This is a genomic window from Sphingomonas sp. J344 (assembly GCF_024700005.1).
In the GTDB taxonomy this organism is placed as follows: Bacteria; Pseudomonadota; Alphaproteobacteria; order Sphingomonadales; family Sphingomonadaceae; genus Sphingomonas.
Map to the genome: position 1 here is coordinate 1752955 of NZ_JAJONB010000001.1, position 55385 is coordinate 1808339.

General features: G+C 66.6%; 54 protein-coding genes and 3 pseudogenes (2 of these 57 only partly in view). 24 read left to right on the forward strand and 33 right to left on the reverse strand.

The window, feature by feature from the left end; all coding sequences use genetic code 11:
* Positions 1-519, forward strand: the 3' portion of a protein-coding gene (locus LRS12_RS08920) for a fumarylacetoacetate hydrolase family protein (protein WP_257844276.1). Its footprint begins 486 nt before the window's first position; the window shows 519 of its 1005 coding nt (coding positions 487-1005); its start codon lies beyond the left edge, outside the window; its stop codon occupies positions 517-519.
* Positions 520-532: 13 nt separating this feature from the next.
* Here LRS12_RS08920 and LRS12_RS08925 read toward each other — a convergent pair whose 3' ends face one another.
* The 4 genes from LRS12_RS08925 to LRS12_RS08940 form a co-directional block, all read right to left on the reverse strand.
* The gene (locus LRS12_RS08925) at positions 533-3910 is read right to left on the reverse strand and encodes an error-prone DNA polymerase (RefSeq protein ID WP_257844277.1); all 3378 of its coding nucleotides are present in this window, start codon (positions 3908-3910) and stop codon (positions 533-535) included.
* Positions 3894-5315 (reverse strand): DNA polymerase Y family protein, encoded by a 1422-nt coding sequence (locus LRS12_RS08930; RefSeq protein ID WP_257844278.1) that lies wholly within the window; start codon positions 5313-5315, stop codon positions 3894-3896. The genes LRS12_RS08925 and LRS12_RS08930 overlap by 17 nt, the downstream gene beginning before the upstream one ends.
* Before the next feature lie 203 nt (positions 5316-5518).
* Complete coding sequence (locus LRS12_RS08935; protein ID WP_257844279.1) at positions 5519-5878, reverse strand: hypothetical protein; 360 nt, start codon at positions 5876-5878, stop codon at positions 5519-5521.
* Positions 5790-6542 carry an ImuA family protein gene (locus LRS12_RS08940; RefSeq protein ID WP_257844280.1) on the reverse strand — a complete coding sequence of 251 codons (753 nt, stop codon included), beginning with the start codon at positions 6540-6542 and terminating at the stop codon, positions 5790-5792. The genes LRS12_RS08935 and LRS12_RS08940 overlap by 89 nt, the downstream gene beginning before the upstream one ends.
* Before the next feature lie 128 nt (positions 6543-6670).
* Here LRS12_RS08940 and LRS12_RS08945 point away from each other — a divergent pair, with 128 nt between their 5' ends.
* On the forward strand, positions 6671-8830 hold the full coding sequence (locus tag LRS12_RS08945; protein ID WP_257844281.1) for a M3 family metallopeptidase: 2160 nt from the start codon (positions 6671-6673) through the stop codon (positions 8828-8830).
* Positions 8831-8848: 18 nt separating this feature from the next.
* Here the strand turns inward: LRS12_RS08945 and LRS12_RS08950 are convergent, their stop codons facing one another.
* From LRS12_RS08950 to LRS12_RS08960, 3 genes are all read right to left on the reverse strand, one after another.
* A complete protein-coding gene (locus LRS12_RS08950; RefSeq protein WP_257844282.1) occupies positions 8849-9439 on the reverse strand; it encodes an urea carboxylase-associated family protein in 591 nt (196 codons plus the stop codon).
* Entirely contained in the window at positions 9429-10124 is a 696-nt protein-coding gene (gene gntA, locus LRS12_RS08955; RefSeq protein WP_257844283.1) for a guanitoxin biosynthesis heme-dependent pre-guanitoxin N-hydroxylase GntA, read from the reverse strand. The genes LRS12_RS08950 and gntA overlap by 11 nt, the downstream gene beginning before the upstream one ends.
* 93 nt (positions 10125-10217) lie before the next feature.
* Complete coding sequence (locus LRS12_RS08960) at positions 10218-10580, reverse strand: glycine zipper 2TM domain-containing protein (RefSeq protein WP_257844284.1); 363 nt, start codon at positions 10578-10580, stop codon at positions 10218-10220.
* 405 nt (positions 10581-10985) lie between these two features.
* Between LRS12_RS08960 and LRS12_RS08965 the strand changes: the two genes are divergently transcribed.
* The gene (locus LRS12_RS08965) at positions 10986-11960 is read left to right on the forward strand and encodes an esterase-like activity of phytase family protein (RefSeq protein ID WP_257844285.1); all 975 of its coding nucleotides are present in this window, start codon (positions 10986-10988) and stop codon (positions 11958-11960) included.
* Positions 11961-12048: 88 nt separating this feature from the next.
* Here the strand turns inward: LRS12_RS08965 and rpmB are convergent, their stop codons facing one another.
* A complete protein-coding gene (rpmB, locus tag LRS12_RS08970; protein WP_257844286.1) occupies positions 12049-12339 on the reverse strand; it encodes a 50S ribosomal protein L28 in 291 nt (96 codons plus the stop codon).
* Between the two features lie 171 nt (positions 12340-12510).
* On the opposite strand from rpmB, the gene LRS12_RS08975 reads away from it, so the two are divergent.
* The 3 genes and pseudogenes from LRS12_RS08975 (at position 12511) to LRS12_RS08985 (ending at position 13726) form a co-directional block, all read left to right on the forward strand.
* On the forward strand, positions 12511-12792 hold the full coding sequence (locus LRS12_RS08975) for a hypothetical protein (RefSeq protein ID WP_257844287.1): 282 nt from the start codon (positions 12511-12513) through the stop codon (positions 12790-12792).
* Positions 12793-12879: 87 nt separating this feature from the next.
* Positions 12880-13309 (forward strand): annotated as a pseudogene (locus tag LRS12_RS08980) (nucleoside deaminase).
* A 105-nt stretch (positions 13310-13414) separates the two neighbouring features.
* A complete protein-coding gene (locus LRS12_RS08985) occupies positions 13415-13726 on the forward strand; it encodes a hypothetical protein (protein WP_257844288.1) in 312 nt (103 codons plus the stop codon).
* Here the strand turns inward: LRS12_RS08985 and LRS12_RS08990 are convergent.
* Positions 13723-14403, reverse strand: coding sequence for an OmpA family protein (locus LRS12_RS08990; RefSeq protein WP_257844289.1), 681 nt, complete (start codon positions 14401-14403; stop codon positions 13723-13725). The genes LRS12_RS08985 and LRS12_RS08990 overlap by 4 nt on opposite strands.
* Before the next feature lie 102 nt (positions 14404-14505).
* Between LRS12_RS08990 and LRS12_RS08995 the strand changes: the two are divergent.
* Positions 14506-15838, forward strand: a pseudogene (locus LRS12_RS08995) (hemolysin family protein).
* On the opposite strand, the gene LRS12_RS09000 reads toward LRS12_RS08995, so the two are convergent.
* The 4 genes from LRS12_RS09000 to purD all read right to left on the reverse strand — a co-directional run bounded on the left by LRS12_RS09000 (position 15835) and on the right by purD (position 19239).
* Complete coding sequence (locus LRS12_RS09000) at positions 15835-16035, reverse strand: hypothetical protein (RefSeq protein ID WP_257844290.1); 201 nt, start codon at positions 16033-16035, stop codon at positions 15835-15837. The pseudogene LRS12_RS08995 and the gene LRS12_RS09000 overlap by 4 nt on opposite strands.
* Before the next feature lie 59 nt (positions 16036-16094).
* Positions 16095-16280, reverse strand: coding sequence for a YfbK domain-containing protein (locus LRS12_RS09005; protein ID WP_257844291.1), 186 nt, complete (start codon positions 16278-16280; stop codon positions 16095-16097).
* Position 16281: 1 nt separating this feature from the next.
* Complete coding sequence (locus tag LRS12_RS09010) at positions 16282-17592, reverse strand: VWA domain-containing protein (RefSeq protein ID WP_257844292.1); 1311 nt, start codon at positions 17590-17592, stop codon at positions 16282-16284.
* Positions 17593-17970: 378 nt separating this feature from the next.
* Positions 17971-19239 (reverse strand): phosphoribosylamine--glycine ligase, encoded by a 1269-nt coding sequence (gene purD, locus LRS12_RS09015; protein ID WP_257844293.1) that lies wholly within the window; start codon positions 19237-19239, stop codon positions 17971-17973.
* Between purD and xseA the strand changes: the two genes are divergently transcribed.
* From xseA to LRS12_RS09030, 3 genes and pseudogenes are all read left to right on the forward strand, one after another.
* Positions 19238-20617 (forward strand): exodeoxyribonuclease VII large subunit, encoded by a 1380-nt coding sequence (gene xseA, locus LRS12_RS09020; RefSeq protein ID WP_257844294.1) that lies wholly within the window; start codon positions 19238-19240, stop codon positions 20615-20617. The two genes, purD and xseA, sit on opposite strands and share 2 nt — an antisense overlap.
* 31 nt (positions 20618-20648) lie before the next feature.
* Positions 20649-20852: a DUF2093 domain-containing protein gene (locus LRS12_RS09025; protein ID WP_374580654.1), complete on the forward strand. Its 204-nt coding sequence runs from the start codon at positions 20649-20651 to the stop codon at positions 20850-20852.
* Between the two features lie 44 nt (positions 20853-20896).
* A pseudogene (locus LRS12_RS09030) lies at positions 20897-21767 on the forward strand (M23 family metallopeptidase).
* A 14-nt stretch (positions 21768-21781) separates the two neighbouring features.
* Here LRS12_RS09030 and LRS12_RS09035 read toward each other — a convergent pair.
* Complete coding sequence (locus LRS12_RS09035) at positions 21782-22312, reverse strand: hypothetical protein (RefSeq protein ID WP_257844295.1); 531 nt, start codon at positions 22310-22312, stop codon at positions 21782-21784.
* 242 nt (positions 22313-22554) lie between these two features.
* Between LRS12_RS09035 and LRS12_RS09040 the strand changes: the two genes are divergently transcribed.
* The gene (locus tag LRS12_RS09040) at positions 22555-25560 is read left to right on the forward strand and encodes a TonB-dependent receptor domain-containing protein (RefSeq protein WP_257844296.1); all 3006 of its coding nucleotides are present in this window, start codon (positions 22555-22557) and stop codon (positions 25558-25560) included.
* Between the two features lie 125 nt (positions 25561-25685).
* Here LRS12_RS09040 and LRS12_RS09045 read toward each other — a convergent pair whose 3' ends face one another.
* The 3 genes from LRS12_RS09045 to LRS12_RS09055 are packed head-to-tail and all read right to left on the reverse strand — an operon-like array spanning position 25686 to position 26710.
* Entirely contained in the window at positions 25686-26213 is a 528-nt protein-coding gene (locus LRS12_RS09045) for a hypothetical protein (protein ID WP_257844297.1), read from the reverse strand.
* On the reverse strand, positions 26125-26427 hold the full coding sequence (locus LRS12_RS09050; protein ID WP_257844298.1) for a hypothetical protein: 303 nt from the start codon (positions 26425-26427) through the stop codon (positions 26125-26127). Before LRS12_RS09050 ends, LRS12_RS09045 begins: the two co-directional genes overlap by 89 nt.
* Positions 26428-26443: 16 nt before the next feature.
* A complete protein-coding gene (locus LRS12_RS09055) occupies positions 26444-26710 on the reverse strand; it encodes a hypothetical protein (RefSeq protein WP_257844299.1) in 267 nt (88 codons plus the stop codon).
* Between the two features lie 817 nt (positions 26711-27527).
* Between LRS12_RS09055 and LRS12_RS09060 the strand changes: the two genes are divergently transcribed.
* A complete protein-coding gene (locus LRS12_RS09060; RefSeq protein ID WP_257844300.1) occupies positions 27528-27950 on the forward strand; it encodes an aspartyl/asparaginyl beta-hydroxylase domain-containing protein in 423 nt (140 codons plus the stop codon).
* 70 nt (positions 27951-28020) lie between these two features.
* Positions 28021-28263: a hypothetical protein gene (locus tag LRS12_RS09065; protein WP_257844301.1), complete on the forward strand. Its 243-nt coding sequence runs from the start codon at positions 28021-28023 to the stop codon at positions 28261-28263.
* A 111-nt stretch (positions 28264-28374) separates the two neighbouring features.
* Here LRS12_RS09065 and clpB read toward each other — a convergent pair whose 3' ends face one another.
* A complete protein-coding gene (gene clpB, locus LRS12_RS09070; protein ID WP_257844302.1) occupies positions 28375-30954 on the reverse strand; it encodes an ATP-dependent chaperone ClpB in 2580 nt (859 codons plus the stop codon).
* A gap of 206 nt (positions 30955-31160) precedes the next feature.
* On the opposite strand from clpB, the gene LRS12_RS09075 reads away from it, so the two are divergent.
* The 3 genes from LRS12_RS09075 (at position 31161) to LRS12_RS09085 (ending at position 34618) form a co-directional block, all read left to right on the forward strand.
* Positions 31161-33995: a pitrilysin family protein gene (locus LRS12_RS09075; protein WP_257844303.1), complete on the forward strand. Its 2835-nt coding sequence runs from the start codon at positions 31161-31163 to the stop codon at positions 33993-33995.
* Positions 33996-34024: 29 nt separating this feature from the next.
* Positions 34025-34324: a hypothetical protein gene (locus LRS12_RS09080; RefSeq protein ID WP_257844304.1), complete on the forward strand. Its 300-nt coding sequence runs from the start codon at positions 34025-34027 to the stop codon at positions 34322-34324.
* A gap of 120 nt (positions 34325-34444) precedes the next feature.
* On the forward strand, positions 34445-34618 hold the full coding sequence (locus tag LRS12_RS09085; protein ID WP_257844305.1) for a DUF1328 domain-containing protein: 174 nt from the start codon (positions 34445-34447) through the stop codon (positions 34616-34618).
* Positions 34619-34620: 2 nt separating this feature from the next.
* Here the strand turns inward: LRS12_RS09085 and LRS12_RS09090 are convergent, their stop codons facing one another.
* Positions 34621-35688, reverse strand: a complete 1068-nt coding sequence (locus LRS12_RS09090) for a 5-(carboxyamino)imidazole ribonucleotide synthase (protein ID WP_257844306.1) — start codon at positions 35686-35688, stop codon at positions 34621-34623.
* Positions 35685-36170: a 5-(carboxyamino)imidazole ribonucleotide mutase gene (gene purE, locus LRS12_RS09095; RefSeq protein ID WP_257844307.1), complete on the reverse strand. Its 486-nt coding sequence runs from the start codon at positions 36168-36170 to the stop codon at positions 35685-35687. The genes LRS12_RS09090 and purE overlap by 4 nt, the downstream gene beginning before the upstream one ends.
* 103 nt (positions 36171-36273) lie before the next feature.
* Between purE and ada the strand changes: the two genes are divergently transcribed.
* The gene (ada, locus tag LRS12_RS09100) at positions 36274-37311 is read left to right on the forward strand and encodes a bifunctional DNA-binding transcriptional regulator/O6-methylguanine-DNA methyltransferase Ada (protein ID WP_257844308.1); all 1038 of its coding nucleotides are present in this window, start codon (positions 36274-36276) and stop codon (positions 37309-37311) included.
* Positions 37308-37775 (forward strand): DUF1203 domain-containing protein, encoded by a 468-nt coding sequence (locus LRS12_RS09105; RefSeq protein ID WP_257844309.1) that lies wholly within the window; start codon positions 37308-37310, stop codon positions 37773-37775. The genes ada and LRS12_RS09105 overlap by 4 nt, the downstream gene beginning before the upstream one ends.
* On the opposite strand, the gene LRS12_RS09110 is transcribed toward LRS12_RS09105, so the two are convergent.
* The 4 genes from LRS12_RS09110 to LRS12_RS09125 all read right to left on the reverse strand — a co-directional run bounded on the left by LRS12_RS09110 (position 37772) and on the right by LRS12_RS09125 (position 43924).
* Entirely contained in the window at positions 37772-39289 is a 1518-nt protein-coding gene (locus LRS12_RS09110; protein ID WP_308222996.1) for a trypsin-like peptidase domain-containing protein, read from the reverse strand. The two genes, LRS12_RS09105 and LRS12_RS09110, sit on opposite strands and share 4 nt — an antisense overlap.
* 73 nt (positions 39290-39362) lie before the next feature.
* Positions 39363-40376: a hypothetical protein gene (locus LRS12_RS09115; protein WP_257844311.1), complete on the reverse strand. Its 1014-nt coding sequence runs from the start codon at positions 40374-40376 to the stop codon at positions 39363-39365.
* A 671-nt stretch (positions 40377-41047) separates the two neighbouring features.
* Entirely contained in the window at positions 41048-43213 is a 2166-nt protein-coding gene (locus LRS12_RS09120; RefSeq protein ID WP_257844312.1) for a primosomal protein N', read from the reverse strand.
* A gap of 45 nt (positions 43214-43258) precedes the next feature.
* Complete coding sequence (locus LRS12_RS09125) at positions 43259-43924, reverse strand: DUF2490 domain-containing protein (RefSeq protein WP_257844313.1); 666 nt, start codon at positions 43922-43924, stop codon at positions 43259-43261.
* A gap of 90 nt (positions 43925-44014) precedes the next feature.
* Between LRS12_RS09125 and fsa the strand changes: the two genes are divergently transcribed.
* Positions 44015-44668, forward strand: coding sequence for a fructose-6-phosphate aldolase (fsa, locus tag LRS12_RS09130; protein WP_257844314.1), 654 nt, complete (start codon positions 44015-44017; stop codon positions 44666-44668).
* A gap of 66 nt (positions 44669-44734) precedes the next feature.
* Here fsa and LRS12_RS09135 read toward each other — a convergent pair whose 3' ends face one another.
* The 4 genes from LRS12_RS09135 to LRS12_RS09150 all read right to left on the reverse strand — a co-directional run bounded on the left by LRS12_RS09135 (position 44735) and on the right by LRS12_RS09150 (position 47735).
* Complete coding sequence (locus LRS12_RS09135) at positions 44735-45637, reverse strand: alpha/beta fold hydrolase (RefSeq protein WP_257844315.1); 903 nt, start codon at positions 45635-45637, stop codon at positions 44735-44737.
* 3 nt (positions 45638-45640) lie between these two features.
* Positions 45641-45844, reverse strand: coding sequence for a helix-turn-helix transcriptional regulator (locus LRS12_RS09140; RefSeq protein ID WP_257844316.1), 204 nt, complete (start codon positions 45842-45844; stop codon positions 45641-45643).
* On the reverse strand, positions 45841-46257 hold the full coding sequence (locus tag LRS12_RS09145; RefSeq protein WP_257844317.1) for a hypothetical protein: 417 nt from the start codon (positions 46255-46257) through the stop codon (positions 45841-45843). Before LRS12_RS09145 ends, LRS12_RS09140 begins: the two co-directional genes overlap by 4 nt.
* A gap of 83 nt (positions 46258-46340) precedes the next feature.
* Positions 46341-47735 carry a glutamate ligase domain-containing protein gene (locus LRS12_RS09150; protein ID WP_257844318.1) on the reverse strand — a complete coding sequence of 465 codons (1395 nt, stop codon included), beginning with the start codon at positions 47733-47735 and terminating at the stop codon, positions 46341-46343.
* Positions 47736-47890: 155 nt separating this feature from the next.
* On the opposite strand from LRS12_RS09150, the gene LRS12_RS09155 reads away from it, so the two are divergent.
* The gene (locus LRS12_RS09155) at positions 47891-48706 is read left to right on the forward strand and encodes an LD-carboxypeptidase (RefSeq protein ID WP_257844319.1); all 816 of its coding nucleotides are present in this window, start codon (positions 47891-47893) and stop codon (positions 48704-48706) included.
* Positions 48707-49222: 516 nt separating this feature from the next.
* Here LRS12_RS09155 and LRS12_RS09160 read toward each other — a convergent pair.
* Both LRS12_RS09160 and LRS12_RS09165 read right to left on the reverse strand, forming a co-directional pair.
* The gene (locus LRS12_RS09160) at positions 49223-49582 is read right to left on the reverse strand and encodes a hypothetical protein (RefSeq protein WP_257844320.1); all 360 of its coding nucleotides are present in this window, start codon (positions 49580-49582) and stop codon (positions 49223-49225) included.
* A 168-nt stretch (positions 49583-49750) separates the two neighbouring features.
* Entirely contained in the window at positions 49751-50104 is a 354-nt protein-coding gene (locus tag LRS12_RS09165) for a VOC family protein (protein WP_257844321.1), read from the reverse strand.
* Positions 50105-50338: 234 nt separating this feature from the next.
* Here LRS12_RS09165 and thrS point away from each other — a divergent pair, with 234 nt between their 5' ends.
* From thrS to LRS12_RS09185, 4 genes are all read left to right on the forward strand, one after another.
* Positions 50339-52339 (forward strand): threonine--tRNA ligase, encoded by a 2001-nt coding sequence (gene thrS / locus LRS12_RS09170; RefSeq protein ID WP_257844322.1) that lies wholly within the window; start codon positions 50339-50341, stop codon positions 52337-52339.
* Between the two features lie 122 nt (positions 52340-52461).
* Entirely contained in the window at positions 52462-52995 is a 534-nt protein-coding gene (gene infC / locus LRS12_RS09175; RefSeq protein ID WP_257844323.1) for a translation initiation factor IF-3, read from the forward strand.
* Complete coding sequence (locus LRS12_RS09180; RefSeq protein WP_257844324.1) at positions 52992-53849, forward strand: glycoside hydrolase family 16 protein; 858 nt, start codon at positions 52992-52994, stop codon at positions 53847-53849. The genes infC and LRS12_RS09180 overlap by 4 nt, the downstream gene beginning before the upstream one ends.
* A 13-nt stretch (positions 53850-53862) precedes the next feature.
* Positions 53863-54327, forward strand: a complete 465-nt coding sequence (locus tag LRS12_RS09185; protein ID WP_257844325.1) for a hypothetical protein — start codon at positions 53863-53865, stop codon at positions 54325-54327.
* A 261-nt stretch (positions 54328-54588) separates the two neighbouring features.
* On the opposite strand, the gene LRS12_RS09190 is transcribed toward LRS12_RS09185, so the two are convergent.
* The 3 genes from LRS12_RS09190 to LRS12_RS09200 form a co-directional block, all read right to left on the reverse strand.
* The gene (locus tag LRS12_RS09190) at positions 54589-54789 is read right to left on the reverse strand and encodes a hypothetical protein (RefSeq protein WP_257844326.1); all 201 of its coding nucleotides are present in this window, start codon (positions 54787-54789) and stop codon (positions 54589-54591) included.
* The gene (locus LRS12_RS09195; protein ID WP_257844327.1) at positions 54786-55169 is read right to left on the reverse strand and encodes a VOC family protein; all 384 of its coding nucleotides are present in this window, start codon (positions 55167-55169) and stop codon (positions 54786-54788) included. Before LRS12_RS09195 ends, LRS12_RS09190 begins: the two co-directional genes overlap by 4 nt.
* Positions 55170-55260: 91 nt before the next feature.
* Positions 55261-55385: the end of a [protein-PII] uridylyltransferase gene (locus tag LRS12_RS09200; protein WP_257844328.1), read on the reverse strand. The gene runs 2614 nt beyond the window's last position; 125 of the gene's 2739 nt are visible here — the last part of the coding sequence; the start codon falls outside the window, past its right edge — the gene reads right to left on this strand; the stop codon is at positions 55261-55263.

A 55385-nucleotide genomic window follows, 5' to 3' on the forward strand; every position in this document is an offset into this window, starting at 1 on the left:
CTTGTTGGCCTGACCAACGACGTGTCGCTCCGCAACCTGATCCCGGGCGAACTCGCCAAGGGCTTTGGCTTCTTCCAGTCCAAGCCGGCCAGCGCCTTCTCGCCGGTATTCGTCACCCCCGATGCGCTTGGCGACTGGTGGCAGGACGGGAAGCTGCACCGCAAGCTGATGGTCGATCTCAACGGCCAGCCCTTTGGCCGCGCCGAGGCGGGCGAGGACATGACCTTCGATTTCGGCACGCTGATCGCCCATGCGGCGAAGACACGCGCGCTGGGGGCGGGGACGATCATCGGATCGGGCACCGTCTCCAACCGCGACGCCGATGGCGGGCCGGGCAAGCCGATCGCAGAGGGCGGCGTCGGCTATTCGTGCCTCGCCGAAGTCCGCACGGTCGAAACGATCCGCGACGGCAAGGCAGCGACCCCGTTCCTGAAGGCCGGCGACACCGTCCGCATCTGGGCCGAGGACGACAGGCACCACCCGATCTTCGGCGTGATCGAACAGACCGTCGGGGGCTGACCCCGCGCGGCGGTCAGTGAAAATCTCTTGATTTGACCGGGATCGCTTCGCCGCCGCGCCAGTGGCTGCTGTCATAGGGCGGGGGCCAGCGCGGCCCGGCCTCGCGCGGGTCGGGGCCGCCGCCATGGGTCGCGCCGTCGCCGGGCATGGTCATGCGCGGCAGGTCGATCTCGCCGATCTCGCGCAGCATCGCGGTGAGGTCGGTGATCGCATCGGCGACGACATGGATCACGATCCCCTCGCGCTGCACCTTGCCACGGATCGCCAGCATCGTCGCGGTCATCACGGTGCGGCGATATTGCTCGAACCGGTCGGACCACAGCACCGCGTTGGCGATGCCGCTCTCGTCCTCCAGCGTGACGAAGACGACGCCCCTGGCGCTGCCCGGCCGCTGGCGGACCAGCACCAGCCCCGCCACCTCGACCCGCGCACCGTCCTTCATGCCGGTCAGGTCGCCGCACGGCCGGATACCGCGCGCCACCAGCTTCGCGCGCAGGAAGGTCAGCGGGTGCGCGCGCAGCGACAATTGGGTCGCGCGATAATCCTCCACCACCTCGCGCCCGGCGGTCAGGGGGAGCAGCGCGACCGGCACCTCGACGCTTTCGGGTCGCGTCCGCCCCGCGCGCAGGTCGGCGGCGGCGAACAGGTCGAGTGGCCGGTTCGCCAGCCCCTTGATCGCCCACAAAGCCTGACGCCGGTTGAGCTCCAGCGCCTGAAACGCATCGGCCCGTGCCAGCCGTTCCAGTGCGGCGGGCTTCACCCCGGAGCGCCGCCACGCCTCCTCGACCGAGGTGAAGGGACCGCCGGCAGCGCGCGCCGCAAGGATCGCCGCACCATCCTCTTGCGCCAGCCCATGCACCACCCGCATGCCCAGTCGCAGCGGCATCAGCCCGGCCCAGCCATCGTCGCTGCCCCAATAGGCGGCATGACGCGGGCGGCGATTGGGCAGGCCGGGCAGTGCCCCCGTGTCCCAGTCGCTTGCGTTGATGCAGACCGGATGCACTTCCACCCCATGCGCGCGCGCGTCGCGCACCAACTGTGCCGGGGCATAGAATCCCATCGGCTGCGCATTGAGCAGCGCCGCGCAGAACAGATCGGGGTGGTGGCACTTCATCCAGCACGAGGCGATAGCGATCTTGGCGAAACTCGCCGCATGGCTCTCGGGAAAGCCGTAATTGCTGAACCCCTTGATCTGCTCGACCAGCCGTTCTGCAAAGCTGCTGGCAATGCCGTTCGCCAGCATCCCGTCGATCAGCTTCGCCTCGAACGGCCCGATCCCCCCGGTCGATTTGAACGTCGCCATGGCGCGGCGCAGCCGGTCGGCCTCGCTCGGCGAAAAACCCGCTCCCTCGATCGCCACCTGCATCGCCTGTTCCTGGAACAGCGGTACGCCCAGCGTTTTCTCGAGAACTTTCTTCAGCTTTGGGGAGGGATATTCGACCTGGTCCGGATTCTGCCGCCGCTTGAGATAGGGGTGGACCATATTCCCCTGGATCGGCCCCGGGCGCACGATCGCCACCTGGATCGCGATGTCGTAGAAATTCTCCGGCTTCATCCGCGGCAGCATCGACATCTGCGCGCGGCTTTCGATCTGGAACACGCCCAGCGTATCGGCCTGGCGGATCATCCTGAACGTCGCCGGGTCGTCTTCCTGCATCACCGGCGACGCCATGGTCAGTGTCACCCCCTTATGCTGTGCCAGCAGGTCGAAGCAGCGGCGCATGCACCCCAGCATCCCCAGCCCCAATATGTCGACCTTCATGAAGCCGAGATATTCAAGGTCCACCTTCTCCCATTCGATCACCTGCCGGTCGATCATCGCTGCGGGCTCGACCGGGACCAGGTCATGCAGCTTGTCGCGGGTCAGCACGAAGCCGCCGGGATGCTGCGACAGATGCCGCGGCGTCCCGATCAGCTCGCGCGCAAGGCTGAGGGTCAGCGCCAGCCGATGGTCGCCGGGGTCGAGGCCCAGTGCCGCGACATGTTCCTCCGGCACCCCGTCGCTCGACCAGCCCCAGACCTGGCTCGACAAAGCGCCGGTCAGATCCTCGGGCAGCCCCAGCGCCTTGCCTACCTCGCGTACCGCACCGCGCGTGCGGAACCGGCTGACCACCGCGGTCAGCGCCGAATGGTCGCGGCCATAGCTGTCATAGATCCACTGGATCACTTCCTCGCGCCGCTCATGCTCGAAATCGACATCGATGTCGGGCGGCTCGCGGCGCTCGGTGCTGATGAACCGCTCGAACAGCAATTGATGCTTTACCGGGTCGATCGAGGTGATGCCGAGCGCGAAGCAGATCACCGAATTGGCCGCGCTCCCGCGCCCCTGGCACAGGATCTGCTGGCTGATCGCGGACTGGACGATCGAATTGACGGTTAGGAAATAGGGCGCATAGCCCATCTGCTCGACCAGCCCCAGCTCATGCTCCAGCAAATCGAGATGCGCCTGTGACGGCTTGCCGCCGAACCGCTGGCGCAGTCCATTGGTGGCCAGGATGCGCAGCGCCTCTTGCGGCGACTTGCCCGGCAGCACCTCTTCTTCAGGATATTGGTGGCGCAGCCCACGCAGGGAAAAACTGCAACGCTCGGCGATCGCGGCGCTGGCGTGGATCGCATCGGGCCAGCGCGCGAAGCGGCGCGCCATCGCCTCGGGCGACTTGAGGTGCCGCTCGACGCTCCGCTCGCGCCGCAGCCCGAGCGCGTCGATCGTGCATCCCTCGCGGATTGCCGTCACCACATCCTGCAGCATCCGCCGGTCGGGATGGTGGTACAGCACGTCCCCGGTCGCGAGTGGGGTCAGCCCGAAGCGGCGGGCATCGTCATACACCGCGTTGAGCCGTACCGCCTCGTTCGGGCGGCGCATCGGCGTCATGCAGACATGGCCGGACGTGCCGAACAAATCGGCCATCCAGGCCAGGTCACCGTCCGCCCCGCGCGGCACCAGCGCGCCGACCAGTCCCGTGCAATGCTCCGCAACATCCTCCCAATGCAGGATGCACTGGCCCTTTTCGCCGCGCTGGGCATCGACTCGCGACTTGCCCAGCGTGAGCAGGCGGGTGAGGCGGCTCCACCCCGCTCGGTCCTCTGGCCACACCAGTAATGATGCGCCATCGGCCAGGTCGAGGCGGCAGCCATTGATCGGGCGGATATCGACGCCCTGTTGCGCCAGCTGGTCACACGCGAACAGCGCCTGTACCACCCCGCCCAGCGAATTGCGGTCGGTCACCCCCAGCGCCGCATGACCCATCAGCGCGGCGGCAGAGAACAGCTCGAGCGGAGACGACGCGCCACGCAGGAACGAGAAATGGGTGGTGACCTGAAGCTCGGTGTAGTTCACCCGAACAATCCGTGGAGATACCAGCTGAGGTCGCCCGTCACCCCCGCTCGCCATCGCCGCGGCGGAACAGCCAGTAACGATGGCCGCCCTCGTCCTCGACGCGAAAATAGTCGCGCACGGCATGGGTTTCGGCCGAACGTCGCCACCATTCCCCGGCGATCCGCTCGGGCCCGTCGGCGCGCACCACCCGGATCGTCCGCCCGCGCCAGGTGAAACGGCGCGGCGGCTGGTCGGGCAGTTCGGCCAGCACATGGTCGAGCCGTTCCGGCCGGGCGAGCAGCCGTGCCGGGCGCGGCCAGTCGGGACGCCAGGCGTCGGGCGGCGTGGTCGACAGGAGCTGGCGGACATCGCCCGTTTTCATCCGCATGGCCCTGCGGTCGGGCGGATCTAGCACGCCCTCACGCCCGACGCTGCGCTCGGGCACATCGCTCTCGACCGGGCGGCTGCGCCACATCCGGCGCGATCCGATGCGGGTGGCGAGCGTATCGGCGAGCGGAGCAAGATCGGGCTTCGCCTCCTCGTCCAGCCGCTCGTCGACCGGGCGTGCGGCCAGTGGTTCGGTACGGCGGATGCGCAGCGTGATCGCGTCGATGCCATAGCCAGGCTCCACATCCTCGATCCGCCGCATGATCAGGCGGATCAGGTGCAGGCAATCGCGGCTGGCGCGGGCAAGGCCGATGCGGATGCGCTGTGGGACATGATCGACCCGGTCCGCCACCAGCTCAACCGCACGCGCGCCAAGGCCCGCAGCTTCGAGTGCGGCGCAGAGTTCGGGCACCAGTGCAGCAATCCAGTGAGCGATCCCTTCGGCGGTCGCGACCGGCTCGACGAAACGGCGCTGTACGGCGATGGCCTCGCGCGGAACGATGGGATCGAGCGGTTCGGGAAGGGTGCCCAGCGCCTGTTCGAGCCGGGTGACCAGCGCCCCGCCGAACCGCCGGGCGAGCGGGGCGCGCGGCATCGCGGCAAGCTGCCCGATCAGCTCCACGCCCAACCGACGCAGCAGTTCGACCGCAGCCGGATCGACGCGCAACGCGGGGATGGGGAGCGGGGCGAGGGCGCCGGCGTGCTGGCCGGGGGTACAGATCAGCACGGCATCATGTCTGGCGTAATGCGCCAGCGCCCAGGCCGCCCCCGGCGTGTCGGCAATCGCGATGCGACCCGCATGGCCGCGCCGCGCCAGCAGGCGGATAATCCGCGCCGCCATCCGCGCCTCGCCGCCATGGAGATGCGCGACCCCGGTCAGGTCGATCAGCAGCGTGTCGCTCCCCTCGATCGCCACGCTCGGCGCCCAGCGCCGCGCCGCCAGCAGCGCAAGTCGGTGGAGCGCGGCAAGGTCCCCCTCCGGGTCGGCGGGGCGGATTTCGAGGCCGGGCAGGTAGGCGCGCGCCTGCGTCACCGCCATGCCAGGAACGATGCCGAGCGCACGGGCGTGCGGACAGGCGGCGGCGACCAGCACGCGATTGCCGGCGCGGAGGGAGGTGACGAGGGGGGCAATTCCTCCCCGAGCTTGCTCGGGGAGGGGGACCGCGCCCGCAGGGCAGGGTGGAGGGGCCGCCGCGCAGCGGCGGCGGTCGGCTGCCGCACATCCCGCGCCTGCGGCGCGGCCCTCCACCATCGCTGCGCGATGGTCCCCCTCCCCCCGCACGCTGGGGGAGGAACTCAATCGGAGACTCCCCCGGCCGGAACCTGGCTGCGCACCTCGTCCGACTGCATCGGGCGAAACGGGTTCCCCGCCGCCTCCTCGCGCCGCCCCAGTTCGCGCTTCGACGGTCGCTGATGCGCCGGGAGCGCTGCGATGTCGTCGCGCGCCCAGCGCGCGCCGGGGCGCCAGCCGCCGCCGCGCGGGACCGAACAGGCATGTTGCTGTTCCGCTGCCGCCGCGTCGCCCAAAGTGCCTAGCACCGCGTCCAGCTGCACGTCGGGCGCGGCCTCAGGCGGCGGCGGCTGTGCGGTCCGCTCCGCCTGCCGCAGCCGTTCGATCGGCCAGCCGGGCAGGAAGAGCGCAGCGACCCGTTTCATCGCATGCCTCCACCAGGATATCGAAAGGATCACCCCCTTTTGTCGGGCAAGCGCAAGCTGCCAGGCGCGCGCGCCCGACGCCCTCGACCGGGAGCGGCGAGGACGGCGCGCAGCCGACCCGCCAGCGTGTCACCGCCGCCGATGGCGCGGCAAGCGGGTCGCCGCCGTGACGCGGGTGGCGCTTCATCAGAAGGGCGATGGTGCGCCCGCCCTCCGCCGCCAGCTGGAGCCGCCGGGTCGCGGGCATCGCTACGCGCCGGGCCTCGCCCACCACCGCGCCCAGCCCGCGGTGACGCAGCCCTTCTTCCATGATCGCGAGCAGTTCGTCATCGTCCGCCGCCTCGGCATAAAGGACGCGCTTGGGCGCGAGTCCGGCCTGATAGAGGCCGGGCGCAAACAGGTCGCGCCGCCGCATGACCCACAGCACCGGTCCCCAGGCGCGCGCCGCGATCCCCGCGACGAACAACGTCGCGGCGGCATCGTCGGTCAGGTCCGCGCTCGCTCCCGCCACCTCGTGCAGCGCATCGAGCCGCAATCCGCCATCGGCGAGCCGCGCGTCCATCCGCTGCATGCCGAACGGCAGCACCGGGCGGCGGCGAAAGCCGCTGCCCTCGATGGCGCTCAATGTTTCGCGCAACTGGCTGATGATGGCGGGATCGGCCATGATCCGACAACAGACTCCGACTCGGGAAATATGTTCCTATTTTGTTCTTACCGTTCGTCGAGTCAAGCTTGCCAAGCGGGGATCGCCCCGTATCATCCGCCTATCACACCACCTCCCAGGGGAAGTTCATGAAGCCCGTTTCCGGCGCGATCCTGCTCGCCACCGCCTCGATCCTGTCGATCCTGCCCGCCGCCGCACAGACTGCGGCCCCCGCCCAACCGACCGCAGCCGCCCCCGATGCGGCACCCATGACCGACAAATGGCCCGGTCCGTTCGACGGCGTTCCCCAGTGGGACAAGGTGACCCCGGCGATGTTCCCGGCAGCTTTCGAGAAGGGCATGGCCGAGGCACGTGCCGCCTTCGCCAAGGTCCGCGACAATCCCGAGGCGCCGACCTTTGCCAACACGATCGAGGCGCCGGCCAAGGCAACCACCGCCCTGTCGCGCATCTTCCCTGTCTGGGGTGTCTATACCAGCAACCTCGCCACTCCCGAGGTGCAGAAGATCGCGCGCGAGTGGAGCCCGAAGCTGTCGGCCTTCTCAACCGAACTCAGCCTCGACCCCAAGATGTTCCAGCGGGTGAAGACGCTGTACGACAAGCGCCAGACGCTCGGCCTCAATGCCCAGCAGATGCGCCTGCTTGAACGCACCTATCGCGATTACGTGACTTCCGGGGCGTTGCTCAACGAGGCGCAGAAGGCGGAGATCAAGCGGATCAACGGTGAGCTGTCGGTCGCCTATACCGAATTCAGCCGCCGCGTGCTGGCGGATGAGGAAACCGCGATCCTCATCGACAGCGAGGCGGACCTCGCCGGCCTGCCCGACAGCTTCAAGGCGAGCCTTGCCGAAGAGGCCAAGTCGCGCGGGCAGGCGGGGAAGTGGGCGGTCAAGAACACCCGTTCGTCGATGCAACCCTTCCTGATGTACGCCACCAACCGCGCGCTGCGCGAAAAGGTCTACAACGCCTATATCAACCGCGGCGACAATGGCGGTGCGAACGACACCAACGCGATCATCGCCAACATCCTGAAGCTGCGTCAGGAGCGCGCCAAGATCCTCGGCTTCAAGACCCATGCCCATTACCGCATGGACGACACGATGGCCGAAACGCCGGAGAATGCGACGAAGCTGATGATGTCGGTCTGGCCGGCTGCGGTCGCGCGCGTCCGCCAGGAAGTCGCCGACATGCAGGCGCTTGCCGATGCCGAAGCGGCGGCGGGCAAGGGGCCGAAGATCAAGATCGAAGGCTGGGACTATCGCTTCTATGCCGAGAAGGTTCGCAAGGCGAAATACGACCTCGATGAGAGCGAGGTGAAGCCGTATCTCGAGCTCAACAACATGGTCAACGCCATGTTCTATGCTGCCGGTCGCCTTTACGACCTTGAATTCAAGGAAAATACCGGCACGATTCCGGTGTTCCAGGCCGATGTGCGGACGTTCGAGGTCAAGCGCCTCGGCAAGACGATCGGCGTCTTCTACCTCGACAATTTCGCGCGCGCGGGCAAGCGGTCGGGCGCATGGGCGACCAGCTATCGCAGCCGTTCGGGGCTGCGCGGCGACAATATCGTGCTGGCGTCGAACAACAACAACTTCACCAAGGGCGCGGCGGGCGAGCCGACGTTGATCAGCCTCGACGACGCCGCGACTTTGTTCCACGAATTCGGTCACGGGCTGCACAGCCTGCTCGGCAACGTCTATTATCCGGGCCTTGCCGGCACGCCGCGCGACTTCGTGGAATATCCCAGCCAGGTGAACGAAAACTGGCTGCTGACCCCCGACGTGCTCAACCGCTTCGCCAAGCATTACAAGACGGGCGAAGTGATCCCGGCGGCATTGGTGGAGAAGATCGAGAAGGCGTCGACCTTCAACCAGGGGTTCGACACGGTCGAGTATCTCTCATCGGCAATCGTGGACATGCAACTCCACAATCGCGACACCCCGGTGACCGATCCTGACGCGTTCGAACGCGACACGCTCGCTTCTCTGGGCATGCCGAAGGAAATCGTGATGCGGCACCGCCTGCCGCAGTTCAACCACCTCTTCTCCTCCGACGCCTATTCGGCTGGCTATTATAGCTACCTCTGGTCGGAGACGATGGACGCCGACACCTGGGCCGCGTTCGAGGAAAGCGGCAATGTCTGGGACAAGGGCGTGGCGGACAAATTCCGCACGATCCTGTTGGAAACAGGCAACGAAACCGACCGCAAGGAAGCGTACAAGGCGTTCCGAGGCCGCGACACGGACGTCAACGCGCTGTTCAAGCGCCGCGGTTTCCCGACCGGAAATTGAGCGGACAGCGCCGCCGGATTACTCCGGCGGCGTTATTTCCCAGTCGATCGGCTTGAACGACCCGTTGTTCGACTGCAGTGCCGAACAGGCGGTCAGGCCGATCACCAGATCCTCCATCGCGCGAAACACGATCCGGTCCCCCGCCTTGCTCAGCGGCGGGTCGACGCGCAACTCGCCCGTTTGTCCGTCGACCGGCACGTTCATGAAACAGTTGAACGCGGTCGGGATCATGTCCTCTGCGACCCCATAGGGCGCGAGCGCGGCGGCGAGGTTGCCAAAGCAGCCGCGATGCGGATCGGTGTCGCCATAGATGATCCGGAACGTGTCCTTTGAACACGGGGTCAGCAGGAAATCGTGCCGCCCGACATCGTCCGCGACGATTTCGAGCAGCACATTGCTGCGGTTCGAATAGAGTTTATCGCCCCTCGTCAGATAGATACGGCTAGCATAATCCAGCGTGCGCCCCGACGAGATCACCTCACGGACATCGTCCTTTTTGTAGGCCAGCAGATCGGCCACCTGTTCGCCCGTCGGGTCAGTCACGGTCAGCAACGCGCCGCGGGGCAACTCGAACGCGACGCCCGAGCGCGGCTCGATCCTATGCGGCATCCTGTGCTCCCTCCCGCCCGCGGAAGGGGCAGCGCCATTCGGGATCGACCATCCGCCCACTATACTGCCGCGCCTCCGACACCGTGCCGTGGAGCGCGAGCATCGGATTGGGAGCACCGGCCAGCGCCACATCCCGCGCGACGATCAAATCGCGCAATTTCTCATAGCGCCCCTGCGCGCGCAGCTGTTCGAACTGGTCGTGCAGGTTGAACACCAGAGCAGGCCGCTCGAACCGCCGCGCCGGGCGGCTGGCATGCGGGTGGAGGCCGACAACGAAGAATGCCTCACCGCCAAAACTCAGCGAGAAATGCGGGTCGTCTGGGTCATGGCTGACGCGCGGGTCGGCTTCCTGCCCCAGCCATTCGTCCTTGTCGGTCAGCGATTGCAGTCGCGCCCACAGATTCGCTTCGAACGCAGGTTCGTCGAGCGCGCGGTCCTGTTCGAACAGCACGACGAGCGACTGAAACAGCTCGGGCTCGGCGCGATAGTTCGCGGCCAGGTCGTGCAGACTCGGTAGGATGCGCAGGTCGTCCCAGGCCGAACCGATATCCTTCCCGACGACAAATCGCATGCGGTCGCGGCTCAGCGCCGACTTCGCGCCGACACAGGGAAATTCGGTGGATTTGACGAAGGCGCGAAAACGGTCCGCCAGCGGATGCGCGGAATCATTGCAAGGTTTCAGCATGCCCGTTCAACGCGCGGTTGGCCAAGTTGTTCACACGAAAAGGGCCGGCTTCCCGCAGGAAACCGGCCCAATTCACGCGATCATGCGATCGGCTTAGCGGCGGCAATAGCCCGGACGGTCCGACCGGTCGATCTCGCGTCCGGCGAGCGCGCCGACGACACCGCCCAAAATCGTGCCGAGTGTGCGATCGCCACGACCGGCGATTGCGTTACCGGCCAGGCCGCCAGCGATCGCGCCGACGATCGTGCCGCCGTCACCGTCGCGGCACTTTTCGGCCGCGCGCGAGCGCGACTGGTAGCGGCGGTCGCCCCGGCGATATTCACGATAGCCGTCGCGCTGATAGCTGCGACCGTCGCGATACTCGTAGCGGCTCTGTGCCGAAGCCTGGGTCGCTGGGACCAGAGCGGTTCCGGTCATCGCCAGCGCGGCGCCGACCAGGGAAAGCTTCTTGAACATGTCGTGTCTCCTTGTTCGTGCAATTCGTTGAACAAGGGATTCGCACAATCGCATTGAGTGCTCCCTGAATGCTGCGGTTATCTGCGGTTCAGGATCGTTGCGACGTCGTAGCGTTGTTCCAGCTTCGCTGAAGCGGCGCGCGGGTCGGCGCCCAACTGGAATGACGCCAATGGGGGTGCCGGTGCGCCCGGAGCGCCCAAGGGGGAGTGCCCTGGTCCCGGTACGCAACACGGGAAGTCGGGCAGGGCGTTCGGATCGCACCGGCATATCGGGCAGGTCCGCGAAATAAGCCGCGGAACAGCTTGGCTGTCGTTTAGCTGAACGGGGGGCCAACGCACGCTGAACGACGCTGTTATCTGAGGTTCAGCTTTGCGGCGTGATTGCGGCCGCTATGAAGAGGCTGCGATGCGTATCCTCCTGTCGATCCTGTTGCTGCTGCTGTTCCTGCCCGACTGGTCGGGGGAACCGCGCCTGCCGCTGTTGCCTCGCGACGCGGCGATCCGGGCGGAACGGGTAGTGCTCGACCGAGGCGATCCGAACCGCGTCAGAGTGGGCGGCCTGACCTTTCTGGGCGGTGTCGCGCTGTCGGGGCGGGGGGCGGCGTTCGGTGGCTTTTCCGCAATGATGGTGGAGGGCGATCGGTTCACCCTGCTGAGCGACGGCGGCAACATCATATCATTCGACATGGGGCAGGACTGGACGCCGCGTGCAGTGCGCTTTGCCGAACTCCCGCTGGGCCCGGGCAAGGGCTGGCACAAGCGGGAACGCGACAGCGAATCGCTGACCCGCGACCCCGCGACAGGCCAGCTCTGGGTGGGGTTCGAACGCGCGAACCAGATCTGGCGCTATGCCCCGCGCTTCGCGCGGGCGGAACGGCATGTCGCGCCTCCGGCGATGGCGAAATGGCCCAGCAATGGTGGGGCAGAGTCCTTGGCACGGTTGCGCGACGGTCGCTTCGTCACGCTGGCTGAGGACAGGAAGGGGAGCGCGAAGGGAACGGTACGCGGGCTGATGTTCAGCACCGATCCGGTGCTCGCACCGCAGCGTGGATTCGCGTTCAGTTACCGCCCGCCGCGCGGGTTCAAACCGACGGACATGGTCGAATTGCCTGATGGCCGACTCGCGATTCTCAATCGCCGCTTTGCGCTATCGACCATGTTCACCGCCACGCTGACGATTGTCCCGCGCGGCGCGATCCGGCCCGGCGCGATCGTTGCCGGGCGCGAGGTCGCGCGATTCGAGCCGCCTGTGCTGCACGACAATTTCGAAGCGATGGCCGTCACCCGCGAGGGCCGGGATACGATCCTGTGGATCGCATCGGACGACAATCAGTGGTGGATGCAGCGTTCGCTGCTGCTCAAGTTCCGGCTGGAAATGTAGGGAAACGGACGCCGCTGCCCGCAAAAACGCCGAACGGCCCGCGTCCCAGCGGGAGCGGGCCGGTCGTTGACGGCGAACCCCGAAGGGATCAGGCCGCGGCAGTCGCCTTCTTGGCGATCTCGCGCTTCAGGCGGCGCGCACGCAGCGACAGCTTCTCGTCGCCGGTCTTGAGCAGCCAGTTGTCGAGGCCGCCATTATGCTCGACCGAGCGCAGGCCGTGGGTCGACACGCGCAGACGGATCGAGCGCTCAAGCGACTCGGACATCAGCGTCACATTCTGCAGATTCGGCAGAAAGGTGCGCTTGGTCTTGTTGTTGGCGTGGGAAACATTGTGTCCCACCTGCCGGCCCTTGCCGGTCAGCTCGCAAATGCGCGACATCGGATCGTTCCTAGGTTTCAGCCTGTCCGGCGGTGCCGGGAAAGAGCGGCCCGATAACGGGACAGCGCGATTTCGTCAACCGTGCATCGCCCTGTTTCGCGCCGTGCGTGCAACCCCCTATGGTCAATGACGCGTTATTTCGCAAACGATCCGAATAGGGAGATCGAGCCGATGCGTGGACTTCTTGCGATTCTGGGCCTCGCGGCCGTTGTGGTCGTCGTGCTGATGTCACTCGGCATGCTCAGCATCAACATGCAGTCGGGTTCGCTTCCGACGATCAAGTTCGAAGGCGGCAAGGCACCGACCGTCGCCGCCGATGTCGGCGATGTCGGCATGGGCACCACCAACACGACGATTCAGGTGCCGACCATTACCATGGAGAACAAGACGATCCAGGTGCCGACCGTCGAGGTTGAGAGGGCCCAGCCGACCCCGGCCGCCGCCACCAAGTAACCTCTGCAGCCCGCATGGCGGCGGCGCGCAGTGGCGGGCCGTCGCGGCTTGGGGCATAGCGGCACGATGTTCCCGCTGCCCGAACCGATGCGCACCGCGCTCGACGCCGCCCGTGCCGCCGCCGAGACCAGCGAGGTGCCGGTCGGGGCGGTGGTGATGCGAGGCGACCGGGTGATCGCGGTTGCGGCCAATGCGCCGCGCACGCTGCACGACCCGACCGCCCATGCCGAAATTCTGGCGATTCGCGCAGCGGCACAGGCGCTAGGCCGCGACCGGCTCGAGGATTGCGACCTGTGGGTGACGCTGGAGCCTTGCGCGATGTGTGCCGGTGCCATCGCCCATGCCCGCATCGCCCGCCTTTATTACGGCGCGGCGGATCCCAAGGGCGGTGCGGTCGAACATGGCCCGCGCTTCTTTACCCAGCCGACCTGTCATCACCGGCCCGAAGTGTATCCGGGGATCGGCGAGGCAGAGGCGGGGGGCGTTGCTGCGGGAGTTTTTTGTCTCGCGGCGTTAGTCAGATCTATCTGACAGAAAACGCTATTTCTTCTCCTGTCCAGATCGGGGTAGATCGGGGGGGCTGCCCGGTCGAACGATAGCCCTTTCACTGATCGTTGCGCTGTTGCCGATATCTCTGGCACATGCCGGCGAGCGCTGGTCCGCCCGGTCGATTCTGCGCGGCGCGGAGTTGCGCGACGCCTATCCCGCCGCGAGCCTCCTCAACCTCAATCTGGCCCGGCTCTACGCGCGTTTGGGAGACGCCGGTGCAGAGCGGTCGATGCTGCGTCAGGCCGAGGCCGGGTCGCTCGATCGCATCCGCGCCCTGCCCGGGACTACTCCCGCCGCGATCGCCGAACGCGCGAGCTACCGGGCCTTGGTCACGCGCTACGTACGCGCTGCCTGGTTGCTCGCGAATCCGGATGAGGGACGTTAGCGCCGCATGTCGCTTTCCCGAATCGGGACGATCTTGATCTCGACGCGGCGGTTCTGGGCGCGGCCCTCGACCGATCCGTTCGATGCGATCGGCTGGGTTTCACCATAGCCGAGCGTCTCGAGCCGCGCGGCTTCCACCCCACGAGAGACGAGATAGTCGGCGACGGCCCGGGCTCGGCGTTCCGACAATGCCTGGTTGTAGGCGTCGGTGCCGACCGAATCGGTGTGGCCGTACACGTCGACATAGGTCTGGTTGTACCGGTCGAGCACGTCGGCGACCTTGTCCAGCGTCGGGCGGAACTGCGGCTGAACGGTCGAGCTGTCGGTGGCGAAGGTGATGCCTGACGGCATGGACAGGATAAGATCATCGCCGCGACGGATCACCTCGACATCGGTCCCGGCGGTCCGCTCGCGAATCTCGCGTTCCTGCCGGTCCATGTAATTGCCGATCGCCGCACCCGCGACCGCGCCGATGCCAGCGCCAACGATCTTTTCGGTCCGGTCGCGGCGGCCACCGACAATGTCGCCGAGCAGATATCCGCCGAGCGCACCGCCGATCGCGCCGATTCCGGCCTTCGACATTCGCTGCTCGCCGGTCACCGGATCGGTGACACAGGCACCGGTCAGCGCGAGCGCGGCGACAGCGGGGATGACCGCCCAGTTGGTTGGAATATGCATTGATACCTCCATGAACTTTCACGCGCCAAACGGTCGGGCCGGACCCATTGTTCCGCCTGCGCACCGACAGGATGTGAATCGGGCGTTGTGAAACCGGGATGAATGCGACTATGGGGGGAGCAGGCCAATGGACCCGCTTCCCCCATACCTTGGATCGACGTCGCGATCATTCTCGCCCTGGTCGCGCTCAACGGCGTGTTCGCCATGTCCGAACTCGCGATCGTGTCGGCGCGCAAGGCGCGGCTGGAGGCGATGGCGCGCACCGGCAAGCGCGGCGCGCAAGCCGCGATCGATCTCGCCGCCGACCCCGGCAAGTTCCTGTCCACGGTGCAGATCGGCATCACCCTGATTGGCATTATCAACGGCGCCTATTCGGGCGCGAGCCTGGGCACCCCGGCCGGCGCGCGAATCGAGGCGCTGGGGGTCGAGGCTGAGCTGGCGCAGACGATCGGCTTCGCCATCGTTATCGCCTTTACCACCTACGTCTCGCTGATCTTCGGCGAGCTGGTGCCCAAGCAGTTCGCGCTGCGCTCGCCCGAGCCGTTCGCGGTGATCATTGCGCCGATGATGAAGTTGCTCGCGCGAATCACCGCGCCGATCGTGTGGGTGCTGGACCGTAGCAGCGCGCTGGTGTTCCACCTGCTGCGGCTTAACCGCGAATCCGAGAATAGCGTGACAGCCGAAGAGCTGCACATGATCGTCGCAGAGGCGACCCATTCGGGCGTGATCGAGGAGCATGAGCGCTCGATCATCTCGGGCGTGGTGCGGCTGGCCGACCGCCCGGTGCGTGAGGTGATGACCCCGCGCACCGAAGTCGACTGGATCGACGTCAATCTGGACGAGGCCGCGATCCGCGCCGCTTTGTCAGCCACGCCGCACACGCGCCTGCCCGTCGCCGACGGGTCGGTCGATGCGGTGATCGGCGTGGTGCAGGCGCGCGACGTGGTGACTGCGCTGATCGAAGGGCGTCCGCTCGACCTGCGCGCGCTCGCCCAGACCGCGCCGGTGCTGCCCGATCAGGTCGATGCGATGGACGCGCTCGGTGCGCTGCGCCGCGCGGCGGTGCCGATGGGCTTCGTCCATGACGAATATGGGCATTTCGAGGGGGATCGTGACGCCCGCCAATCTGCTCGCGGCCATTGCGGGCGAGTTCGCGTCGGATGTCGATGCGGGGGACAATCCGGCGATCACCGTACGCGACGACGGGTCGCTGCTGGTGTCGGGCCAGCTCGCCGCCGACGCGCTGGCCGACCGGATCAAGATCGAGCTGCCCGAGGACCGCGATTACGCCACCGTCGCGGGCCTGGCGCTGGCGGTGCTCAAGCGGCTTCCGAACGAAGGCGAGAGCTTTGTCGAACAAGGCTGGCGCTTCGAGATCGTCGACATGGACGGCCACAAGATCGACAAGCTGCTGCTCAGCGAGATCGAAGCCTAGTTCTCCGCCTCGCGCTCCTGCGCGGCCCGCGCGGCTTCGTCACGCGCTTCCTTCCAGCGCCGGTGCAGGCGGCGGCCCCACCAGATGATCGCGATGGCCCCCGCAGCGAGCAGCGCAATCAGCAGGAAGTGGGTGACCGTCGCCCATTCGAATGCCTCGGCCATTCCGGCCGGGGGCACATAGGGTTTCTCGTCCATGTCGCCATCTCCCCGCGCAAATCCTCAGTCACAATGCGCGAGAAGATCGATCGGGCCCATCAGTCCTTCGACGCGCTGCGTACCTCCTGCACCGCGGCCAACTGGGCGAGCTTGAGGAACTCGTTGCGCCAATAGCCCCGCGGGTGGCCCGCCAGGCCCCGGATCGCAGCATAGCTGTAGCCGCCGAGATATTTGTCGCCGCGCAGTTTCTGTCCGAAGGCGGCGACGGCGGTGGCAAACGCCATGTCACCGCTCGGTGCGGGGGGCGGTACGCAGCAGCGCCGCTGGGACCGGCTTCTCGATCAGCCGCGAGGCATCCTCGCCCGGCAGCTTGTAGCGCAGCTTCACGAAGGCCAGTTCGCGGCCCGAGGCGGTCGGTGCGGGCGGGCGGTTGCCGTCATAGCGGCGGTCGGGCAGCCAGCCCTTCGCCCCGGTCGGCACCACTTCGTAGAGCGCGGTCACCTGATGCCCGGCACCGATGTCGCCGGTGTCGACCGCGTCATTGTCGAAATCCTCCTCGGCCAGCGCGCGGTTCTCGTACCCGATCAGGCGGTACTGGCTGACCTGCGCCGGATTGAACTCGACCTGGACCTTCACGTCCTTGGCAATGGTGAACAGCGAGGCGCTGAGCTCGTCGTCGAGCACCTTCTGCGCCTCCATTGCGCTGTCGATGTAAGCGTAGTTGCCGTTGCCCAGATCGGCGATGCGCTCCATCAGCGCCTCGTTGTAATTGCCCTCGCCGAATCCGAGCGTGGTGAGCGTGACTCCGCTGTCGCGATATTTCTTCACCATCGCTTCCAGCGCCTTGTTGTCGCTGACCCCGACGTTGAAGTCGCCATCGGTGGCGACGAAGATGCGGTTGATCCCGCCCTTGATGAAGTTCGCGCTGGCGATGTCATAGGCGAGCTGGATGCCCGCCGCGCCTGCGGTCGACCCGCCCGCTTCGAGGCAGTCGAGCGCGGCGCGGATATGCTTAGGGCTGGATGTCGGGTCGAGCACCACCCCCGCCGCGCCCGCATAAACGACGATCGACACCTTGTCCTTTGCGGTCAGTTTGTCGGCGAGCATGGTCAGCGCGCGTTTGACCAGAGGCAGCTTGTCGTCGCTGCTCATCGATCCCGAGACGTCGACCAGGAAGACAAGGTTGGCGGCTGGGCGGCCCTGTGCCGTCACGTCATAGCCGCGCAGCCCGATGCGGACGAGGCGGGTGTCGGGGTTCCACGGCGTCGTCGCGACATCGGTGGTCACACTGAACGGTGCCTGCCGCGTGGCGGGCAGCGGATAATCATAGCGGAAATAGTTGATCATCTCCTCGGTCCGCACGGCCTCTGCGGGCGGCGTCTGCCCCTTTTGCAGGAAGCGGCGGACATTGGAGTAGGACCCGGTGTCGACATCGACCGAGAAGGTCGAGACGGGCGCAGTTGCAACCGATTGAACCGCAGCGACCGCCTTGCCTTCATAGCGCTCGCGATTGCCCGGCGCGCCATAGGGAGCCGCTTGTGCGACGTGTCCCGGCGCGACCTTCATCCGCGCCGCATCGGCAGCCGAACCCGGCACGATCGCCCGGGGGCGGGGGCGGCCATCACCGGCGGCGGCGGTGCCGATGGCAGGGGCGGGGGTGGGGGCGGAGCTGGCGGCGAGAAGTAGCGCCGCTGGGGCATTATCGCTCCGGGGCGATAGTCGGCCTTGCCGATCTTGCAGCGCACCGGCGAGTCATTGTCGGCGCGCGGTGGGGACGGGCGGTGGGTTCGATGCTGGCCCGGCGGCGGCGCAGCAGCACCCAGCAAGAGGCAAAGCGAGACGAGAGCAGCGGTGCGCTTCATGGGCGGTCCCCTTGGGTCGCGATGGAGCGCCAAGGCGTGCTCCCGCCCGGATGAGCCGCAGATGAACAGGTGATAATGTTACATGAATTGACTGAAAGTGTCAGATCTGCGGTCAGCTCCGCTCCCGCGCCACTTCGCGCCAGCCGATGTCGCGGCGGGCGAAGCCGGTGGGGAAGTCGATCGCATCGACCGCGCGATAGGCGGCGGCTTGTGCCTGGGTGACGCTGGCACCGGTCGCAGTGACGGTGAGGACGCGACCGCCCGCTGCGACCAGTTTCCCGCCGTCCAGCCGGGTGCCTGCCTGGAACACCTTCGCGCCGGTCGCTTCCGCCGCGTCGATCCCGCCGATCGCGCCGCCAGTCTCGGGCGTCCCGGGATAGCCCCTAGCTGCCATCACCACCGTGAGCGCGGTGTTTTCCGAGAAACGGGGCGCGGCACGACCAGCAAGCGAGCCCGCCTCGGTCGCCAGCATCAGGTCGAGCAGGTCGTCCTCCAGCCGCATCATCAACACCTGACATTCGGGATCGCCGAAGCGCGCGTTATATTCGATCAGTTTCGGTCCGGTGCGGGTGAGCATCAGGCCGGCGTAGAGCACGCCCGAATAGGGGGTTCCGGCCTTGGCCATACCTGCGATCGTCGGCTTGATGATCGTCTCGATCGCTTCGGCTTCAAGCGCCGGGGTCAGCACCGGGGCGGGGCTGTAGGCGCCCATGCCGCCGGTGTTCGGCCCGACATCGCCGTCGCCGACGCGCTTGTGATCCTGGGCCGATCCGAAGGTCACGAAGTTCGTGCCATCGGCGATGACGAAGAAGCTCGCCTCCTCGCCCTCCAGAAACTCCTCGATCACCGCTTCGCCGCCGGGTTTCTCAAAGATCGCGGCGATGGCGGCCTGGGCTTCGTCCTCGCTCATCGCGACGGTGACGCCCTTGCCCGCAGCTAGGCCGTCGGCCTTGATCACCACCGGTCGTCCGAAGTCGCGGGCCAGCGCGGCGCGGGCGGTGTCGAGGTCGCGGACGCGGACATAACCGGCGGTCGGGATATTCTCGCGCGCGCACAGATCCTTGGTGAAGCCCTTCGACCCCTCCAGCTGGGCGGCAGCTCGCGACGGGCCGAACACCGGGAGCCCGGCGGCGCGCAGCGCGTCGCTCAGGCCATCGACCAAAGGTGCTTCGGGGCCGACCACGACGAAACCGATCGCGTGCGCGCGGCAAAAGGCGATGACGGCCGCATGATCGGTCAACGGCACGTCGTGACAGGTCGCATGATCGGCGATTCCGGGGTTGCCGGGGATCGCATGCAGGCTATCGAGCCGGGGCGATTGCGCGAGCTTCCAGGCGAGCGCATGTTCGCGGCCACCCGACCCAAGCAACAGGACGTTCATGTCAGACCCCTTCGACGACTTCGATAATCCGCGGCTGGTAGCCGAGGGGCGGGAAGGGGACAATGATGCGCCGCTGTCGGTTGGCGAATTGTCGCAGAAGCTGAAGCGGATGGTCGAGGGCGAGTTCGGCCATGTCCGGCTGCGCGGCGAGATTTCGGGCTATAAGCGCGCGGCGTCGGGGCATGTCTATCTGGCGCTGAAGGATGCCGATGCGGTGATCGACGGGGTGATGTGGCGTGGCGCCGCCGACCGTCTGCCGTTCCGCCCGCAGGACGGGGTCGAGGTGGTCGCGACCGGCAAGCTGACCATCTATCCGGGACGGTCGAAATACCAGATCGTGATCGAGCGGATGGAGCTGGCCGGCGAAGGCGCCTTGATGGCGCTGTTCGAGAAGCTGAAGGCGCAGCTGGCGGGCGAGGGGCTGTTCGATGCGTCGCGCAAGCAGTCGTTACCCTTTGCGCCCCGGGTTATAGGCGTCGTCACCTCGCCCACCGGCGCGGTGATCCGCGACATCCTCCACCGGCTGGCGGATCGCTTCCCGACGCGGGTGCTGGTGTGGCCGGTCAAAGTGCAGGGCGATGGCGCGGCAGCGGAGGTCGCGGCAGCGGTGCGCGGGTTCGATGCGATGCCGGAGAATGGCCCGGTGCCGCGTCCCGATCTGGTCATCGTCGCGCGCGGTGGTGGCTCGATCGAGGATCTGTGGGCGTTCAACGAGGAACCGGTGGTGCGTGCGGTTGCGGCGTGCCGCATCCCGATCATCTCGGCAGTCGGGCATGAGACCGACACCACCTTGTGCGATTTCGCGGCGGATATGCGCGCGCCGACCCCGACTGCGGCGGCGGAGCTGGCGGTGCCGGTGCGCGCCGACCTTAGCCACCATATCGCGACCCTCGCGCTGCGGACGGAACGTTGCGCGCGCCGTTACCACGAGCGCGGCAGTGAACGGCTGCAGGCGTTGGTTCGCGTCATTCCCCGGCGCGATGCGCTGCTCGGGCCGCAGCGGCAAAAGGCCGACGACCTCGCCGCGCGGCTCGATCGCGGGCTGGAGCGGCGGGTTACGGTGGCGCGCGGTGTGCTCGACCGAGCGGGCGGGGCGCTGCGCCCGGCGGTGCTGGAGCGAAAGCTGGAGGGGTTGCGCCATCGGCTGGAAGGTGCACGCAAGCTGCTCGAAGCGGTCAATCCCGACAATCTGCTGCAGCGCGGCTATGTCCGGGTCGGCGCCAAGGCGAGCGGCAAGGTGATCGCCAGCGCCGCGGACGCGCGCGCCGCCGGGGCGCTGACCCTTCATTTCCGAGACGGCCCGGTGGACGCGCGGGTTGAGCGCGGCGGCGGCAAGCCCTATGCTGGGGACAAGCCCGAACAGCCCGGCCTGTTCTAGCCCGCCCCAATTGCAAAGAGTGAGCGTTGCCATGCTGATGTCGTCCAATTCCGCCCGTCCGGCGCGGCTTCATTATATGGCGAACGGCTTTCGCGTGCTGTCGTCGGGCGATCATGTTGTCTGCGCGGTGAGCGGGGAAAAGATCTCGCTCGACGCGCTGCGTTACTGGAGCGTTGCCGATCAGGAGGCCTATGCCTCGGCGGAGATCGCGACGAAGGCGATGACCACGGCGTGAGGAAACTTGGCGGGACGATCGTCGCGGGCACAACACTCGTGCTGATGGGCACGTGCAGCATCGTGCCCGAACCGATCGCGCCCGCCGTCGCCGCTCTGCCCCCGCCTGTCGCCGCGGCGATCCCGGCCCAGTCAGCGCAGACCCGCAACGCCTTTCGCTTCGACGGCCCGATGATTCAGGGCGGCACCGTACTGGGCACCGCGCCAGCGCTGACCAGCCGCCTCACCCTTGATGGTCGCGCCGTTCCGGTCGCTCCTGATGGCCGTTTCCTGATTGCGTTCGACCGCGATGCGGGGGGCAGCGCCGAGCTGATCGCGACGCGGGTCGACGGCAGCGTCCTGCGCCAGAGCCTGACGATTCAGCCACGCGCCTGGCGGATCGAGCGGCTGAACACGCTGCCGCGCTATTCCCAACCGACTGCGGAGTTTCAGCGCCGTCGCCCCGGCGAACTGGCACAGATCAATGCGGCGCGGGCGAAATCGCATGACGTTCAGGGCTGGCGTCAGGATTTCATGTGGCCGGTGACCGGGCGCATCTCGGGCCTGTTCGGGTCGCAGCGCATCTACAAGGGCGAGCCCGGTTCCTATCATTCCGGGGTGGATGTGGCCCGGCCCAGCGGTACTCCGGTGATCGCGCCCGCCGACGGAGTCGTAATTCTGGCGGCGCACCAGGACTTCACGCTGGAGGGCAAGCTGTTGATGCTTGACCATGGGATGAGCCTCAACAGTGCGTTCCTGCATTTGTCGCGGATCGACGTGAAGGTGGGGGGATTTGGTGCGCCGGGGGCAGACGATCGGTGCGATCGGGACCACCGGTCGTTCGACCGGGCCGCACCTGCACTGGGGCATGAAATGGGGCAATTCCCGGATCGACCCGCTGCTGATCGCGGGGTCGATGCCGGTTACTGCGGATTGAGGTAGCGCGGGCCGTTACTCGACCCGCATCATCCGCACCGCACGCCCGCCATTGAGCGATCCCATGAAGCTGCCCATCGCGGCGCGCCTGACTTCCATCGTGTCGCCCGACTTGGGCTCCTTCACCCGGAAGTCCTCCAGCGTCGTCCAGGTCGACCCGTCGTCGAACTTGATCCGCCAGCGGATGCGGTCGGTCTTGTGCGCGGAAACGACCTTGGCGGTGATCGAATTGACGACGGTCTCCTCGTCATCGTCCACGCCGTCGCCGAACAGCTTGATCCGCGGCAACGCAATGCCGAACAGGCGGCGGCGGGTTTGCTTGACCGTGTCCTTGCTGACCACGATCAGCTCGCGCTTGTCGCGCGCGGATTGAAGCGCCGCCGCAGCCTTGTCGAAGCAGGCGAGGCGCGCGCCGGAATCGGCGATGCCCCGGCATTTTGCGATGTCGTCGACCAGGACGGACGAGCGGTCACCCACCCCCGAATCCTGCGCGGCGGCGCTGGCGGGCAGCAGGACGGCGATCAGAACGGCAACGGCCAGGCGCATGAGAGTTCCTCCTGCGTAATTATCTATCGTTCCTGCGCCCTAGCTGCATCATCAAATAATCATGCTGCAGTGCAGCATTACATAAATGTGTCGTATTTGTCACAGTGGATACGAAACGAATGCGGTTGAATGATTGCGCATTGCAGCGCGGGAAAGCGCAGTCCTAGAACGCACGATAGAGCCGGCTTTTGTCCGGCCGACCACAGATGGCCAATCTGGTCAGACTTAGGGGGTTTGAACCTATGAAATCCAATCTTCGCACGCGCCTGATGGCGTCGACGCTCCTGATCGGCGTGTCGATGGCGGCATCGCCTGCTTTCGCGCAGGATGAGGCTGCACCTGCAGACTCGCAGGAAGTCGTCATCACCGGCACCCTGATCAAGAACCCGAACCTCGAACAGGCGACCCCGGTCGCCGTGATCGGCTCCGACGAAATCGACCTGCAGCAGGCGAACGTCGCAGAAGAACTGCTGCGTGAGCTTCCGGGCGTCACGCCGTCGGTCGGCTCGGCGGTCAACAACGGCAACGGCGGTGCGTCGTTCGTCAACCTGCGCAACCTGGGCTCGAACCGCAACGTCGTCCTGCTCGACGGTGTTCGCCTGGTCCCGGCCGAACTGAACGGCCGGTTCGACCTCAACAACGTTCCGCTCGCGCTGATCGAGCGCGTCGACGTTCTGACCGGCGGCGCGTCGACCACCTATGGTGCGGACGCTGTTTCGGGCGTGGTCAACTTCATCACCCGCCGTGACTTCGCGGGCTTCGAGGCGAATGTCTCGAACCAGATCACCGAGCTGGGCGATGGCCACACCTTCCGCGCCGACGTCACGATCGGTGCGAACTTCGACGGCGGACGCGGCAACGCGGTGTTCAGCGTCGGGTATCAGGAAGCCGACCCGATCTATCAGGGCGCGCGCATCCATGGTCTGTTCGGTCTGAGCTCGACCTCGGGCGGCGGCGGCGGCTCGGGCACGGCGGTTCCGTCGCGCTTCTCGCTCCCCGGCCAGGGCACCCGTCAGGTCAACGCGGCGGGCACCGATTTCAACCCGGGTACCGCCTTTGCTGCGTTCAACTTCAACCCGTACAACGTCTATCAGACGCCGTTCGAGCGTTACAACATGTACGGCGCGGCGAACTACGAGATCAGCGACGCGGTCGAAGTCTACACCCGCGGCATCTTCTCGAAGAACACTGTCGAGACGATCATCGCTCCGTCGGGCGCGTTCGGCATCGCGGTTGCGATCCCGCTGAACAACCCGTTCCTGACCACCGCGCTGCGCAACACCTTCTGCTCGGCCAACGGCATCGACGCGGCGACCTGCACCGCCGCCGCCAACCCGGCGCTGCGCCCGGGCGACGCGGCCTATCGCACGGTCACCAGCTCGCTGTTCCGTCGTGCGACCGAAGTCGGTCCGCGTATCAGCGAATACACGACCACCTTCTTCGACTACCGCCTCGGCTTCAAGGGTGCGGTCACCGACTCGATCGACTGGGATGTCTGGGGCAGCTACGGCGAGTCCGAGAACCTGCAGCAGATCAAGGGCTACACGCTGAACTCGCGCGTGCGTGACAGCTTCCTGGCGGCCAACACCACCAGCTGCTTCGCGGGCACCGCGGCGGGCTGCGTTCCGATCAACTGGTTCGGTCCTGAGAACAACAGCACTTGGACCGCGGGCGCGGTGGACTTCCTGAACGAAGTCTCGACCGTCCGTACCAAGGTGTCGATGGCCCAGGCACGCGCAATGCTGACCGGCGACCTCGGCTTCGCCAGCCCGTTCGGCACCGACTCGATCGCGTTCGCGGCCGGTGGCGAGTTCCGCGAGTATAAGGCGTCGCAGGCGTCGGATACGCTCGCAGCAGGCGGTGATCTGGGCGGTGCCGGTGGCGCCGCTCCGAACATCGAAGGCGGCTACAAGGTCTATGAAGCCATCGGCGAACTGATCGTTCCGCTGGTTCAGGACAAGCCGTTCTTCGAAGACCTGACGATCGAGGGCGGCATTCGCTACTCGTCCTACACGGTCGACGCGCCGACCAACCCGTCGTTCGACACCACGACCTGGAAGGTCGCGGCAAGCTGGAGCCCGATCGAAGACATCAAGTTCCGCGGCAACTATGCCCGCGCGGTCCGCGCCCCGAACATCGCCGAGCTGTTCTCGCCGGTGAACACGGGTCTGACCAACCTGACCGACGATCCGTGCGCCGTGTTCAACGACGCGGGTGCGCCGATCCCGGGCCGTTCGGCCCCGACCGGCGAACTTCGCGCGGTCTGCCTTGCGCAGGGCGCGACGACGGGCAACGTCAACTCGATCGCGCAGCCGATCGCGGGTCAGGCGAACGCAACGGGTGGTGGTAACATCAACCTGCAGCCGGAAACCGCAAAGACCTGGACTGTCGGTGCCGTGTTCACGCCGACCTTCCTGCCGCGCTTCTCGATGTCGGTGGATTACTTCAACATCCGCATCGACGGTGCGATCACCTCGCCCACCCCAGGCGACGCGATCCGTGCGTGCTTCGGTTCGGGTAACACCCCGGCTGCGGGCGCATCGACCACGCTGGCATGCACCCAGATCCGTCGCGATCCGCTTACCGGCGGCCTGAACGGCGACCCGAACACCACGGGTGGTCTGTTCCTGGCGACCTCGAACCTGGGCAAGCTCGAGACCAGCGGTATCGACGTTCGTGCCGATTATTCGCACGATGTCGGCTTCGCAAAGCTGAGCTTCACGGGCGCGGTGACCTGGACCGAAAAGTCGAAGTTCCAGGCCACCTCGGTCAGCTACGATCGTGACTGCGTCGGCTACTTCTCGGCCAACTGCGGTCAGCCGATCCCCGAGTGGCAGTGGTCGCTGCGTACGACCATGTCGATCGAGGCGCTCGACGTGTCGCTCCTGTGGCGCCACGTTGGGGGCACCGTGTACGAAGGTCAGGCATCTGACTTCGCGGCACGCGGCTTCTCGACTGGCTCGCGCAACCTGTTCAACGGCACGCTGCCGGCGAGTGCAGGGGGCCTGGCGGGCACCGTTGAAAACTTCAACGAAATCCCGGCCTATGACTATTTCGACCTGTCGACCCGGTTCACTGTCAGCGACAACTTCACTCTGTCGTTCACCGTCCAGAACCTGTTCGATCGTGATCCGCCGCTGGTCGGTGGTGAAGCGGGGTCGACCTCGTTCAACAGCGGCAACACCTTCCCGTCGACCTACGACTCGATCGGTCGCCGCTACGTGGCAGCTGCCAAGATCCGCTTCTGATCGGATCGGAACTGAATCGGGGGAGTGGGCAGCAATGCCCGCTCCCCTTTTTCATGCCTGCCGTCTGGAAAAGCGCGGGCGTGCCGCCGCCGGGTGCGGCGAGCGCACATCGATGTTCGTTGGGTTCAGTCCAGCAGCGCTGCGGGTAGGTCGAGCGCGACCCCGGCACTGGCCGCCACCGCGCGTGCCCAGTCGTGCACCTTGGCAATCTCGTCGCCATGCGCGGCGTCGGCTGCCGCCCGTTCCAGCGCGCGCGCTTCCGGCGAGAAGTCGCGCCCGTCCTTGCTGTGCCGCCGAAACGCGGGATTGGCGTCGAGCAGCCCCGCCGCAGCGGCGCTTTCCGGAATGAATCCACGCCGCGCCAGCGCGCCGAGCGCGCGCGCAGGGTCCGCCATCAGCCGGTCGGACGACAGCGTGAACACCCGCCCGGGATGCGCGGCGGCGAGCGTGGCGAACAGACGGTGCTGGGCAATCCACCCCACCGCCGCGACCTGGAGGTCGCTCAACCGGAAATAGTCATTGGGCTCAAACCCGAGATCGACCAGCCGCTCGCGCAGCATCCCCTCAAGCAGCTCGCGCACCCATAGCCGACACCACAACCCCTTGCGCGCCACCGATGCGAGGAAGTCGGGCAGCGGCGCATACAGCAGCACGCGCGCGCGCGTCGGGACGCAGCGCCAGCATCGGCCCCATCAGCCCCGCAACGATGTTGGACGGCTTGAGCACAACCGTCTCGTCCGGTCCCCAGCGTCGCGCGAGCAGCAGCAGCGCGTCGTCGAGCAGCCGTGCGATTTCCGGCCCCGCCATCTCGCCACGGCGGCGAATTCCGACGATGTCGTTGAGCAACACCGGTTCTGACAAGGCCATCGCATAGTCGGGCAGGTCAATCGCGCGGGCAAGTACGGTCGATCCGCAAAAGGCCGAGTGGAACAGAAAATGGACCGGCGCTACCTGTGCACGCGCCGCCGCGACCGCATCGCTGCGCGACCCGATGTGCTGGGGCCGATCCCCCCACCAGCTCGTCGGTCAGGAACGGCCCCTCGCCATGCATCGCGCGCGGGACATGGCGATACAGGATGCGGTCGCTCGCCCGGTCATAGCGGTGCGCCAGCCAGGTCGGATCGGTGGGATCAAAGACGGGGTCAGCCATGGATGCACGCGAATCTAGCCGGTTCGCAAAATCGGGCAACCATCTCTCTTTCCATCGTCTCGACGTGTCATTACGCCAATGTCATGTCGATATCGTCCCAGGAAGCCAATTCGCGTGGCCTTGCCGCACTTCGCGCGGGCGATGCGGCGAGCGCGGCGCAGTTGTTCGCACAGGCCACGGCGGCGGATCCCGGTGCCGGGAGCCTGCACCGCAACCTTGCCCATGCGTACCGTTTGCTCGGCGACGACGCCGCCGAACGCGCGGCGCTCGAGGGGGCGCTCGGCTGTGACCAGCGCGATCTCGGCGCGCTGATCCGCCTCGCCCAGCTGCACGAACGGCGTGAGGAGCGCCGCGACGCGCTGACCCGCTGGAGCGCAGTGGTCCAGCTGGGTGCACAGATCGCAGAGCCGGCACCCGAATTGCGGGCGCTGCTCGACCATGGACGCGCCTATTGCGCAGCGCAGACTGCGACGATCGCCGAGGCGGTGGAAGCGGCGCTGTCCCCCGCCGTTTCCGGATTCGACGCCACGGCACGGCGGCGCGCCGGAGCGTTTCTCGATCATGCTCTGGGGCGGCGTGCGATCTATCGCAACGAGTGCGCAGGGCTGCACTATCCCTTCCTGCCCGCCGACGAGTTTTTCGACGCGGGGCATTTTCCCTGGTTCGCGCAGCTGCGGACCGAGGCACCGGCGATCCGCGCCGAGCTGGAAGCGCTGCTGGCCGATCCGGGCGAAGCGCTGCGGCCCTATGTGCGTATGGACAAGGGGACGCCCGAAACCCGCTGGGATCCGCTCAACCATAATCTCGCCTGGGGTGCGTGCTTTTGTGGGAGTATGGCGCGCCCAACCAGCCGGTACTCGATCGTTGCCCGCGCACGGCCGCGGTGCTGGCGGCATTACCGGGTGCGCGCATCCCGGGACGGGCACCCAGCGCATTCTTCTCGCTCCTGAAGCCGCGCACGCGCATCCCGCCGCATACCGGCGTGACCAACACCCGCGCGATCGTCCACCTGCCGCTGATCGTACCGCCGGAGTGCGGGTTCCGGGTGGGAGGCGAGACGCGCTCGTGGGTCGAGGGCGAAGCCTTCGCCTTCGACGACACGATCGAGCATGAAGCATGGAATGACAGCGATGAACTGCGCGCCGTGCTGATCTTCGACGTGTGGAATCCGCACCTTACATCTGACGAACAGTCGGTGATCGCCGATTATTGTGCCCTGGCGGACCGCGTCACCGAATAATGCTGCATCGCACTATTGTAACCCGAACTGGTCATGTTACGATCAATCCTTCTGTAAAGAGGGATTCCCCATGTTCGTAACGTCTCTACTGGCTGCCGCTGCGATGCAGGCAACGACGCCCACGCCCGCCACGCCGGCGCAGGATCCGGGCAGCGAGCGCGTGTGCAAGCGGATCGAAGTGACCGGCTCGATCGCGCGCAAGGAGCGCGTGTGCAAGACGCGCGCGGAATGGACGCGCCTCGCCGAATCGGGGAACTCCGTCGCGCGCGCCATCGTCGATCACGGCACCGGCCGACCCGCGGGCGGCCCGTAAGCGCCAGTTCTACCGAGGAAATACGAAGCTGCGTCCGGCCCGCGCCGTGTGCGGGTGAGCCGGACGCCAGGCTGGTAGCTGCGTACTCTTGGCGGTGCGCGCGCCGGCTCGTCAGGTCGCGCTCAGCACGAGCCCGCCATCGCCCTCGCTCACCTTGACGGTCGCACCGTCCCGCACCTCGCCGCGCAGGATTGCGTCGGCGAGGGGATCCTGGACATAACGCTGCACCGCCCGTTTGAGCGGGCGTGCGCCATAGACCGGGTCATAGCCGACCCGGCCCAGCCAGTCGCGCGCCTCAGGCGTGAGGTCGAGCGTGATCTTGCGATCCTTAAGCAACTTGCCGAGCCGGGCGACCTGGATGTCCACGATCGGCGCCATCTCGTCGCGGCCAAGGCGATGGAACAGCACGATCTCGTCGAGGCGGTTGAGGAATTCCGGGCGGAAATGCGCGCGGACGATCTCCATCACCTGCGGCTCGACGCTCGATACATCCTGCCCGTCCTCAAGCTGCGTCAGGAACTGGCTGCCGAGGTTCGACGTCAGCACGATGATCGTGTTGGTGAAGTCGACCGTGCGGCCCTGACCGTCGGTCAGGCGGCCGTCGTCGAGCACCTGGAGCAGGATATTGAAGACATCGCCATGCGCCTTCTCCACCTCGTCGAACAGCACGACCTGGTACGGGCGACGACGGACGGCTTCGGTCAGCACGCCGCCCTCTTCGTATCCGACATAGCCGGGAGGGGCACCGATCAGGCGGGCGACGCTGTGCTTCTCCATGAACTCGCTCATGTCGATGCGCACCATCGCGCTCGAATCGTCGAACAGGAATTCGGCGAGCGCCTTGGTCAATTCGGTCTTGCCGACGCCGGTCGGCCCCAGGAACAGGAACGACCCGAGCGGTCGGTTCGGGTCCTGCAGCCCTGCGCGGCTGCGGCGCACCGCGGTGGAGACGGCCTTGACCGCCGCCTGCTGGCCGATCACCCGCTTGCCAAGCTGTTCTTCCATCGCGAGCAATTTCTCGCGCTCGCCCTCCAGCATGCGGTCGACGGGAATGCCGGTCCAGCGGCTGACGACGCCGGCGATGTCGTCGGCGGTCACCTCCTCACGCAGCATCGCGACGCCGGTGGTGGCCTGCGCCTCCTCAAGCTGCTTGGTCAGCGCGGGAATCGTGCCGTAGTTGAGCTCGGCCATCTTGGCGAGGTCGCCCGCGCGCTGCGCCTGTTCGAGTTCGAGGCGCGCGTGATCGAGCGCTTCCTTGATCTTGGCCTCCCCCGCGATCTTGTCCTTTTCCGCTTGCCAGCGGCCGGTCAGCTCGGCGGATTGCTGCTCCAGATTGGCGAGTTCGGCTTCGAGCGCGGTGAGCCGATCCTTCGACGCCTGGTCACTTTCCTTGCGCAACGCCTCGCGCTCGATCTGAAGCTGCATGATGCGGCGATCAAGCGTCTCGATCTCCTCGGGCTTGCTCTCAACCTCCATGCGGATGCGGCTCGCCGCCTCGTCCATCAGGTCGATCGCCTTGTCGGGCAGGAAGCGGTCGGAGATGTAGCGGTTGGACAGGGTCGCGGCCGCGACGATCGCCGCGTCGGTGATCCTGACCCCGTGATGCAGCTCGTACTTTTCCTTGAGGCCGCGCAGGATCGAGATGGTGTCCTCGACCGTCGGCTCGCCGATGAAGACCGGCTGGAACCGCCGCTGCAGTGCCGGGTCCTTCTCGACATGCTTGCGATACTCGTCAAGCGTGGTCGCACCGATGCAATGTAGCTCGCCGCGCGCGAGGGCGGGTTTCAAAAGATTGCCCGCGTCCATCGCACCTTCGGATTTGCCCGCGCCGATCAGCGTGTGCATCTCGTCGATGAACAGGATGATGTGGCCGTCCGCGCCCTTCACCTCGTCGAGCACGCCCTTCAGTCGCTCCTCGAACTCGCCGCGATACTTTGCGCCCGCGATCAGGCTGCCCATGTCGAGCGACATCAATGTGCGGTCCCTGAGCGTGTCGGGCACGTCGCCATTGGCGATGCGCAGCGCCAGCCCTTCGGCGATCGCGGTCTTGCCGACGCCGGGGTCGCCGATCAGCACGGGGTTGTTCTTGGTGCGGCGGGCGAGGATCTGGATCGTCCGCCGGATTTCCTCGTCGCGGCCGATCACGGGATCGAGCTTGCCGTCCTTCGCCGCCTGGGTGAGGTCGCGGGCAAATTTCTTGAGCGCGTCATAGCGGTCCTCCGCCCCCGCCGTGTCTGCGGTGCGGCCGCCGCGCAGCTGGACGATCGCCGCGTTGAGCCCCTCAGGCTTCACCCCGGCGGCGGCGAGTGCGCGCCCGGCATTGGTGGTCGAGGCAAGTGCGAGTGCGAGCAGCAGCCGCTCGACCGTGACGAAGCTGTCGCCCGCCTTGCCCGCAATCTGTTCGGCCTGGTCGAGTACCCGCACCGCGTCATTGTCGAGTCCCGGTGCCTGTTGCGCTCCGCTGCCCGTGACTGCGGGAACGCGGGCGAGCGCCGCGTCGGTTTCCGCTACCGCGCGCTTCGCGTCGCCGCCCGCCGCCTGGATCAGCCCGGCGGCCATCCCCTGCTCATCCTCGAGCAGCGCTTTCAGCAGATGCTCGGGGCTGATCCGCTGGTGGTTCATGCGAATGGCGACGGTCTGGGCGGACTGAAGGAAGCCCTTGGCGCGGTCGGTGAATTTTTCGAGATTCATGATCGTCCCTGCTCTCCTTCACCGTGGGAGATGGTGTTGCAATTCTGCAACACAAGCCCCTCTGCAATAATTCTATGTCGCACGATTTGATGCTGCCGCGCCGATGATGCAGCAGCAAGCTGGGAAAACAACGCAGGGTTGCGCGCCCTCGACAGGCCGGTATGTTGTTGCGGTCGATACCTTCCACTTCGGGAACTCTCCGCACCATGAAACCAGCCTTTGCCAGCCTGACCGCGATCGCGGTCGTGCTCAGCGCCCCCGTATACGCCCAGCAGGCTCCCGCTCCGACGGTCGCAGCCGTGCCCGTCGCCGATCTCGTGAAGCGGGTTGACATTCCCTATGAGCAGTTCGTGCTCGCCAACGGTCTGCGCGTCATCGTCCATACCGATCGCAAGGCACCGATCGTCGGCGTCGCCGTGTGGTACGATGTCGGGTCGAAGCATGAGCCGAAGGGCAAGACCGGGTTTGCCCATCTGTTCGAACACCTGATGTTCAATGGCTCCGAGAATTCGCCGGGAGAGTTCTTCGAGCCGCTCAAGGAAGTAGGCGCGACCGACTACAACGGCACGACCAATGTCGATCGCACCAACTATTTCCAGACCGTGCCGCGCGCTGCGCTCGACCGGGCGCTGTTCCTGGAGAGCGACCGCATGGGCTATCTGCTCGGCGCGGTGACCCAGGCGAAGCTCGACGAGCAGCGTGGCGTTGTGCAGAACGAGAAGCGCCAAGGTGACAACCAGCCCTATGGCCTGCTGCGCTACAAGATTACCGAGGGGCTGTTCCCCGAGGGACACCCGTACCGCCATTCGACGATCGGTTCGATGGCCGATCTCGACGCCGCCAGCCTCGACGACGTCAAGAACTGGTTCCGCCAATATTATGGCCCGAACAATGCGGTGCTGGTGCTGGCGGGCGATATCGACGCCAAGACCGCCAGGCCGCTGGTCGAGAAGTATTTCGGCGCGATCAAGGCCGGTCCCAAGACAGCCGAGCCCAAGATCACGGTGCCGACCTTGGCCGAGGCCAAGGCGGAAGTGATGAAGGATCGCGTCGCGGTGACCCGCATCTATCGCATGTGGGCGGTGCCGGGCATGCGCGAGGCGGACTCGACCGTGCTCGACGCATCGGTCGGCGTGCTGGGCGGCCTTGCCAGCTCGCGGCTCGACAATATCCTGGTCAAGCAGGAGAAGCTGGCGGTCGGCGTCAGCGCGTTCAACCAGTCGATGGCACAGGCCGGGATGGTGCTGATCTCCGCCGATGTCCGTCCGGGTGTCGATGCGGCCAAGGTGGGCGAACGGCTCGACGCGATCATCGCCGATTTCATCAAGACGGGTCCTACCGCCGAAGAACTGGAGCGATACAAGACGCGCACTGCGTCGTCGCGCATTCGTGGTCTTGAATCGGTTGGCGGCTTTGGCGGCAAGGCAGTGACGCTGGCGTCGGGCGCGCTCTACATGAACGATCCGGGCTATTACAAGAAACAGCTCGCGACGCTGGCCGCCGTGACGCCGGAACAGGCGCGGGCAGTGACCGCCAAGTGGCTGTCGCGTCCCGTCTATGCGCTGACGATCGAGCCGGGTGCGCGCGAAGCCTATGCCGAGGCCGCCGGTGCTCCCAAGGACAAGGTCAAGGTCGCGGACGAAGTGGTAAAGGGTACGCGCGGCGAGCTGCCCGGCGTCGCGGAGGTCAAGGATATCGACTTCCCGACCGTTACCCGCACCACGCTGTCGAACGGGATCGAGCTGGTCTATGCACAGCGCGATGCGGTGCCGGTGACACAGGCGGTCATCACATTTGACGCGGGTGTTGCATCCGACGTGCCGACCGCGCTCGGCACCGAGCGGATGACGCTCGCGCTGCTTGAGGAAGGAACGGCGACCCGCAACTCGGTTCAAATCGCCGAGGCGCAGGAGCGGCTGGGCGCGGGTATCGGCGCAGACAGCAGTGCCGATCGCGCGACCATCTCGATGTTCACACCGAGCCCGAACCTGGCCGGTTCGCTCGACCTGATGGCCGATATTGCGCGCAACCCGAGCTTCCCGCAGGCGGAGATCGAGCGGGTGCGCAACCAGACGCTCGCGCAGATCGCCCAAATTCGGTCGAACCCGGCTGGCTTGGCGCAGATGGCGATGCCGACGCTGATCTATGGCAAGGATTCGCCCTATGCGAAGACCGCCGCGCTGGCCGGCGACGCGGCCGCAGTGAAGAAGCTGACCCGCGACGATCTGGTCAACTACTACAAGGCGTGGATCCGCCCGGACAAGGCCAAGATCTTCGTTGTGTCGGACCGTCCGATCGCGGAGGTGAAGGCGGCGTTCGAGGCGAAGTTCGGCGACTGGAAGGGCGAAGGTGCCGCCGGTACCAAGGATTTCGCCGCCAAGCCGCAACAGGCCGCGCCCAAGATCCTGCTGATCGACCGGCCGGATTCGCCCCAGTCGCTGATCCTTGCCGGTCAGATGACGCCGGTCGATCCATTCGCCGATCCGATCGCACTCGGCACCGCCACCGAAGTGCTGGGCGGCGACTTCCTGTCGCGCATCAACATGAACCTGCGCGAGGACAAGGCGTGGTCCTATGGCGCGCGCGGCGGCATCAGCCGTTTGGAGCATGCGGTGCCGTTCATCGTCTCGGCCCCGGTCCAGGCCGACAAGACGGGCCCGGCAATCCTCGAGATCCAGAAGGAGCTGAAGGGCTATCTGGGCGACAAGGGCATCACCAAGACCGAGTTCGACCGGTCGGTGATCAGCGCGATTCGCCGCATGGCGGGCCAGTATGAAACCGCAGGCGCGGTGCTGGGCGCGATGCAGTCGAACGACTTCATGCGCCGCCCCGACGACTATCAGGAGCAGCTGGCAAAAAAATATCGCGCGCTGACCATCCCGCAGGTTGACGCTGCGGCACGCGCGGCTCTCGACCCGAACAAGCTGGTATGGGTCGTGGTCGGCGATGCGTCGAAGGTGCGGCCGCAGCTTGACAGCCTCGGCCTGCCTGTCGAGGTGGTGAAGCCTGAAGCCGTCGGCCCTGGCGCCGGCGGCAACTGAGGCGACACCGGATTGCAGGAGAGACGAGCATGGCGAATGTCGATGGAAGCTGGGATACCGTAACCCACTCGCCGATGGGCGACCAGAAGGCGACCCTCACCGTAACCAGCGCGGGCGACAGCTTCACCGGCACCTATGCCGGCGCGATGGGGACGACCGAGATCAAGAATGGCAAGGTCGATGGCGACAAACTGAGCTGGTCGCTCGACATCACCATCCCGATGCCGATGACGCTGACCTGCGAAGCCACGATCGATGGCGACGCGATCAAGGGCACCGTGACGGCTGGTGCATTCGGCAGCTTCCCGATGGAGGGCACGCGCGCCTGATCTAGGCGATGTCGTGAAATGAAATGGCCCGCTGCTCCTCGGAGTGGCGGGCTTTTTTCGTGGGTGCGGGGCAACTCCGGGCGGCTGGCGCGTTCTCCTTCGCATAGAGGGAGATTTCAGATGCTGCGTGCTGCCTTCATCTTCGCGATCATCGCGCTCGTGCTCGGGCTGCTGGGCTTTGGCGGGATTGCCGGGTTTGCCTGGGATATCGCCAAGATCCTGTTCTTCATCGCATTGGCGGTGGCTGTGCTGTTCCTGGTTCTGGGCGTGACGATCTACAAGAAGGTTACCTGAGCCTAGCGGGTCACGCGGGTAACGTGACCCATCTTGCGGCCCGGGCGGGCCTCATGCTTCCCGTAGAGGTGCAGATGCGTACCGGGTTCGGCGAGCAGTTCGTGCCAGGCATCGACATCGTCGCCGATCAGGTTGCGCATCTCGACCGACGTGCCGGTGAGGGTCACCGGGCCGAGCGGGAGGCCGAGCACTGCGCGCACATGATTTTCGAACTGCGAGGTTTCTGCACCCTCGATCGTCCAATGGCCGCTATTGTGGACGCGCGGGGCCATTTCGTTGAACACCGGGCCGTCGGGCGTGGCGAAGAACTCGCAGGTCAGCAGCCCGACATGGTCGAGTCGGTCCGCCAACTGCGTCGCGAGTGCGATGGCGGCGGGGCCCTGTTCGAGGATCGCGGTGGGTGCGGGGGCGGTCGATCGGTCGAGGATGCCGCCGACATGTTCGTTGTGCGGCGTGGGGTAGGCGATGCTCGTGCCGTCGACGCCGCGCACCAGCAGCACCGAGAATTCATGGGTGAAGGCGACCAGCCCTTCGAGCACGCATTCGCGTCCGCCCAGCGCGGCCCATGCGGGGTCGGCGTCGGCGGCGGAGGTCAGGCGGACCTGGCCCTTGCCGTCATAGCCTTCGGTCGCGGTCTTGAGGATTGCGGGGGTGCCGATCGCGGCGATCGCGGCGTCGAGATCGGCGCGTGATGCGACCGCGTGCCACGCCGCAGGACGCCCGCCACATTCTTCTGCCAGCCGCTTTTCCCGCCAGCGATGTGCGGCGGTTTCGAGTGAGGCGCGACCCGGTCGGACGGGCGCATGGGCGGCGATCGTCGCGACGGCGCGCGCGTCGATATTCTCGAACTCATAGGTAACCACGGCGCAGTCGCGCGCGAAGGCGGCGAGCGCGGCTTCGTCGTCATAGGCGGCGCAGGTGAAGGCGGCGGCGACATCGCACGCCGGGCCGCTTTCGGGTGCATAGATGTGAACGCGATAGCCGAGCTGCGCGGCGGCGACCGCGATCATCCGGCCGAGCTGGCCGCTGCCCAGGATTCCGAGGGTACTGCCGGGCGGGATCGCGGTCATTCGGGATCCGTGGCGACGCTTTCGGTCTGGCGCGCGCGCCATGCCTTGAGCCGTTCGGCGAGCGCAGTGTCGCTGGTGGCGAGGATCGCGGCGGCGAGCAGGCCGGCGTTGATCGCCCCCGCCTTGCCGATCGCCAGCGTGCCGACGGGGATGCCCCCGGGCATCTGGACGATCGAAAGCAGGCTATCCATGCCCTTCAGCGCCTTGGATTCCACCGGTACGCCGAGCACGGGGAGATGCGTCATCGACGCCGCCATGCCGGGCAGATGCGCCGCGCCGCCTGCGCCGGCGATCACCACCTTGAGTCCGCGATCCGCTGCGCCCGTTGCGTAATCGTAGAGCCGTTGCGGGGTGCGATGCGCGGACACCACCTTGGTCTCATGCGCGATACCGAGCGCGTCGAGCGTCTCGGCGGCGTGGCGCATCGTCTCCCAGTCGGAGGTGCTGCCCATGACAATGCCGATCAGTGGTGCGTCCGCCATTCGCCTGCCCTGAAAGCTGCGGGAAAGCGTCCCCCTAATGGCGTCGCGCTTTGGACGCAATGCGCGGGAAGCGATGTTGGTGCGATGCGCTATATCGGGGGACATGAACGACGCGATCCTCTCCGACGATGAGGCCTGGGAAGCCTTTCAACGCCGCGACCGCGCCTATGACGGGCGGGTTATTGCGGGGGTGCTGACCACCGGCATCTATTGCAAGCCGAGCTGCCCCGCGCGGCATCCGCTGCGCAGCAATGTCCGCTTCTTTCCCGATGCGGCGAGTGCACGGGCGACGGGGTTGCGCGCGTGCCTGCGCTGCAAGCCCGACGAGATCGGGCGTGAGCGGGTCGCTGTGGCGAAGGCGGTCGCGCTGCTGGAGGGGGCGGAGGAGACCATCGGGCTGGAGGCGCTGGCCGCGCAGGTCGGCTATGCGCCGCACCATTTCCAGCGCTTGTTCAAGCGGGCGACCGGGGTGACCCCGGCCGCCTATGCCCGGGGGGTGCGGGCACGCCGTGCCGCCGCCGCGCTCGATACGGAGGACAGCGTGACCGATGCGATTTACGAGGCGGGCTATTCCGCGCCCAGCCGCTTTTACGAAACTGCCGCCGACCGGCTGGGCATGACGCCGAGCGCGTGGCGCAATGGCGGTGCGGGGGTGACGATCCGCTGGACGGTCGCGCCGACCAGCCTGGGGCCGCTGCTGATCGCGGCTACCGACAAGGGGTTGTGCCGGGTGGCGTTCGATGAGGACAGCCTTGCGCTCGCCGCCCGCTTCCCGCGCGCGGAGATCGTGGCGGGCGGTGCGGCGCTTGCCGATCTTGCGGCCCGGGTGGTGGCGGAGGTGGAGCAGCCTGGACGACATACCGACCTGCCGCTGGACGTGCGCGGGACCGCGTTCCAGGAGGCGGTGTGGCAGGCGCTGCGCGCGATCCCGCCGGGCGAGACGCTGAGCTACACCCAGCTCGCCATCGCGGTCGGCCGGCCTGGCGCGGTGCGCGCGGCGGGAACGGCGTGCGGCGCGAACAATGTCGCGATCATCATCCCGTGCCACCGCGCCCAGCGCAGCGACGGGAGCATGGGCGGCTATGCCTATGGCATCGAGCGCAAGCTGGTGCTGCGCGCACGCGAAGGGGTCGAGGAATGAGCTACATCGTCACCGGGCTCAGCCCCGAACCCTTCTCGCCGCTGTTCGGCCAGTCTGACGACGCGCTGACGGAGCAGGGCGTGATCCGGGTGCGCGCCGATGCCAAGCCCGGTTATCCGTGCCGCATCACGCTTGAGGATGCCGAGCCGGGTGAGACGGTGTTGCTGCTCAACCACGCGGATCATGCCGTCGCCACGCCCTACCGCAACGCCTATGCGATCTATGTCCGCGAGTCCGCGGTCGTGGCGAACCGGTTCGAGGGCAGCTTGCCGCCGGTCTTCGCCAACCGCCCGATCGCGCTGCGCGGCTATGACGCGGACGGGATGCTGCGTGGCGCATTGCTTGCGCTGGCGGGGGATGCCGAGGCGCGGATCGGCGACCTCTTCGCCCGGCCCGAGATCGCGTACATCCATGCGCACAATGCCGCGCATGGCTGCTTCGCCGCGCGGATCGATCGCGCCTAACCCGCCGGCTTGCAGCTATAGACCAGCCTCTCGTTGAATATCTGTGGCAGCGCGGTGCGGATCGACTGTTGGCGCGTGGCGAGTTCTGCGCGCGCGCTGGGGTCTGTCGAGCAGGACTTGACCTTGACGTCCGCCCGCCGCTTGCGCGCGGTGTCCATCTGCGCGGCAGACAGCAGGTAGCGGGTGGTCGAATAGGTGCGCGTCGTCGGCGCATATTCGAGCACCGAGACGGTCGCCTCGTCATCCGGCACGAGGATGCGCTGCCAGTTCTGCCCCGCCTCGGCATATTGGGTGCGACCGTTGACGCAGCCTTCGGGGTTGATGTCGATCGCTACATCCTTGGTATCCGACACGGTAACACGCGAGCGGACGGGGTCGATCGTGCAGACCATCTTGCCCAGGCCACCGGGCTGCGCGACCGGCGGCGGCACCGCGACGCGCGCCCCGCCATCGACCGCGGCAGGGTCGAAGGCGGGACGGAGGATGAAGGTCGCGACCGATGCGGCGATCAGCGCGCCGCCGCCGAGCGCAGTCAGGATCGCCTCGCGCTTCTGTTCGCGGGTCAGCAGCAGTCCGGCAATGCCGAGCGCGAACGCCCCCATCACCAGCAGCAGGGCGGCCCCGGCCATATAGTTTTCGCGCGTCACGATATTCTCGCTGCGTGCGGTCTGGATCGCGTCCTCGCGGTCGGCGGCCGCCTTGGCGGCGGCTTCGCGCGCGCGCAGTTCGTCCGCTGCGCGCGCCTGTTCGGCGGCGGTGCGATCCTGTGCCAGGCGTTCGGCGATGCTGGTGCAGGCGACGCCGTTGGATGGCATCGGTTGCTTCGCCTCACGCAGGAACGCGGCGACCTCCTCATTGCTGATCGCAAAGCCGAAGCTGGCGTCGCCATCGTCGGCGCGGGTCAGCGCCGCGTTGACACCGAGCACGCGCCCGCACGGGTCGAGCAAAGGACCGCCCGAATTGCCGCGTGCGATGCCGGCAGTGTGGAGCAATACCTTCACCCCCTGAAGGTCGCGGCGACCGGAGAACACGCCCTGTGAGCGGATCGGGGTCAGCGGAGTGATGAAGTCGGCGGACGTGCGTGCGGTGGCGAGATCGACATTTCCGGGATAGCCGAGCGCGATCATCGAGTCCCCCTCGCTGACCGGGCCGGAATAGAAGGTGAGCGATGGCAGGCGGATGCCGGTGAATTCGATCAGCGCCAGGTCGCGGTCGCTGTCGATCGCGATCAGCCGGCCCTGGAACGACTTGTCGCCCTCTGACGGGACGACGCCGATCAGGACATTGCCGGGGTAGCGCTCGGCGGATTCGACGACATGCGCGTTGGTCAACACGCGATTGGGCGCGACGGCAAAGCCGCTGCCATGGCCGAACCCGACCACTTCGCCCTCGACCGTCGCGATCGTGACGATGCGCACCACGCCGCGCCCGGCGGCGGAAATATCGTCATCGGCGCGCGCCGGGGTCGCCAGACCGAGCAGCAGCGCCAGTGTCAGCAACAATCGAGTCAACACAACGCGCCTCCGCCCGAACCAGCCTTCCTTCGCCAAAGCGATGCGGTGGTGCAACCCCAAGCCGGCGTCGCGCTCAGTCTGCGGGTTCCTTCGTTTTCTCGCTCTCATCCTCTTGCTGGTCTGTAGCCCGCGCCGCGAAGACCTTTGCCGGAGGATCGCCGCGGTCGATGGCCGCAATCATCGCGCGGGCCTGGGCTCCCATCCCGCCGCCGTGCGGATGAAAGGCGACCAGCCTCAGCGCCTCGCGCGCTTCGGCACGATTGCCATCGTTGAGGAACATCGTCGCCGCGTTCATCCGCAGGCCAAGGTCGAACAGCGCGATATCATAGGCTCTGGCCAGGCCCAGCTTGGCATTTTTGGTCGGCGGTTCGCCGGCAGAAAAATAGCTGCGGTAAAAGAGGATCAGCGCGCGCGGATCCTCCGGGTCCGCCTGATTTTCGGCGACGATCGCGCGACGGACTGCCACCCAGTCCTCTGGCTTGCCGTCGCCCTCTTCGGCCAGCGCGAATTTCGCCATTGCGCGGTAGAGCAGGGCTTCGGTGCGCTTGGGGGCGGCGGCAATCGCCCGGTCCGCAGCGGCGAGCGCGAGTGCGTAATGGCCCGCATCATACTCCGCTTCGGCCAGCGCTTCCTGGGCACCGGGGTCGGATGGATAGGGTGCGGCGGCCTTGCGCGCGTCGAGAACGACCTGCTTGGCCTCCTCCGCATCGACCCCCGCGCGCGATTGAACACGCACCGCCATGGTCGCAACCTCTCCCGGGGTCAGCTTGCGCAACGTAACCGGTGCCGTCGCAAGCGCAGACGCCGGGATCCGCTTGGCCGTGAGGCGGGTGCTCCGCAGATATTTGTCGAGCGCCTTGCCGAGCTCCTTGAGGTCGCCAAATGCGAGCGCGGCCTTCTCCAGCGACTCGCCGCGGTTCATTGCCGCGATATAGGCACCAAGCTGCTTTTGGCGCTCCGGGTCGCTCATCAGATAGTGGGTGAGCAACCATCCGCGGCCATAGATTGCCTCGCGCTTGTCCTCGGGCAGCTTGCTTGACGTCAGAGTGAGAAGCTGGTCGACCGGAAGGGGGTTGCCGCTGAGCAACCCAAAGCCGCGATGTTGGGGCGCGGCACCGATCAGCGCGCCGCCATCCTTTTTCGAAACGAACGGTCGACCAATATTCCGCGAAGCCCTCGCTGAACCACAGCGGAAACGAGGCCGGGAGCGAGGTGAACATGAAATGGTGCGCATATTCGTGGCGCAGCACGGTGGCGCCGGACATTTCATAGGCTTCGCTTTGCCCGGACACCCGCGGAACAAAGGCGACATTGGCACCTGCGCGGGGGATGTAGAAGCCGCGGGTAAACTTGTCCTTGGTCAGCTTTTCGACCGATACCGATCCCGACAGAACGAATACCGTCACCCGGTTAGCGGGACCCGCAGCGGCCGGGCGGGCATTGGGGTAGAAGACACGCATCGTCCGTTCGAACTTCTCGAGCTCGTTCGCAAAGCGTGTGATCGATTCCGGCCTGTCATCGGCGAGAACGACGAAATGTTCGGAACTCGCCTCATACCATTCTGCCCGAGCGACAGCCGAGCATGCCAATAGCGCGACCGCAAATGCGAGTAAGCGAATCACGGACAATCCCCCTTCTTGCCGATGACCACGGGCGCGTGCTCCAATGGCGAGCCGACCTGGATCGCGCGCCCGACCTTTAGCCCCGCGCGATGCTATCGCGCGTCAATCGGCGCGTCGAGCCTCGATCTGTCAGCGATCACAGGAAGTTATATGGGTCGACATCGACCACCACCCGCACCTTGGCCGGCCACTCCAGCGCACCGAGCCAGTCGCGGATCACGTCCTGCACGTCGAGCGCACGGCGGGCATGGACCAGCAGGCGGAAGCGGTGGCGGCCGCGCAGCATGGCGAGCGGGGCGGGGGCAGGACCGAACACTTGCATCGCCTCGACCTGCGGCGCGCTGCGACCGATCGCGCGGGCGGTGTCGAGCGCGGCGTCCTTGTCCTCGCTCGACACGATGATCGCGGCATAGCGGCCAAAGGGCGGCGCACCCGCCTCGCGTCGCGCTTCGGTCTCGGCGGCGTAGAAGCCCTCCGCATCGCCATTGACCAGCGCGCGCATCACCGGCGCCTTGGGGCTGTGCGTCTGGATGAGCACATGGCCGGGCTTTTCGCCGCGTCCGGCGCGCCCGGCGACCTGACAGATCTGCTGGAAGCTGCGCTCGGCGGCGCGCAGATCGCCGCCTTCAAGGCCGAGGTCGGCATCGACGACGCCCACGAGGGTAAGGTTGGGGAAGTGGTAGCCCTTGGTCACCAATTGCGTGCCGACGACGATGTCGATGTCGCCCGCCTCCATCCGCGCGACGAATTCCGCCGCCTTGGCCGGGGACCAGATCGTGTCGGAGGTGACGATGGCGGTTTTGGCATCGGGGAACAGCGCGGCGACCTCGTCCGCGATGCGTTCGACGCCCGGACCGCACGCGACCAGGCTGTCTTCACTGTCGCATTCGGGGCAGGCGCGCGGGGTCGGGATGGTGTGGCCGCAATGGTGGCAGGCGAGGCGGTTGATCAGCCGATGCTCGACCATCCACGCCGTGCAATTGGGGCATTGGAAGCGATGCCCGCAGGTGCGGCACAAGGTCAGCGGGGCATAGCCGCGGCGGTTGAGGAACAGCAGCACCTGTTCCTTGCGCTCCAGCGTCGCGTCGATCGCGCGGACCAGCTTGGGCGCAAGCCAGCGACCGCGCATCGGCGGGTCGGCGAGCAGGTCGATCGCCTCGATCGCGGGCATCTCGGCGACGCCGTAGCGATCGGGCAGCTTGAGTTCGGTGTAACGACCCAGCGCGACCTGTTGCCGGGTCTCGATCGCCGGGGTGGCGCTGGCGAGGATGACCGGGCAGCCTTCGAAATGCCCGCGCATCACCGCGACGTCGCGCGCGTGATAATGGACGCCCTCTTCCTGCTTGAAGCTGGTCTCATGCGCCTCGTCGACCACGATGAGGCCCAAGTTCGGATAGGGGAGAAACAGCGAGGAACGCGCGCCGACCGTCACCAGCGCTTCGCCACACGCGATGGCGCGCCATGCCCGCCGCCGCTGCGACTGGCGCAGGCCCGAATGCCAGGCGACCGGCTCGACCCCGAAGCGGGCGTAGAAGCGCTTGAGAAAGGGCTCGGTCAGCGCGATTTCGGGAAGCATCACCAGCGTCTGACGCCCGGCGCGGATCGCTTCGGCGACGGCTTCGAAATAGACTTCCGTCTTGCCGGATCCGGTGACGCCGTCGAGCAGGAAGGGCTGGAAGTGCTGATCGCGCACTGCGTCGCGCAGCGTTGCCGCCACCCTTTCCTGCTCGTCGGACAGCGCGGGCGCGCCGAAGCTTGGGTCCGGCAGCGGATAGGGGGTGTCGAGTGCGACCGTGACGCCCTCGATCGCGCCGGTCTTGACCAGTCCGCGGATCACGCCATCGGAGACATCGGCGATCGTCGCCAGCTCGCGGATCAGTCCTTGGCGGTCGCCGATCCGCTCCAGCGCCTGTTCGCGCTGCGCGGTCATGCGCGGCGGCACTTCGCCGGTCGCGCGATATTCGACGATGGTCTTGCCGCCCTCCAGCGCCGAGGTCGAGCTGAGCGCCATCCGCAGCACCGACGCGAGCGGGGCGAGATAATAGTTGGCGGTCCATTCGACCAACCGACGCAGCGGAGCGGGGATTGGGGGTGCGTCGGCGACGGCTAGGAGGTTGCGGAGGCGATTGTCGCCAATCTCCTCGACCGGCAGACGCTCTGCCTCCCACACCACCCCGATCAGTTGGCGCGGACCGAGCGGCGCGACAACGATCGCCCCCGGCTCGACCGGCATCCCGCGCGGGATGCGATAGTCGAGCGGGCCGAGCGCGGAGTTGAGGACGATGACGCGGGCGCGGGACATGCCCGCCCCATATCGGCATTCGCGGGCTGCGTGGGAAGCCTTTGGTTAGAGGCTGACGCCCAGCGTGAAGGTCAGCGCATGGTCGGTCGCGCTGGTGCGGCCGTTGCGGGGCAGGCGGTACTGGTGGAGATAGCCGCCTTCGACGCTGATCGCCTTGCTCGCCTTCCAGCTCACCCCGATCGAATTGCGCATCCGGTCGTGCCCGGCATTCTCGCCCCAGTCGGTGTCGTCGAGCGGCAGGAAACTCTCATGCGCCGCGAACAGGCGGAAATCGCTTTTGCCGAGTGGCAGCGCGGCCTTGATGTTCGGACGAAGCCGATAGCCGATCTCGTCGCCGGTCGATGCGGCGCGTCGTTCGAGCCGCAGCCGGCCCGACAGCTTGAACGGCCCGGCATCGGTGGAGAAGCCGCCCTGCACGCGCAGCCGGTCTTCGGTCCGGGTGACGGTACCGCGCGAATAGTTGACGACGCGGACATAGCCACCGCCGATATACCAGCCATCGCCGAGGCTGCGCTTCACCCCGGCGGCCAGCTCGATCTCATACAGTCCGCCCGAATCGTCGCTGAAGCGGTTGATCGATTCGAGTTCGATGCTGGTCTTGTCCGCCACCGCGACCTCTCCGGTCGCGGTGAGCCAGAGTTCGCTGTCGTCACCTTGTGCCCAGGCCGGGGCGGCGATCAGCAGCGGGAGAGCGATGAGGATGGAGCGCATCGGAGTCCGGTGTTAGAGGGCTTCGCGAACAGAGTCGCGCAGCCCATAGCGCGGCGTCATTCAACTGTCACATTTCACCGGAGCAGGCCCATGAAGTTCTTCGCCGACACCGCCGACACCAACGATATTCGTGAGCTGGCGGATGCCGGGCTGCTGGATGGCGTGACCACCAACCCGTCGCTGATCCACAAGGCAGGGCGCAACTTCCTCGAGGTCGTCGCGGAAATCTGCGGCATCGTCGACGGACCGGTTTCGGCCGAAGTGGTCGCGCTCGACTATGAGGGCATGATGCGCGAGGCGGAGATCGTGCGGAAGATCGCCGACAATGTCGCGGTCAAGCTGCCGCTGACGATCGAGGGGTTGAAGGCGTGTAAGGCGCTGACCAGCGACGGCACGATGGTCAATGTCACCTTGTGTTTCTCGGCCAATCAGGCGTTGCTCGCGGCGAAGGCGGGAGCGACGTTCATCTCGCCGTTCGTTGGCCGTCACGACGATATCGGGTTCGACGGGATGGACCTGATCGGCGATATCCGGCTGATCTATGACAATTACGCGTTCGAGACCGAGATCCTGGTCGCCAGCGTTCGCCATCCGATCCACATTCTTGAAGCCGCCAAGCTGGGTGCGGATGTGATGACCGCGCCGCCGGCAGTGATCCGTCAGCTGGTCAAGCACCCGCTGACCGACAAGGGGATCGAGGGTTTCCTGTCCGACTGGGCGAAGACCGGACAGACGATTGCCTAAGGGCTAGTCGCATCACCGAAAGAAGGGCCGTCCCGGGATGCCGGGGCGGCCCTTCTTCGTTGCGGGTCACTCGGTGAGAAATGCCTTCACCTCTGCGGCGAAGCGCTGCGGCTGGTCGAGCATGATGAAGTGGTAGCTGTCGGGGACCGCGACCAGTTTTGCCGGAGTGCCGACATAGGCGGGTTCCCACACGGCCTTGGCCTGCGCTTCGCCGACGCCGGCGGCGTAGAGGATGGTGAAGGGTTTCGCGGTGACCTTGCCGAGTTCGGGGCCGATATCGGTGATCAGGTCTTCATACAGCGCCTGGGCGACGGCGCGCTGGTCGGCCTTGATGCCCCAGTTGGCGACCTTGATCCGGCCTTCGGGGGTGTTCGACCAGATGCCGCCGGGGTCGCTGGTGACGGCGGGCATCGCCTTCATCCGATCGGCTCCAGCTACGGTCATGGCGCGGAGTTGTTCCGCGCGGGGCGCAATGCTGGCGGGGGTGGCGGCGGGGTCGAAGAGCTTGCCGAAGAAGGGCAGGGTGTCGACGACTAGCAGCCGGCCGACCCGGTCGGGGTGGCGGGCGGCGAGGATCATGCCGATCAGGCCGCCATAGCTGTGGCCGATGACTGCGGGCTGCTTGGCACCGCGCTTGGTGGCGTCGGCAAGCACGTCGGCGATGATGCGGTCGGTCATGCCGGGCTTGCCATTCGCGCCGAGGTCATCGCCGCCGAAGCCGTTGACCTGGACCAGCAGCACCTGTCGGTCCTTGGCCAGATCGGGGGCGATGCGGTCCCAGACCTGGCGAGGACTGGACAGGCCGGGGATGAGGTAGACGGGTTCGCGGCCGGGCTTCGCTTCGCCAAGGGCGACGATCGAGATGTGCTGCATCCGCTGTTCGGCGACCGGGGCGGTTTGGGCGTGGCAGCGCTGGGGTGGGGCGAGGAAGGCTGTGGCGAAGGCGGCTAGGGCGATCAGGCGGAACATGGCTCAGGCTTCCTTCGAGGGGTTGGTGAAAATCTCTTCGATCGTCAGGCCGAACAGGTCGGCGATCTTGAAGGCGAGGGGCAGCGAGGGGTCGTAGCGGCCGGTTTCGATCGCATTGACGCTCTGCCGGGACACTTCGAGACGCTCGGCGAGGTCCTGCTGGCTCCACTCTCGCTCGGCGCGGAGGACGCGGAGGCGGTTCTTCATGCTTCCTCCTCCGACTTGCGGTTGCGCAGGGCGGAGACGCACTGGCTGATGCCCCAGATGCCGCACCAGATCGGGAAGCCCAGCATCGTCGGGAAGTGCGGGACGGCGCCGCCGAACTCCAGGAACCCCCAGATGCTCATGATCGCCAGCAGGCCGCCAAGGCCGACCATCATGTGGCGGACGATTTGCGAGCGGAGATATTCGTCACTCTCTTCGACGACGTACAGGCCGAGGACGGCGATGATCCCGACCAGCGGCAGGGCGGGGAGGACCGAAAGCAGGCCGAGCAGCGCGCCAGAGGGCTGGCTGTCGCGGATCACCCAGGTCGTGATGAACAGCGTTGCGACATAGACCGCGATCAGCGGCATGAACCGGGCGATGTAGCGCCGACCGGCGGGGGTGGTGTTGCGCATTGGAAAGCTCCCTTGTTCAAATGACAAGTGAGCTTTACGCCGATTCGATTGGCGATGTCAATGTAGCTTTACAAAAAGATTGCCTACCTTTCCAAATCGTCGAGGATGCTTTGCGCGAGCAGGCTGAGCGTGTCGTCCCTTGCCCCCATGATGACGATGCGGTCGCCGGGCTGGGCGATGGCGGCGAGGTGGGCGGCGGCGGCGGCGCGGTCGGGGATGTGGCGGGCATCGCGGTCGGTGGCGGCGATGTCGGCGATGATGTCGGCGCTGGTCACTTCGCGCGTGACGGTGCCGCCCTGATAGACCGGGTCGGGGAGGATCAGCTGGTCGCCCGGCGCGAGCTTGTCGGCGAACATCGCGACGAGTTCGCTGCGCATCACCTTGAGCGGGCCATAGCCGTGCGGCTGGAACAGCGCGAGGATGCGGCCGGGAAAGGCGTGGAGCGTGTCGAGCGTCGCCCCGATCTTGTCGGGGTTGTGCCCGAAATCGTCGATCACCGCGACGCCGTTCGCTTCGCCGACCAGTTCGAAGCGGCGGCGCAGGCCGGTGAAGCCCTGAATCGCCTCGCATACCGCATCGGGGTCGAGACCGGCGGCGATGCAAGCGCCGATCGCGGCGAGGGCGTTGGCGACATTGTGGGTGCCGGGCACCGATAGGCGGATGCGGCGGGTGGCGCCGTCCATTTCGAGGTCGAAGCTGATCGCGAAGGGTTCGGGCGTCAGGTTGCGGGCGGAGAGGTCCGCTTCGGCATCGACCGCGAAGGTTCGCGTGCGGGCCGGGTCGAGCGCCCTCGCCAGTTCCGCGCTTTCCGGGTCGCCGATATTGACGATGGTGGTGCGCGCCTTGGCCGCGAAGTCGCCGAACAGGGTGCGGAGTTCCTCGAGGCTCTTGTGGTCAAGGCTGACATTGTTGAGCACCGCGACCTGCGGAGTGTAGAGCGCGATCGAGCCGTCGCTCTCGTCCACCTCGCTGACATAGAGGTCGCCCTCGCCGACCAATGCGCTGGCGAACGGTGCTTCGGGCCGCACGAAATTCTTCATCACCGCGCCGTTCATCACCGTGGGATCGCGGTCGAGGCTGTACAGGATCCACGCGATCATGCCGGTGACGGTCGACTTGCCGCTGGTCCCCGCGACGCCGATCGACAGCGGGGCGGCGTTGAACAGTTTCGCGTTGAGTTCGGCCCGGGTCATGCGGGGGCAGCCGAGGCTGGCGGCCTGAACCATGTCGGGGACGGTGGCTTCGACTGCGGCGGATGCGATCACCACCTGATCGGAAGAGGTGATGCCGCTGCCGTCCTGCGGGAATAGGTCGATGCCGAGGTTGCGCAGCGCGTCGAACTTGGCGGGGAGGCGCCCGGAGTCGAGGCTGCGGTCCGAGCCGGCGACGCTCGCGCCCTGGCCGGCGAGGATCATCGCGAGCGGCATCATGCCGCTGCCGCCGATCCCGACGAAAAAATGGGGTTTGCCGTGTTCCATCATGCCGGGCTATCGCGGGTTCGGAGACAGGGGGCAAGCGTGTCCCACTTCCGTTCGCCCTGCGCTTGTCGAAGGGCCGTTCTTCTTCGACGGGTCGAGCAGAAAGAACGGTGCTTCGACAAGCTCAGCATGAGCGGGACAGGCGAAGGAAAGCTATGCGGATCGGCGTCGTCGCACCGGCACGGACAGTCAGCGCGGAATCGGCGGCGCGGATGCAGGCGTTCATGGCGCTGTACTGGCCCGCGCATGAGATCGTGTTCCACCCGCAATGCTTCCTGACCGAGGGGCATTTTGCAGGTCCCGACGATGTCCGCGCGGCGGCGTTTCTGGAATTCGCCAATGACGCGGCGTTCGACGCGATCTGGTTCGCGCGCGGCGGATATGGTTCCAACCGCATCCTCGATGTCGCGATGTCGAAGTTGGGGCCTGCGGCGAAGACCAAGACCTATATCGGCTATTCCGACATGGGGTTCATGCTGGGTGCGCTCTATGCGCGGCGGATCGGGCGGCAGGCGCATGGGTCGATGGCGAGCGCCATGGGGGTCAACGACAAGGGCACCGACGCGGGCTGGGTGCTGAGCTGGCTGATCGACGGCAAGCGCGACGGGCTGGAGCCGACGCTGGACGGTCGCCCGGCGGCGGCGTTCAACCTGTCGATCCTGGCGGCGATGATCGGCACGCCGTGGCTGCCCGACCTGACCGACCATGTGCTGCATATCGAGGAGGTCGGCGAGCCGATGTACCGGATCGACCGGATGCTGTTCCAGATGGCGCATGCCACGCAGCTGCAGGGCATTGCGGGCGTGCGGCTGGGCGCGGTGACCGACATGGTCGATAACGACGTGCCGTTCGGGGAGAGCCTTGAGCAGATCATCATCCGCTGGTGCCGTGAGATGGGGGTGCCGTATCTGGGGCGGTCGGGGATCGGGCATATCGCGCTCAACCGGGTGGTGCCGTTCGGGGTGATCTGACCGCGCGCCTGACAGGCGTCCGACGATCCTGACGAAAATGGGCGTGTGTGGGGCGGAGACGACCGCGACGGGGCGGGTTTGCGCCGGGTAGGCGACTGTGACGCGACACCTGCGCGACGGGCTGACACCATCGGCGCGACATGCGGGCGACGGGGAGGCGACTGTGCCGCGACCGATGTGCGACGGGCAAGCGACACCGGCGCGACGGGTTCGCGACCGTGGCGCGAGCCCGGCACGACCGGCGTGCGACAGCGGCGCGTCGCGTATCTTCAGGGTAGTTTCGGGCGGGTTGCGCATCGGCCAGTCTATGCGCTTTTTGGCGGTTTGTAGGAAAGCGGATTTCGCCTCCTTTCGTCACCCCGGCCTTGAGCCGGGGCCCAGCTGCCTTGGCCGGTCGAAGAAGCTGGGCCCCGGGTCAAGCCCGGGGTGACGATTGTGGCGGGGTTGGTAGGTGGAGCCTCCGCTGCCGAGCGTGTGGCGGGGGTGGACCCCGGCACGGGGCCGGGGTGACGATCGTTAGTGTGTCGCCGTCCTGCGTGCAGCGGTGCGGAACAATGCCGCGCTTCCCAGCCAGAGCAGCGTGAACACCGCGTGGAAGGCGAAGGCCTTGGGTGCGCCGCCGGGGAGGGTGGCGGTGATCGGGGCGGTGGCGGTGAGCAGGCCGAGGATGAGCTGCATCGCCGCGACGCCGGCCATGGTGCGGGCAAGACCGGCGGCTTCGAAGCGGCAGGCATAGCCGCCGACGGCGGTGGCGAGGATGATCATGAAATTGCCGGCGGCGCTGCCTTCGTCGCGGACGATGCTGGTCCAGACGATCAGGAAGGATGTGAGGCCGACGAGCGCGATGCCGCTGCGATACGCGGTGGTGGGGGTCATGGGGTGGCTCCTGTGCTGGGTGACAGGGCAGGGATGGCGGGGTTTGCGCGCGGGGTAATGAGGCGGCGGTGAGGAATTTGTGATGCGTCGGGGTGCTTGAAGAAGACGCAGAAGAAGACCCTCCCAACCCCTACCGCGAAGGCGGGAGGGGCTAGAGATTGCGGGCGGTCAGCTCGCCTCCCGCCCCACGCGGACGAGTGCCCCGTCGGGATCGCTGACCGCGAATTCGACCATGCCCCAGGGTTTGAGGTGGGGTGTACCCGGCTCGATGATCGCATCGCGCACGCGGTTGGCGATGGCGTCGACGTCTTCGGCGTAGAGGTACAGGCCGAAGGGATTGTCGGGGGCCTGGGGCGTGTTGGGTTCGTGGCGCAGATGGAGGTGCCAGCCCTTGCCGTCGCTCAGGATGCGGTAATGGCCCCAGTCGCTGTCGAGGGTAAAGCCGAGGCGCTGGTAGAAATCGGTGCTCGCCTGCAGGTCGCGGCAGGGGAGGATGGCGGCGATGCGGTGGTCGGCGGGCATGGGCGGAGGGTAGCGTCGAAGCATGCGCCGCGCTATATCCGTGCCATGGCTCATCGCTTCGCCAGCACTACCACCACCACTCCCGCCGCGGCGGGAGGGTTTGGCGTGCGCGGTTAGAGCCGCTCCGCCGCCCTCTTGCCCGGGATCGGGTGAGATGGCGCTGCTCCTCCTGATCCTGCCCCTTTTCTAGCGCCGCGTGCCCGTGCATAGGCACGTCAAACATGCAGGATTGATATGGCCGACCTTCTTTCGATCACGCTTCCCGATGGCTCGGTGCGCGAAGTGCCGCCGGGGACCACGCCGGGCGACATTGCCGCCGCGATCGGGCCGGGGCTGGCCAAGGCGGCGATTGCCGCGCGGGTCGATGGCGAATTGCGCGATATCGGGCGGCCGCTGGAGAAGGATAGCGCGCTGGCGCTGGTGACGGCGCGGGACGAGGCCGATGCACTGGAGCTGGCGCGGCATGACTTTGCGCATATCCTGGCCGAGGCGGTGCAGGCGCTGTGGCCGGGGACGCAGATCACCTTTGGCCCGGCGACCGATGACGGTTTTTACTATGACGTGATGGCTCCGGCGTCGCGTGCGCCCTTCTCGATGGAGGATCTGCCCGCGATCGAGGAGAAGATGCGCGAGATCATCCGCGCCGACAAGCCGCTGCGCCGTGAGGTGTGGAGCCGGCAGGCGCTGATCGACCGCTGGACCGCCGAGGGCGAGAGCTTCAAGGCCGAATGGGCCAAGGAACTGCCCGAGGGCGAGGAGCTGACGGTGTACTGGTCGGGCGACGACTGGCTCGACATGTGCCGGGGGCCGCATCTGGCATCGACCGGCAAGCTCGATCCGCAGGCGTTCAAGCTCATGCGCGTCGCGGGGGCCTATTGGCGCGGCGACCAGAAGAATGCGCAGCTGACGCGCATCTATGGCACCGGCTGGCTCAACAAGAAGCAGCTCGACGCGCATCTGCATAAGCTGGAGGAAGCGGCGAAGCGCGACCATCGCAAGCTGGGTGCGGAGATGGACCTGTTCCACCTGCAGCAGGAAGCGCATGGCAGCGTGTTCTGGCACCCCAAGGGGTACATGGTGTGGCGTCAGCTTGAGGCCTATATGCGCCGTGCGATCGATGCTGCTGGCTATCGCGAGGTCAAGACGCCGCAGGTGATGGACGCGCGCCAGTGGGAGCAGTCGGGCCATTGGGGCAAGTATCGCGAGAATATGTTCGTGATCCCCGACGAGGTGCCGAACGTCGACGATGACGGCCCGGTGATCAGCGGCGAGGCCGACTGGATGGCGCTGAAGCCGATGAACTGCCCGGCGCATGTGCTGATTTTCCGGCAGGGGCTGAAGAGCTATCGCGAGCTGCCGCTGCGGCTGTACGAGAATGGCTGTTGCCACCGCAACGAGCCGCATGGCGCGCTGCACGGGCTGATGCGCGTGCGGCAGTTCACGCAGGACGACGCGCATATCTTTTGCCGCGAGGACCAGATCGTCGCCGAGGTGCAGGCCTTCTGCGAGCTGGCGGACCGGGTGTATCGCGACTTCGGCTTCACCTATTCGATCAAGCTGGCGCTGCGGCCCGAGAAGCGCTTTGGCTCCGACGCCGACTGGGACAAGGCGGAGAATGAGCTGCGCGACGCGGTGGTGCGCGCGGGGCTGGCGACGCCCGAATATGGCTGGGAGGAGCTGCCGGGCGAGGGGGCCTTCTATGCGCCGAAGCTGGAATGGCATCTGACCGACGCGATCGGGCGGACGTGGCAGGTGGGGACGATCCAGTCGGACCGGGTGCTGCCCGAGCGGCTGGATGCGTCGTACGTGGGCGAGGATGGCGAGCGGCACCGGCCGGTGATGCTGCACCGCGCGATCTTTGGCTCGTACGAGCGGTTCATCGGCATTCTGATCGAGCATTTCGCCGGAAGGCTGCCGGTATGGCTGGCGCCGGTGCAGGCGGTGGTGGCGACGATCGTGTCGGATGCGGATGACTATGCGAAGGATGCGGTCGTAAAGCTCAAGGCCGCCGGAATCCGGGTCGAGAGCGATCTGCGCAACGAGAAGATCAACTACAAGGTGCGCGAGCACAGCCTTGCCAAGGTCCCGCATTTGCTGGTCGTCGGCAAGCGCGAGGCCGAGGAGGGCACGGTCGCGGTCCGCACGCTGGGCAGCGAGGGGCAGAAGGTGATGCGCCTCGACGACGCCATCGCGATGCTTGCGGATGCGGCGCTGGCGCCCGATATGAAGGCGTAACCCGCGCGCCACAGCGTGTGGCTTTTTCGTCAGGATCGCGCGGCGGGACTACCCGCTCGCGCGTTTCTGCGTTATCGTAACTGGTCGAAATTATAACAGGAGCTGTTCCTATACGTCCTCCCATGTCCCGGCGCGGCTTCGCGCCTCCGGTCCCCACTGGTCCGCGGCACAATGAATTCATCACCTCCCCCAAGGTTCGCGTGATCGACCATGAGGGCGAGAATCTGGGCGTGATGTTCACGCGCGAAGCGATGGAGCAGGCGCAGGCGCTTGGCCTCGACCTGGTTGAGGTGTCGCCGAACGCGGACCCGCCCGTCGCCAAATATCTCGACGTCGGCAAGTACAAGTACGAGGCGCAGAAAAAGGCGAACCTCGCCCGCAAGTCGCAGAAGACGCAGGAGATCAAGGAGATCAAGATGCGTCCGAACATCGACGATCATGATTATGAGACGAAGATGAAGGCGGTGCACAAGTTCATCGGCGAGGGCGACAAGGTGAAGATCACGCTGCGCTTCCGCGGGCGCGAGCTGAGTCATGGCCAGCTGGGCATGAACCTGTTGAAGCGCGTCCAGGAGGACAGCGCCGAGGTGGCGAAGGTCGAAAGCTATCCGCGCATGGAAGGCCGGCAGATGCTGATGGTGCTGTCGCCCAAGTGAGGGCGGCACTCCTCCTGTTCGCGCTGGCCGCATCGCTGCCTGCTGCTGCGCAGGTGGTGCACAGCCCACCGATCACCGCCGGGACGGACGAGCCGCTCGTCCGTCCTGCGGATGCGAAGCTGGTCTGGTCGGACGAGTTCGATGTCGACGGCCTGCCTGATCCGAAGCGCTGGGCGTACGACACCGCGCGCAACAAGCTCGGCTGGCACAATGAGGAAAAGCAGTATTACGCCGCCGCGCGACCGCAAAATGTGCGGGTCGAGAATGGCCGGCTGATCCTCACCGCCACGATCGAGCGGCTGAAGGACAAGGCCGATTATGGCGGCCAGGATTATGCGTCCGGCAAGATCTTCACCAAGGGGATTGCCGACTGGCGCTACGGGTTCTTCGAGGTCCGCGCGAAATTGCCGTGCGGGCGCGGCATCTGGCCCGCGATCTGGATGTTGGCGTCGGACGACCGCCGCGGCTGGCCCGCAATGGGCGAGATCGACATCATGGAGCATGTCGGCTGGGACAATGGCCGCGTCCATGGCACGGTGCATACCGGCGCGTACAACCATGTCGCGCAGACGCAGAAGGGCGCGCATGTCGTGCGGCCCGATGTGTGCGAGACGTTTCACACCTATCAGCTCGACTGGAATGAGGACCGCATCCTCGTGGGCATGAACGGCCGCGCCTATATGCGGTTCGAGAATGATAAGAAGGGCGATCCGCAGACCTGGCCGTTCGGCACGCCCGAATATCTGATCCTGAACGTCGCGGTCGGCGGCTGGGGCGGGCAGAAGGGGATCGATCCCAAGGCGTTCCCGGCGGCGATGGAAGTGGATTACGTGCGGGTTTGGCAGCGGGATTGAGGGGGGCGAACCGATGAAGCTGAGTCGCCGACTGCGCCGCCGTCTGTCCCGTACGGCCTATATCATCGCAGCCATGACGTTCGGCGCATATGTGCTGACGCGCTATCTTGAAGTGTCTGACCCCGGCTTTGAGGAAAGATGGGGCGTGCTCGGCGACACGCTTGGTTTCCCCATATTCTTGCTGGCCATTGTCGGGAGCGCACTCGATCCGTCACCGAAGCCCAAGAGTGCGTGGAGCGGGCGGCTAAATCCCGATTATAGCGGCGCCATCGCCATTGCTGTGATGGGTTTCTCGGCTTCATTTATCCTCTGGTGGAATCAGACTGCTCGCGGAAGTGCCGTGGTTCCGATCATCGTCGCCGTAGCAACGATCATTGGCACGGTCGCAGCATGGCGATTCGCGAAGCTGCGGGGAGCCGAGATTGGAGAAGCACGCTTCGTGCGGCCCGCTGATTTGAGCACGTCGCGCCGGGCTTGACCCGGGGCTGGGCTTTCTTTTCAGCGTTGGGAAGAAGAAGCCTTGGCCCGGCTCAAGGCCGGGCTGACGAGGGAGTGTGGTCAATTCCTCCCCCAGCTTGCTGGTGGAGGGGGACCGCCCGCGTAGCGGGTGGTGGAGGGCGCTGCGCGCAGACGCAGCGGATCGCTTGCCGCACGCGTTCCGCGCCGTTGGCGCGGCCCCTCCACCACCGCCTTCGGCGGCGGTCCCCCTCCCCTGAGACAAGCTCAGGGGAGGAATTGGTTAGTCTCCCCCTCCGCCGTCACCGCCGTTGTCACCGCTACCATCGCTGTCCGCGCGGTCGCGATCGGTGTCGCTGGCGTGGGTGGTGCCGCCGTCACCGCCATCTTTCTTGCGTTTGGCCTCCTTCGCCGCGTTGAGCGAGATGAACACGGTGACCAGCGAAATCGCCACCGCGCCGAGCGCGATCCAGACGGCGGTCATACGGGCGGCTCCCATAGTTCGATGGCGTTGCCTTCGGGGTCGTGGATGCGGGCGAATTTGCCGATGCCGCCTTCGTCCCATTCGGGTTTGGTGATGATGTCGATGCCGGCGGCGTTGAGCTGTTCGAGCATCCCTTCCAGATCGCGCACGCGCAGGTTGATCATGAACTGCTTCTCTTCGGCGAAATAGTCGGTGGTCGCCTTGAACGGCGCGAAGACCATCGGGCCGCCGACCGTCTGCCACACCCATTCATTCGCCTCGCCCCCGCTATCCTCGGCGACGCAGCCCGCGCCGATACCGAGATGTTCGCGATACCATGTGTTGAGCGCGTCCGGGTCCTGCGCCCGGAAGAACAGCCCGCCCATGCCGAGTACGCCCATATCTCATGTCCTCCCGGTGGTGATGGGGGAGTGTAGGGCGGGGGTGCGATGGCGGAAGCACTGAAATCCTCCCCGTTCCGGGGAGGATTGGTCACGCTGCGCTGGCGAACTCGCCTTGGCCCGCGGTTGCGTCGAGCAGGCGGCGTTCGAGTGACTTCAGGCGCAGCACAGCGGTGATCTTGTCGCCGGTCAGGTCGGTTACGTAGAAGGTATCGA

Excerpts from the sequence above, each read along its gene's own strand:
- LRS12_RS08925 (WP_257844277.1), bottom strand. The coding sequence starts at position 3,910 with ATGGCGAGCGGGGGTGACGGGCGACCTCAGCTGGTATCTCCACGGATT.
- LRS12_RS08935 (WP_257844279.1), bottom strand. The coding sequence starts at position 5,878 with ATGAAACGGGTCGCTGCGCTCTTCCTGCCCGGCTGGCCGATCGAACGG.
- LRS12_RS08940 (WP_257844280.1), bottom strand. The coding sequence starts at position 6,542 with ATGGCCGATCCCGCCATCATCAGCCAGTTGCGCGAAACATTGAGCGCC.
- LRS12_RS08945 (WP_257844281.1), top strand. The coding sequence starts at position 6,671 with ATGAAGCCCGTTTCCGGCGCGATCCTGCTCGCCACCGCCTCGATCCTG.
- LRS12_RS08950 (WP_257844282.1), bottom strand. The coding sequence starts at position 9,439 with ATGCCGCATAGGATCGAGCCGCGCTCGGGCGTCGCGTTCGAGTTGCCC.
- gntA (WP_257844283.1), bottom strand. The coding sequence starts at position 10,124 with ATGCTGAAACCTTGCAATGATTCCGCGCATCCGCTGGCGGACCGTTTT.
- LRS12_RS08960 (WP_257844284.1), bottom strand. The coding sequence starts at position 10,580 with ATGTTCAAGAAGCTTTCCCTGGTCGGCGCCGCGCTGGCGATGACCGGA.
- LRS12_RS08965 (WP_257844285.1), top strand. The coding sequence starts at position 10,986 with ATGCGTATCCTCCTGTCGATCCTGTTGCTGCTGCTGTTCCTGCCCGAC.
- rpmB (WP_257844286.1), bottom strand. The coding sequence starts at position 12,339 with ATGTCGCGCATTTGCGAGCTGACCGGCAAGGGCCGGCAGGTGGGACAC.
- LRS12_RS08975 (WP_257844287.1), top strand. The coding sequence starts at position 12,511 with ATGCGTGGACTTCTTGCGATTCTGGGCCTCGCGGCCGTTGTGGTCGTC.
- LRS12_RS08990 (WP_257844289.1), bottom strand. The coding sequence starts at position 14,403 with ATGCATATTCCAACCAACTGGGCGGTCATCCCCGCTGTCGCCGCGCTC.
- LRS12_RS09000 (WP_257844290.1), bottom strand. The coding sequence starts at position 16,035 with ATGGACGAGAAACCCTATGTGCCCCCGGCCGGAATGGCCGAGGCATTC.
- LRS12_RS09005 (WP_257844291.1), bottom strand. The coding sequence starts at position 16,280 with ATGGCGTTTGCCACCGCCGTCGCCGCCTTCGGACAGAAACTGCGCGGC.
- xseA (WP_257844294.1), top strand. The coding sequence starts at position 19,238 with ATGTCAGACCCCTTCGACGACTTCGATAATCCGCGGCTGGTAGCCGAG.
- purD (WP_257844293.1), bottom strand. The coding sequence starts at position 19,239 with ATGAACGTCCTGTTGCTTGGGTCGGGTGGCCGCGAACATGCGCTCGCC.
- LRS12_RS09025 (WP_374580654.1), top strand. The coding sequence starts at position 20,649 with ATGCTGATGTCGTCCAATTCCGCCCGTCCGGCGCGGCTTCATTATATG.
- LRS12_RS09035 (WP_257844295.1), bottom strand. The coding sequence starts at position 22,312 with ATGCGCCTGGCCGTTGCCGTTCTGATCGCCGTCCTGCTGCCCGCCAGC.
- LRS12_RS09040 (WP_257844296.1), top strand. The coding sequence starts at position 22,555 with ATGAAATCCAATCTTCGCACGCGCCTGATGGCGTCGACGCTCCTGATC.
- LRS12_RS09050 (WP_257844298.1), bottom strand. The coding sequence starts at position 26,427 with ATGGCCTTGTCAGAACCGGTGTTGCTCAACGACATCGTCGGAATTCGC.
- LRS12_RS09055 (WP_257844299.1), bottom strand. The coding sequence starts at position 26,710 with ATGGCTGACCCCGTCTTTGATCCCACCGATCCGACCTGGCTGGCGCAC.
- LRS12_RS09065 (WP_257844301.1), top strand. The coding sequence starts at position 28,021 with ATGTTCGTAACGTCTCTACTGGCTGCCGCTGCGATGCAGGCAACGACG.
- clpB (WP_257844302.1), bottom strand. The coding sequence starts at position 30,954 with ATGAATCTCGAAAAATTCACCGACCGCGCCAAGGGCTTCCTTCAGTCC.
- LRS12_RS09075 (WP_257844303.1), top strand. The coding sequence starts at position 31,161 with ATGAAACCAGCCTTTGCCAGCCTGACCGCGATCGCGGTCGTGCTCAGC.
- LRS12_RS09080 (WP_257844304.1), top strand. The coding sequence starts at position 34,025 with ATGGCGAATGTCGATGGAAGCTGGGATACCGTAACCCACTCGCCGATG.
- LRS12_RS09085 (WP_257844305.1), top strand. The coding sequence starts at position 34,445 with ATGCTGCGTGCTGCCTTCATCTTCGCGATCATCGCGCTCGTGCTCGGG.
- LRS12_RS09090 (WP_257844306.1), bottom strand. The coding sequence starts at position 35,688 with ATGACCGCGATCCCGCCCGGCAGTACCCTCGGAATCCTGGGCAGCGGC.
- purE (WP_257844307.1), bottom strand. The coding sequence starts at position 36,170 with ATGGCGGACGCACCACTGATCGGCATTGTCATGGGCAGCACCTCCGAC.
- ada (WP_257844308.1), top strand. The coding sequence starts at position 36,274 with ATGAACGACGCGATCCTCTCCGACGATGAGGCCTGGGAAGCCTTTCAA.
- LRS12_RS09105 (WP_257844309.1), top strand. The coding sequence starts at position 37,308 with ATGAGCTACATCGTCACCGGGCTCAGCCCCGAACCCTTCTCGCCGCTG.
- LRS12_RS09120 (WP_257844312.1), bottom strand. The coding sequence starts at position 43,213 with ATGTCCCGCGCCCGCGTCATCGTCCTCAACTCCGCGCTCGGCCCGCTC.
- LRS12_RS09125 (WP_257844313.1), bottom strand. The coding sequence starts at position 43,924 with ATGCGCTCCATCCTCATCGCTCTCCCGCTGCTGATCGCCGCCCCGGCC.
- fsa (WP_257844314.1), top strand. The coding sequence starts at position 44,015 with ATGAAGTTCTTCGCCGACACCGCCGACACCAACGATATTCGTGAGCTG.
- LRS12_RS09135 (WP_257844315.1), bottom strand. The coding sequence starts at position 45,637 with ATGTTCCGCCTGATCGCCCTAGCCGCCTTCGCCACAGCCTTCCTCGCC.
- LRS12_RS09140 (WP_257844316.1), bottom strand. The coding sequence starts at position 45,844 with ATGAAGAACCGCCTCCGCGTCCTCCGCGCCGAGCGAGAGTGGAGCCAG.
- LRS12_RS09145 (WP_257844317.1), bottom strand. The coding sequence starts at position 46,257 with ATGCGCAACACCACCCCCGCCGGTCGGCGCTACATCGCCCGGTTCATG.
- LRS12_RS09150 (WP_257844318.1), bottom strand. The coding sequence starts at position 47,735 with ATGGAACACGGCAAACCCCATTTTTTCGTCGGGATCGGCGGCAGCGGC.
- LRS12_RS09155 (WP_257844319.1), top strand. The coding sequence starts at position 47,891 with ATGCGGATCGGCGTCGTCGCACCGGCACGGACAGTCAGCGCGGAATCG.
- LRS12_RS09160 (WP_257844320.1), bottom strand. The coding sequence starts at position 49,582 with ATGACCCCCACCACCGCGTATCGCAGCGGCATCGCGCTCGTCGGCCTC.
- LRS12_RS09165 (WP_257844321.1), bottom strand. The coding sequence starts at position 50,104 with ATGCCCGCCGACCACCGCATCGCCGCCATCCTCCCCTGCCGCGACCTG.
- thrS (WP_257844322.1), top strand. The coding sequence starts at position 50,339 with ATGGCCGACCTTCTTTCGATCACGCTTCCCGATGGCTCGGTGCGCGAA.
- infC (WP_257844323.1), top strand. The coding sequence starts at position 52,462 with ATGTCCCGGCGCGGCTTCGCGCCTCCGGTCCCCACTGGTCCGCGGCAC.
- LRS12_RS09185 (WP_257844325.1), top strand. The coding sequence starts at position 53,863 with ATGAAGCTGAGTCGCCGACTGCGCCGCCGTCTGTCCCGTACGGCCTAT.
- LRS12_RS09190 (WP_257844326.1), bottom strand. The coding sequence starts at position 54,789 with ATGACCGCCGTCTGGATCGCGCTCGGCGCGGTGGCGATTTCGCTGGTC.
- LRS12_RS09195 (WP_257844327.1), bottom strand. The coding sequence starts at position 55,169 with ATGGGCGTACTCGGCATGGGCGGGCTGTTCTTCCGGGCGCAGGACCCG.